The following is a 55,492-nucleotide window of genomic DNA, read 5'->3' on the forward strand; positions in this document are numbered from 1 at the left end:
ATTGATAAGGCTGCACGAGCTATACGTTGAGATAGTGTCGATCGGGCTTAGAGGCTAAGTGTAATAATCACTTAAATGTCGATGTAGGTCGGGTGAGCATTACTTCACCCGACAATTTCACCTGCTGTTGCAACTGGCTACGGTGGATGTCGCTGACGCTAATCCACCCTACCAAACCTGAAGCTTAATGCGCCGGTGCTTCCAGCTCGGGAGCCGGTGCTGCACCGTCCATGCCCGGCAGCGCAAACATGCCTACCAGATCGCCCAGCGACATCTGCTGGCCGTTCAGGGTGACCTTGCCGCTGCCGTACTGCAGGCTGGTGGTAATGTTGTTGTTTTCCACTTTAGTTACGCGGAACATCTGGCCCATTGCCGCAAGGCCTTTGATCTGCTGGTCCGCAAGCTTAGCCGCATCTTCCTGCTTGTAGCCTTCCAGCTGCGCGACCTGGGTCATCAGTTCGGTTGCCATATCCATTGGGATCACCAGCTTGCTGTCGAGAGACTTCACGTAGCGGTCAAGCTGCTCTTCCGGGCTGTTTGCCGGGCCGGTAGCGCCAGCAGGATCCTTCAGATAGAGGGAGAGGTTAAAGGTGCTTTCCCCTTTCGCATTCTTCCAGCTCAGCGGCGCCACGGTGATAACCGGGTTGCCCTTCAGCAGCAGCGGCAGGTTGGCCGCCAGCACGTCTACCAGCTTCTGCTGATAGAGTTCCGGGTTCTGCGCAATGGCCGGATCCGCAAGCAGCTTCTGGGACTCGGCATTGTATTTCTGGCTGAACTCGTGCATCGCTGCGCCGTCGATATTGCCGACTTTAAGGGTGAGCTTGCCGCTGCCGACGTTCTGGTTCTGCACTTTCAGCGCGTCGACGACGTAGTCAACCTGGCCGGTAAGATGCTTTTTATCGTCCTGCACGTCAGATTTTGCGTTGATTTTAAAGCCTTCCAGCACCGCCATCTCTTTGCCTTCAATGGCGATAGCCAGCTTATCGATAGAGGCTTTCTGCTCGCCGACGCGCTCGTCAAATTCGGTGCGCTGGCTGCTGCCGTCGGTAGTCACGCCGTTGAAGGTCATCTGCACGTGCTGGCCATACTGGTTCACGGTATTGATCAGGCCGCTTTTCGCTTCGCCGTTAACGGCGATTTTATTGCCGTCGCCGTCCACGTCCGCGGAGAACTGGCCGCCGCTGAAGGAAATTTTGTCCTCACCTTTGGCGTAGTTCAGTGGAAGCAGGTCAATATCAGAGGCGGTTGCGCCGCTGTAGCCAACGCGGGTTTGTGCGTCAATGAACGACTTGCCGGCGGTGATATCAAACAGCGGTTTGGTTGTTGGGTTGTTTACCAGCACGGTATGAATAGAGGCCATGCTTGGTATCAGATTGAATTTTTTCAGCTGGGCAAACGGGAACGGGCCGTGATCTATAGTTTCAGCAAAAACGATGCTTTGATCCGGCTTCAGGAACGCGCTTTCTTTGCCCGGCACAGGCTTTATCACCAGCTGCATGCTGCTGTGGAACAGACCGCGGTGATAATCCTGATAGCTCACGGCCAGGCCAGACTCCGGTGAGGCATTGTTTAATTCGGCGTTAGCGTTGGCGATCATCTCCGCCATCCGACCTTCCAGCTGTTTGCCGGTGTACCAGGCGGTGCCCGTCCACACCACGCCCAGCGCTACTATCACACCTACCGCTACCAGAGATTTTTTCATCGTGTCGTCCATTTTAAGTCGCGCCCGGCAGTTGGCCGGGCGACGAATGAAAAACGCCCGCGGGCGTTTCAGAAAACCAGTGCCGTAAGCTTAGCAATCCAGACGTAAAAGATCAGTAAGTTACTTGTAATCAGAGCTTATTGAAGACGCGGGCGATACGGCCCACGCCGCTTGCGGCTACAGGAGATTCGTTAGCTGCAATAAACGCCGATTCACCCGGCTTAAGCACCAGCTGCTGTTCACCCTTGCTCAGTACCGCTTCGCCTTCCACACAGAAAATAATTGCTGCGCTGTCCTGCGCCAGCGTGGCGGGGGTCGCGTTTAAATCGTGCAGGGAGAAGGCGAAGTCATCTACCGGGATCGGGAAGTCCAGCTCGCTGCCGTTTTGCTGCGGCTGGGTCAGCAGCTCACCGGCTGGCTTTGGCTCGAACTTCACGTTGGCGACAAGTTCAGGGATATCGATGTACTTTGGCGTCAGGCCCGCGCGCAGCACGTTATCCGAGTTGGCCATAACTTCCAGCGCAACGCCTTTCAGGTAGGCGTGCGGGGTTTCGGCGAACAGGAACATCGCTTCGCCCGGTTCGAGCTTAACGACGTTCAGCAGCAGCGGAGAGAACAGGCCGCTGTCGTCCGGATAGAATTCGGAGATGACGCGGATCGTTTCCCACGGCTCACCCTGCTGATTATTCAGCGCGGCTTTCAGCACGCCCAGCGCGCGGGATTTCTCTTCGCCCTGCATATTCAGCAGGCTGGCGAACAGCTGCGCTAAACGCTCGGCGCCTGGCTTCTCAAGGAAATGCGCGATGGCGGTGTGCGCGCCTGAGACAGGCTGTAAAAGCGAGACGATGTCAGAGAATTCACGGAAGGCGTTCATCGCGAGGAATGGCGTAAGGGCGAAGACCAGCTCGGGCTTATGGTTTGGATCTTTGTAGTTACGTTCGGCGGCATCCAGCGGGATCCCATCCGCGTTTTCTTTTGCAAAGCCCAGCTCGGAGGCTTTTTTGTTCGGATGCACCTGAATAGAGAGGGGCTGATCGGCACACAGAACTTTAAACAGGAACGGCAGCTCGCGGAAACGTTCGGCAACGGCAGCGCCAAGGGCTGAATTCTGATCCGCATCGATAACGTCGCGCAGGGAACGCGGCTGGCCATCTATCAGGACCTTAGAACTACTTTTTGGGTGCGCCCCCATCCACAGCTCCGCCATTGGCAGGTTGTCGGGGTTTTGCACGCCGTAAAGTTCAGTTAAGGCGGTTTTGCTTCCCCACGCATAATTTTGTACTGCGTTGATTAATTTTTGCATTATCAAGGCCTGTTGTAATGTAGATAAGATTCCGACTATTAAACCAATTATCCGTGGGGAAGTAACCAGGGCAGTAAAAAGTCGTATTAGTCTCAGTTTTTGTTAAAAAATTGTGTAGCATATTGTGATTAATTTTTTAACACGGTGCGCAAGCCGCATCCGAAGCCCGATTAATTAACGTAGCTGATGTCGTAAGTGAGAGAACAATGTCGAATAAAGCCTTTCATTATCAAGAGCCGTTCCCGTTAAAAAAAGACGAAACCGAATACTACCTGCTGAGCAAAGATTACGTCTCCGTCTCGGAGTTCGAAGGGCAGGAAGTCCTGAAAGTTGACCCCAAAGCCCTGACCCTGCTGGCGCAACACGCCTTCCACGATGCCTCTTTTATGCTGCGCCCGGCGCACCAGCAGCAGGTTGCCGATATTCTGGCCGACCCCGAAGCGAGCGAAAACGATAAATACGTGGCGCTGCAGTTCCTGCGTAACTCGGAGATTGCTGCAAAGGGTATCCTGCCAACGTGCCAGGATACGGGGACTGCAATCATCACCGGTAAAAAGGGCCAGCGCGTCTGGACCGGCGGCGGCGATGAAGCCGCGCTCTCGCAGGGGATCTACAACACCTACATTGAAGATAACCTGCGCTATTCGCAAAACGCCGCGCTGGATATGTACAAAGAGGTGAACACCGGAACCAACCTGCCTGCGCAGATCGACCTGTACAGTGTTGACGGGGCTGAATACAAATTCCTCTGCATCGCTAAAGGGGGCGGGTCCGCGAACAAAACCTATCTTTATCAGGAAACTAAAGCGCTGCTCAGTCCGGGCAAACTGAAAGATTATCTGGTCGAGAAAATGCGCAGTCTGGGCACCGCAGCCTGCCCGCCGTACCACGTCGCATTTGTGATTGGCGGCACTTCGGCAGAATCCACGCTTAAAACGGTGAAGCTCGCTTCAACCAAGTATTACGATGGTCTGCCCACCGAAGGTAACGAGCACGGTCAGGCGTTCCGCGATATTCAGCTGGAAGAAGAGCTGCTGAAAGAAGCGCAGAATCTCGGCCTTGGCGCGCAGTTTGGCGGTAAATACTTCGCGCATGATATCCGCGTCGTTCGTCTGCCTCGCCACGGTGCATCCTGCCCGGTGGGCATGGGCGTATCCTGCTCTGCGGACCGCAACATCAAAGCGAAGATCAACCGTGACGGCATCTGGTTAGAAAAGCTGGAGCACAATCCAGGCAAATTTATCCCGCAGGAACTGCGCCAGGCGGGGGAAGGGGAAGCCGTTAAAGTCGATCTGAATCGCCCGATGAGCGAGATCCTGAAGCAGCTTTCTCAGTATCCTGTTTCCACGCGTCTTTCCCTGAGCGGGACTATTATTGTGGCACGCGACATCGCACACGCTAAGCTCAAAGAGCGTATCGATAACGGCGAGGGGCTGCCGCAGTACATTAAAGATCACCCTGTGTACTACGCGGGCCCGGCCAAAACGCCGGACGGGTACGCATCAGGTTCGCTTGGGCCAACGACGGCAGGGCGCATGGACTCCTATGTGGATTTGCTGCAGGCCAACGGCGGCAGCATGGTGATGCTGGCGAAAGGCAACCGTAGCCAGCAGGTTACGGATGCTTGCCACAAGCACGGCGGCTTCTATCTGGGCAGCATTGGCGGCCCGGCTGCGGTGCTGGCACAGCAAAGTATCAAAAGCCTCACCTGCGTTGAGTACCCCGAGCTGGGCATGGAGGCTATCTGGAAAATCGAGGTCGAGGACTTCCCGGCCTTTATTCTGGTAGATGACAAGGGCAACGACTTCTTCCAGAAAATACACGCCTCCCAGTGCAATCGATGCGTGAAATAACATTATGAAGCCGCCCAACCGGGCGGTTTTTTTTATCTGAAAGGAGAGTGAAATGGCATCCAGTCGTATTGAAAAAGACTCTATGGGACCCATTGATGTTCCGGCTGATAGGCTCTGGGGGGCGCAGACGCAGCGCTCGCTTGAGCATTTCCGCATCTCCACGGAAAAAATGCCCACGGCGCTCATCCAGGCGCTGGCGCTGACCAAGCGTGCTGCCGCTAAGGTGAACATGGATCTTGGCCTGCTGCCGGCAGAGCGGGGAAAAGCAATACTCGCAGCCGCCGACGAGGTGCTGGCGGGTAAACATCCCGATGAGTTCCCGCTGGCTATCTGGCAAACGGGTTCGGGCACGCAAAGCAACATGAATATGAACGAGGTGCTGGCGAACCGGGCAAGTGAAATCCTTGGCGGCGTGCGCGGCATGGAGCGCGTGGTTCACCCTAATGATGATGTGAACAAAAGCCAGAGTTCTAACGACGTATTCCCGACGGCGATGCACGTCGCCGCGCTTATTGCGGTACGCGAAGAGTTAATCCCGCAGCTTAAGGTGCTGAAAGAGACGCTGCAGGCGAAAGCGGAAGCCTTCCGCGATATCGTCAAAATTGGCCGCACCCACCTGCAGGACGCCACGCCGTTAACGCTCGGCCAGGAGATCTCCGGCTGGGTGGCGATGCTGGAGCATAATCTCAAACATATCGAACACAGCCTGCCGCACGTGGCGGAGCTGGCTCTTGGCGGCACCGCCGTGGGCACCGGGCTGAACACGCACCCGGAATATGCCGTCCGGGTAGCAAAAGAGCTGGCCGATATTACCCGTCAGCCGTTTGTCACCGCGCCGAATAAATTTGAGGCGCTGGCTACCTGCGATGCGCTGGTTCACGCGCATGGCGCGCTGAAGGGGCTGGCCGCATCGCTGATGAAAATTGCTAACGACGTTCGCTGGCTCTCATCCGGCCCGCGCTGCGGCATCGGCGAAATCGCCATTCCTGAAAACGAGCCGGGCAGCTCAATCATGCCGGGCAAGGTGAACCCAACGCAGTGCGAAGCGATGACGATGCTGTGCTGTCAGGTGATGGGCAACGACGTGGCGGTGAACATGGGCGGGGCATCCGGGAATTTCGAGCTGAACGTCTATCGCCCGATGGTTATCCATAACGTTCTGCAGTCTGTTCGCCTGCTGGCGGACGGCATGGAAAGCTTTAACGAGCATTGTGCCGTCGGCATCGAGCCAAACCGGGACCGTATCAGCCAGCTGTTAAACGAATCGCTGATGCTGGTGACGGCGCTCAATACCCATATCGGCTACGACAAGGCGGCGGAAATCGCCAAGAAGGCCCATAAAGAGGGGCTGACCTTAAAGGCCTCCGCCCTGAAGCTGGGCTACCTCACGGAAGACGAGTTCGACGCGTGGGTGCGGCCAGAAGAGATGGTCGGCAGCATGCGGCAGTAAGCTTTTATGCGCCTCGGTTGAGGCGCTTTATTATTGCTCGCAGTACAAATGGAGCCTCGGAATCAGTAACTTTAAAGCCTGCGCCTCGGGCTTATAGCGATAGCGGATATTCTCCGCATCGTAATTCAGCAGTTCGCCAATTTCCGGCGGCGCTTCGCCGTTGTCCTGCTGGCACAGTACTAGCAGCGGTGAAGGGCAGGCGAGCTGCACCTGCTTCTGCTGTTCCTGATACCAGACGCGGGCCACCGGCTGGACCTTTACCGGACGTTTAATCTTCAGCTTCGTGCTGGCGGGTAGCATCGCGACGTTGTTAAGTTCGCGCTCGATCTGCTCCGCCCACTGCTCGCGGGTATAGGGCGGCACGGCGCGGTTTGCCTTCAGGCTTTTTTCCAGCATCACCATCACCTCATGCCGCGTCATATTTTTGATGATTTGCTTGTTAGCCCAGCCAAAGCGCAGGGTGGTTGGGTTATCAACTATCGAGATAGCGCGATAGGCGTTAAGCGTTATCAGCCCCGGAATATGGCGATGTACCCATTCGAAGCGCTGCACGCTGGCAAGGCCTGATTCGACGCTGATGATCTTTTCCAGTTCGATCTTACGCTGGTTAACCCGCGCGACCAGCTCATGAGTCTGCTGATATTCATCAACGTTCACGCTGTAGCACAGGGCGCCGGGAAGGCGCACCGCAGCCTTGCTGCTGATTTTTTCCGACTGCTGCTGGATGAAGAGGCGGGTGAAGTGGGCAAGCGCCGCCTCATGGGCGTCTTTGCCGATTTTCTGCGTGACTTCAATCTCGTTGAGCGGTTCGTGTTCGCTACCTTTCTCAATGGCGGGCAGGGCAAATACGCGGCCCACCAGCAGCCGATAGCCGTCCAGCTGACCACTTAGCAGCAGCAGGTCACGTTCCAGCTCCCGGAACGTCGAGGTTAACCGTTCAATCAGATCGTAATTCGCCATTGTGCACCCACTTTAGTTACAACATACTTATAGGGTTATAGCACGTCGGCGACAACCTGACCACCGGCGTATTCTGTGTCAGGCAGGTCAGGCGGTTTTTGATTCCTGCGCGGGATTTAGTTCGGGTTTAAAGGAGGTGACCGGCCAGCTAAAATGAAAACGTGCGCCGCCCAGTGGCCCGCTGTCTACGCGGACAGCTCCTCCCATAGCCATCGCGACGGAATGAACAATCGCCAGTCCTAAGCCGCAGCCGCCGGTTGCCCTGTCGCGGCTGGGATCCAGGCGGACGAACGGCTGGAAAACATGCTCACGCTCCTCCACCGGAATGCCGGGGCCGTCGTCTTCAACTACCAGCGTGGCGATTTGCCGATCGAGGCGCAGACTTACGCTCAGCTGCTGCTGGCTGTAGCGCAGGGCGTTGTTAATCAGATTATCCGTTACGCGCTCAAGAAGGCGCAGATCGACCTGGCCGAAGTCACCCACCGCAGGGCATTGCAGAGCAATTTCACGATGCGGGTGAATCACGCGCACATCAGCAATATGATTTCGCATCCACTCAGGCAGATTTACCGCTGTCAGGTGCAGCTCAGTCCGCGGCCTGTCCAGGCGGGCGTAGGTCAGCAGCTCATCAATCAGCCCCTCAAGCTGGCCGATATCACGATTCAGAGCCTGGGATTCTTCTTCGGTCAGGTTTTCACTCATTTCAAGCCGATAGCGCAGGCGAACCAGCGGCGTGCGCAGCTCATGTGCGATACCGTCAATCAGTAACTTTTTGCTTGCGATAAGCGCATTGATATTGTCCGCCATCTGGTTGAAGGCAACGCCGAGGCGCTCAAAGCTCGAGGCGCTGTCGAAGTGAATCCGCTCGTTAAGATGGCCTTTCCCCAGGCGCTGTGCCGCCGTCTCCAGTTTAAGCATGTCCTGCCAGTGCGGGCGCATCCAGATGAACACCGGGAAGGCGAGTGAGATGGCGATAAAAATCATCAGACCGACGTCCAGCAGGCGCATCTGGTGCAGGAAGAAGAGATAGGGAATAGGGCCAACCGCCAGCACGTAATGGCTGCGGGGGATGCGCTGGATAAAAGTGTACTCATCGTCAAGGGCGACAATTTCACCTTCCCGCAGGTGGCGGGCGGTCATCTCATCCAGCTTAAACTTGCTCATCGGTTCGATGTTCAGCTTAAAAGATAGGTTGAGGTCGAGATCGTTGATGGTTTTATTCCAGTCGCGCGGCGGGATTTCGCGGAGTTCGCTGCGCATCAGGTACAGCGAGCTTTTCATTAAATCGTCGAGCGACTGGCGGCCGGCCCGCTCGGCGGTAAATTTATAGACCAGCCCGACCAGCATCGTCATCACCAGAAAGCAGACGAACAGCAGGAGATAAAACTGAATAAAAAGTTTCTTCATCGAAATTAGCCAGCCTGATTACGTTGACTCACCGCCGTCTGACGGGACCTTACCGGAACAAGAGTATGCCCGTGTCTTTTCTGGCTGGCTATGAAAACAGGGCGGCACGCGCGGCGCATCCCTACGGAGAGCGTGGTTGATTCTGCCAAATGTTATGATATAACATTTCAGTTAAACCGATAGCGACGCAGGAGAGCGTAATAAGATGAAGAACGTATTTTATATTCTGGGGTTAGGCGCTTTATTAAGTAGTTCGCATGCCATGGCACACGCTCACCATCACGGTAAGCCATTGACGGAAGTGGAACAAAAAGCGAGCGAGGGAGTATTTGATAATTCGAACGTAAAGGACCGTTCGCTAAGCGACTGGGAGGGCATCTGGCAATCGGTGAATCCTTATTTGCTGGACGGCGACTTAACGCCGGTTCTCGAGCAGAAAGCCAAAAAAACGGGCAAGTCGCTCGCTGACCTGCAGGCCTATTACAAGGCAGGCTATGCTACTGACGTTGATATGATTGGCATCGAAAATAACGTTATGGAGTTTCACGTTGGCAAACAGGTTAACTCCTGTGAATACGCTTACGCAGGCTACAAGATCCTGAATTACACCTCCGGGAAAAAAGGGGTTCGCTACCTTTTTGAATGTCAGGACGCCGCGTCAAAGGCGCCAAAATATGTGCAGTTCAGCGATCATATTATTGGCCCACGGAAGTCTTCGCACTACCATATTTTTATGGGCAACGATTCCCAAGCCGCGCTGCTGAAAGAAATGGATAACTGGCCGACGTTTTACCCTTACAACATGACGAAGGCGCAGGTCGTGGACGAAATGCTGCACCACTAAACCTGATAGCGAGCCTGAGCTGAATTCAGGCTTCGCTTTCCCAGGCGTGCGGTGCGAAAAGATAGCCTTTATTACGCACGGTTTTTATACGGAACGGCTCCGTTGCGCTGTCGTACAGCTTCTTGCGCAGTCGCGAGATAGCAACGTCCACGCTTCTGTCCATCCCGTCATAACTCACTCCCCGCAGGTTTTTCAGCAGCGCATCCCGGTCCATAATCTGCCCCGCATGCGTCGCCAGCTCCCACAGTAAGTCGAAATCTGCCGTCGACAGCGCGATATTCTCTTCGCCTAAAGTAACCTGCCGGTTCAGCGGGTCGATGCACAGCGTGCCAAAACGCATCGCTTTATGCGGTTTCAGCGCCGCTGGAGTGGTTTCAGCGGTGTGCTGCGCAGAAATTCTTTGCCGCAGATGCAGGCGCAGCCTTGCGAGCAGCACCGCGGGGGGCGTGGTCTTCAGAATATAATCGTTGGCGCCCATTTCCAGCGACAGAATATGGTTCATGTCGCTGTCCAGCGAGGTCAGCAGCACGATGGGGCCGTCCCACTGCGGGCGCAGGTCCCGACAGAGCGTCATGCCATCTTTGCCGGGGAGCATCACGTCCAGCAGCACCAGGTCAGGCTGCTGTTGTTTAATGACTTCTTCCGCGCGGTCGCCGCGGCTTTCGACGATGACATCAATGTCGTGTTTCCCAAGGTAGGCGGCAATCAGCGAGCCCACTTCAGCATCATCTTCCACGTATACGATTTTATTCATAGCCCGGCACATTTGCAGAAAAGAGGAAAATACACTGAGGAAATCTATTATGCCATCAATGGCGGGTAAACAACTTTAATCGAAGAATCAGCGCAGGGGACGGCCGCCGTCTACGGCGAACGTTCTGCCGGTAACGTACCGGCTCTCAAGCAGATAATTAACCAGCGCCACAATTTCCGCTTCACCGGGCGCAATTTTCATTAATGATTTATTGAGCGCAGCCTTACGGTACTCCGCATCATCCTGCTCGTTAAACATGATCATGGCCGGGGCGATGGCGTTGACCTTTATTTCAGGCGCAAGCTTACGGGCAAACGAACGGGTAAGGTTATCCAGCGCTGCTTTACTGGCCGCATAGGCGATGTGCTTTTCACTGCCGCGCTCCACGACGTAATCAGTAAAATGAATAATATCGGCGCCGGCTTGTCCCTGGCCGCGGAGCAGCGGTTCCAGCAGATGGTTAAGAAGGTAGGGGGTGTTAACATGAATCTGAAGCATGGCGGCCAGCGTATCGCTTAACGGCACGTCCGCCGACTCCGCCTGCCATGCGCTGGCATTATGAATAACTGCTCTGAGGCTGCTGCAGCGTCCCATCACGTCATCAGCAAAGGTGCGGATGCCCGCCTCAGTGGAAAAATCAGCAAACAGGCAGAACGCCCCGGCGGCTTCGAGTTCATCTATCGCTGGGTATCGAGTCCGAAAAGTTACAATCACTGGCAGACGGCGGGCGAGGAACGATTTTGCAAGGGCAAGCCCGATACGGCGACCGGCGCCGGTTATCAAAATTGGGGCTGGGGTTGGCTCTGCAAACATTAATGGTTCCTCGTGACTCGCGGCAGAAAGATGTTATCTGACCAGTATCCACGTTGCCGGGAAGGCAGCCACCAGCATCATGCCGATAATCGCTTTTTCCTTCACTTTCAGCGTTCCCTCATGGGTGTGCGTGCTGCGGGCATAGATAAAGACCAGTAATCCAGGCGCATACAATACCACCGAGAGCAGCAGGTGCATCGGGCCAGATGCGTAAAGTAACCATAAACCATAAATGCAGGCGCCAAGACCGATAGCTTTATGCAACGGGCGAGTTGCAACCTTCAGTAAAAATGCCCCCACCAGGAAATAGGGGACGAGGATCATCTCGGAGGCAATCGTCAGCAGCGTGTTGTAATCAGAGCCGGTAAGCCAGATCAGCACCAGGCAGACCTGAACGCTGATGTTTGTCAGCCACAGGGAGGCCGAAGGGGCGTTGTTTTTATTCTGACGAGCAAAGATCTTCGGAAATGCTTTATGGGTTGCGGCCAGCAGCGGGACTTCGGCGGCCATAATCGTCCAGCTTAAGTAAGCGCCACAAACCGAAACAATCAGTCCGGCAGCAATAATAACTTCACCCCATGGACCCATCATGTCGACCATGATCCCTGCCATCGATGGGTTGCGCATTGTCGCCAGCTCCGGGCGGGCGACGACACCAAGCGACAACAATGTCACCAGCAGATACACGCCGAGCGCAGCTATTACTGCCAGCAGCGTTGCGCGCCCAACGTCCTTTTTATTGCGGGCACGAGCAGAAACGACCACCGCGCCCTCTACGCCGATGAATACCCATAACGTGATCAGCATGGTGTTCTTAACCTGCTCCCACACCGGCACCCCTAATTCCAGTCCGCTAAAGTCGAGGCTGAAGGTTCGCAGCTGAAATGCCATGGCGGCCAGAACAACAAACATACCCAGCGGGAGAAGCTTGGCGAGCGTCGCCACCAGATTAATACTCGCCGCAGTCTGTACGCCACGCAGCACCAGCCAGTGGACCATCCACAGCAGGACCGACGCGCCGACTATCGCCTGCCAGGTGTTGCCGTCGCCAAAGATGCGCAGCGCTGGAGTATCGGTGAAGAAACTTAAAGCGGAAAAGACGATCACCAGGTAGGAGACATTGGCTATTACCGCGCAGAGCCAGTAGCCCCACGCAGAGAAAAAGCCGATAAGCTCACCGAAACCTTCCCGGGCATAGGTAAAAATGCCGCCGTCCAGCTCGGGACGCAGGCGGGTCAGAACCAGCATCGCCAGCGCCAGCAGGAGGATACCCGCTCCGGTAATCGCCCAGCCGATAAGCAGTGCCGCGGGGCTTGCAACGGCCGCCATATTTTGCGGCAGGCTAAACACCCCGGCGCCGAGCATTGAACTAAGCACCAGGGCGGTTAATGCGGCAAGGCCAAGTTTCTTTTCCATAGGTGTCCTGTAAGTGTAAGAAAGGACCCAGAATAATTATTATGCTTTAGCGCATAAAAATGGAGGATCACACTAAGGCGCGGGATTTTACGGACACTGAACTCTGCTTGCAATGACATGCACCATAATTTGGACTAATCGGGTAAAAAGAGGACATAAAAAAGGGCAGCCGCGGCTGCCCTGAAGGAAAAACACTCTTATTTAAAGAGGTCTGCGCTGACGGTCATATTGCCGCCACGCTCCTGCCACTGGCGCGTTACGTGATAATACTTCGCACCTTTTTTGGCAGCACGCTTCGCGACCTGATAGGACACGTCGGTCATGCCGTTAAAGTGGCCGGTAAACTGAATATTGTCGAACGGCACCATCTGAGCGGCGGTGATTTTATTCACCTCTTCGACTTTGGTTCCGTCCGGAAGCGTTACAGTGTAACGGCCACCTTTAGAAGACTGGGTTTCAAAGAAGCGACCAACGTCAGTTGACGGGGATGAAGAGGTAGCCACGCCCGGGATTTCAACTTTAGCCGCTTCTGCGCCGCCAGCAGCGAGGGCGGCCTTACCTGCTTGTGAATCGGCAGGGATAGCATCCGCACTTTGCACCACGCGTTTTTTAGCATCGGCTTTATAGATAAACGCGGTGATACGCTGGTTGCCGCCCTGGTTGGCATCAACCTGACGCACGATGAAGAAAGAGGCAGCACCTTTGGCCTTAGCCGCTTTGGTGATGACGTCATTCACTTCCGGCTGGCTGCGGTAAAAGCCCTGAACCGTAACGGTATCGAATGGCTCCAGCAGGTAGGCCTGCTCCTTTGGCAGCTCCATCACGCCGTTAATCACGCGGTTGCCTTTGACGTCCGCTTTAGGCGCATCTGCGTGGAACACATCTGCTACGACGCGCCAGTTGCCGCTGTTACCGGTGTCGTTGAGATCCTGAATATAGAAAGAAGCGGCGCCTGCATCGTCTGCACGGCGAGAAACGGCTTTGGCCGCGTCGCTGATCGCATTAAAACGACCCGTAACGACGATGCGATCAAAAGGTTTAAGAGAGGCCGCTTGCTCTGGAGTCAGTTCCTGGGCCGCCTGCACGGACAGGGTGGTCAGGGAGATAAGTGCTGACGCCAGAAGGGTGTTCTTGAGCTTCATAAAATAATCCTTCGCCTTGCGCAAAAATGAATACTTAACCGCATTCTCTGAAAGTATCTGTAAGCCGCAGATTATTGCATTGAAATAGTGCTACTGTCTGCGCCATTTTTAAAAGTGGTGTTTGTCCAGGCAGTTAATTTTCATAACGAAAATTTATAGGTGCGGGAATTGCCTTGTTGACCACTAAAAGCGATAAATCTTATCACTTATTTGGTTAATGCAATGTTAAATCACCGTTTTGAACCCGTGTAGATGCCTGTTTTGCCGCTTCGCTTAAGCGTAATATCAGGCATTGAGAAAGAAATTTAGTTTAAAAGAGCTGTCTGAAGGCATTTACCCTGAGATTTTGCGGTAAAGATACAAATACTGCGATCATGATGTGGATCACAGGCGTTATTTTCAGTAGGTTATAAAAAGTTTGTTACAGATGTATTTTTTGTTGAAGCAGTAACGGAAATTGCGTTGGTCAGACTTCAGGGGCAACACATGAGTTTGCTGCGACAATCTGACAAACCATCATAAAAAACAGATGGAAGGGAATACTATGCGTATTGGTGTACCAAAAGAGCGGTGGGCCGGTGAATCCCGCGTGGCTGCCACACCGAAGACCGTGGAGCAGCTGCTGAAACTTGGGTTCACTGTCGCCATTGAAAGTGGCGCAGGGAAGCTGGCGAGCTTCGACGACGAAGCGTTTCAACTGGCAGGAGCCACCGTTACCAACACGGCGGACGTCTGGCAGTCAGATATCATTTTAAAAGTGAATGCTCCGCAGGACAGCGAAATTGCGCTGATGCGTGAGGGTTCAACGCTGGTCAGCTTTATCTGGCCTGCGCAAAATGCGGAGCTGCTGGAAAAACTGGCGGCGCGCAATGTAACCGTGATGGCGATGGACTCCGTGCCGCGTATCTCACGCGCCCAGTCTCTTGATGCCCTGAGCTCCATGGCAAACATTGCCGGCTATCGCGCCATTGTTGAGGCTGCCCATGAATTTGGCCGCTTCTTTACCGGGCAGATCACCGCCGCAGGTAAAGTCCCACCGGCAAAAGTGATGGTTATCGGCGCTGGCGTTGCGGGCCTTGCGGCCATCGGCGCAGCTAACAGCCTCGGCGCTATCGTTCGTGCCTTCGACACCCGCCCTGAAGTTAAAGAGCAGGTCCAGAGTATGGGCGCAGAGTTCCTCGAACTCGACTTCAAAGAAGAAGCCGGTAGCGGCGATGGTTACGCTAAAGTTATGTCCGCTGCGTTCATTGAAGCGGAAATGGCACTTTTTGCCGCTCAGGCAAAAGAAGTCGATATCATCGTCACCACGGCGCTGATCCCGGGCAAACCTGCACCAAAACTTATTACCCGCGAAATGGTTGATTCCATGCAGCCGGGAAGCGTGATTGTCGATCTGGCGGCCCAGAACGGCGGTAACTGCGAATACACCGTGGCAGATAAAATCACCGTTACGCCAAATGGCGTGCGCGTTATTGGCTATACGGATTTGCCAGGTCGTCTGCCGACGCAGTCCTCGCAGCTCTATGGCACCAACCTCGTTAACCTCCTTAAGCTGCTGGCCAAAGAAAAAGACGGCAACATTAACGTCGATTTTGAAGACGTGGTGATCCGTGGCGTAACGGTAATTCGCGAAGGTGAAGTCACATGGCCTGCACCGCCGATTCAGGTTTCTGCTCAGCCTCAGGCCGCGCAGCCTAAAGCTGCCGCTCCCGTTGAAGAGAAAAAACCGGCTTCACCATGGCGTAAATATGCATTTATGGCGCTGGCTATCATCCTCTTCGGCTGGCTTGCCGACGTCGCGCCGAAAGAGTTCCTGGGACACTTTACCGTCTTCGCGCTGGCGTGCGTGGTAGGTTATTACGTGGTCTGGAACGTCTCTCACGCGCTGCATACGCCGTTAATGTCGGTAACTAACGCCATTTCAGGGATTATCGTGGTTGGCGCGCTGTTGCAGATTGGTCACGGTGGCTGGGTCAGCTTCCTGAGCTTTATAGCCGTGCTGATTGCCAGTATTAATATTTTCGGTGGATTCACCGTCACTCAGCGCATGCTGAAAATGTTCCGGAAGAACTAAGGGGTAACAAATGTCTGGTGGATTAGTTACAGCTGCATACATTGTTGCCGCGATCCTGTTTATTTTCAGCCTTGCAGGGCTTTCAAAGCACGAGACCTCTAAGCAGGGCAACCTGTTTGGCATGGCCGGTATGGCCATCGCGCTGGTGGCAACCATCTTCGGGCCGGAAACGGGCAACGTGGTATGGATTATCGTGGCCATGGTTATCGGTGGCGCTATCGGCATCCATCTGGCGAAGAAGGTCGAAATGACTGAAATGCCAGAGCTGGTGGCGATCCTGCACAGCTTTGTTGGCCTGGCGGCCGTTCTGGTTGGCTTCAACAGCTACCTGGATCACGCGCCTGGCCTTGAGCCGGTGATGGAAAACATCCATTTAACCGAGGTGTTCCTCGGCATCTTCATTGGCGCGGTAACCTTCACGGGTTCTATCGTGGCGTTCGGCAAGCTGCGCGGAAAAATCTCCTCTAAGCCGCTGATGCTGCCAAACCGTCACAAGCTGAATCTGGCGGCAATCGTCATTTCGTTTGCGCTACTGATCGTGTTTGTGCGCACCGAAAGCGTGGGCCTGCAGGTTCTGGCGCTGCTGTTGATGACTATCATCGCGCTGGTGATTGGCTGGCACCTGGTGGCCTCAATCGGCGGTGCGGATATGCCGGTTGTGGTTTCGATGCTGAACTCCTACTCCGGCTGGGCCGCAGCGGCAGCGGGCTTTATGCTCAGCAACGACCTGCTGATCGTAACGGGTGCGCTGGTAGGTTCTTCTGGTGCGATTCTGTCTTACATCATGTGTAAGGCGATGAACCGTTCTTTCATCAGCGTGATTGCGGGTGGCTTCGGTACGGACGGTTCTTCTACCGGTGACGATGAAGAAGCGGGTGAACACCGTGAAATCACGGCGGAAGAAACAGCAGAAATGCTGAAGAACTCCAGCTCTGTGATCATCACCCCTGGATACGGCATGGCGGTTGCGCAGGCTCAGTATCCGGTGGCAGAAATCACCGAGAAGCTTCGTGCTCGCGGTATTAAAGTACGCTTCGGCATTCACCCTGTGGCGGGGCGTTTACCGGGACACATGAACGTCCTGCTGGCTGAAGCGCGCGTGCCTTATGACGTGGTGCTTGAAATGGATGAAATCAACGATGATTTCACCGATACCGACACCGTGCTGGTGATCGGCGCCAACGATACGGTTAACCCGGCGGCACAGGAAGATCCGCGCAGCCCAATCGCCGGTATGCCGGTGCTGGAAGTATGGAAAGCGCAGAACGTCATTGTCTTCAAACGTTCAATGAACACCGGCTATGCTGGCGTACAGAACCCGCTGTTCTTTAAGGACAATACGCAGATGCTGTTTGGCGATGCCAAGGCGAGCGTTGAAGCGATCCTGAAATCGCTCTGATTTGCGAGACGATTCACAAAGCCGCCTTTCGGGGCGGTTTTTTTTTGCGACTTAATATTTGCAAAATGAATGCAACGTTACATTCAACCGCTTGAATCTATGGAATAAAAAGTAGCGTCGGAAGATGGGGGTGGGTAAAATGTGACCGGGTGCTGAAGCTGTCGGCTTCGAACCCCATGGCGAAAAGCAGGCAGAAAAAAGCCCCGAGTTAGTTAACCCAACCCGAGGCCCTCTCATGCCTAGACCCCATGATAGTAGCCTCTTAACATTGTGTTTGCAACGCAGGAGGCGAAGATGTCGTCACAAAATAAGTTGTTCAGTACGATAGTTATCTGTCTGACAATCCTCATGATTATATTTCTGATAAAGGATTCACTCTGTGAATTACACATCAGAAATGGCGGCATGGAGATGGTGGCATCATTAGCCTGCCGTAAGGAGTAAACGCGGCGTTTTGCAGGTCAGTGGCGGGGGAGTATCCCCGCCACGCAGGCGTCTGGCATGCGGGTTAAGCACCCTGTTAAACAAAAAGGCCGCCCATGTTCTGCACGGGCGGCCTTTTATTAGCATCAGTAATTAATCGTCTTCATCGTCGTCCAGCTCAACCGGCGTCTGGAACGAGTCCGGTTTAATGACCAGCAAATCGCAGCGCAGATGATCGATAACCTGTTCAGCGGTGTTACCCAGGAACGCGGCGGAAAGCCCCGTACGACCGACGGTGCCCAGCACCACAATCCCAGCCTGCAGGTGTTCGGCAAGATCGGGGATGACCTCTTCCGGCAGGCCCTTCTCGACGTGGGTCATTTTTTCGTCGATGCCAAACTGCTGGCGGATGGCCTTCATGGCAACAAGATGCTGACCGCGTATCGCATCGTTATAGACGCTCGGGTCAAAATCAGGCAACTCGATGGCGATGTTAATAGGGGTGACCGGGTATGCCCCCACCAGGTGAACTTCCGTGTGGTTAACATCTTCCGCCAGCCGAATGGTCTCTTTAACCAGCTTTTCGTTCAGCGCGTTGTGGTACTGCTCTTCGCTCGCAAGGTTTACGGCTACCAGCGCCTTGCCGTCTTCAGGCCACGGCCTGTCGTTTACCATCCAGACAGGGCACGGGCATTTACGCAGCAGGTGCCAGTCGGTGGGGGTGAAAATCACGGCTTCGAGCTTGTCGTGCTGGTGGGTCATTTTCAGCAGCAGATCGTGACCACCGCTGATGATTTCCTGAATGATGGCTTCAAAAGGACGGTTGTGCCACACCACTTTGATTTCAATGGGGATGCCGGCCTCGATGTAATACTGCGCCTGTTCTTTGATCCAGGCCGCGCGCTGGCTGATAACGCCTTTGCGCATGGCCGTGCGCTCGTCGGGAGATAAGAGGGTGGTCATCTCGTAGGAAAAATCGTAGATCGGCAAGAATGCTTTGATTCTGCCGCCAATCCGTTGGTGCAGATAAACCGCACGCCGCAAGGCAGGCTGGTCGTCCTGGTTAGGATCGATCGCGACTAGCATGTTTTGATACTTTGCCATACAGGGTCTCCTTACAACTGCTCAACCACAGTCTGTTAAGTAAGATTAACCCATAAGAGGGGATTGAAACAGGTGGGAAGCCGTTGCCGGATCAAAAACATAGAAAAAAGCGATCCGGCACGGGAAAGGAGAAATCAGGCAACGCTGCGTGACTGTCCTGCGAGCTGCGAGAGCAGTTCGGTATTTTCGATGGTGATGTATTTGCCTTTGACCGCCAGCATACCGCTCTTCTGGAAACGCCCCAGCAGACGGCTGATGGTTTCGACCGTCAGACCCAGATAGTTACCGATATCGCCGCGGGTCATGGTCAGGCGGAATTCGCGAGGGGAGAAGCCGCGCTGCGCGAAACGACGTGACAGATTGTAGATAAATGCCGCCAGGCGCTCTTCCGCATTCTTTTTAGAAAGCAGCAGGATCATGTCCTGATCGCCTTTGATCTCACCGCTCATCAGACGCATCATCTGCTGGCGCAGGTTAGGCATCTTCCCGGATAAATCATCCAGCGTCTCGAAAGGAATTTCACAAACCATAGAGGTTTCGAGGGCCTGCGCAAAGCTAGGGTGGTGCGCCGTGCCGATAGCATCGAAGCCAACCAGGTCGCCCGCCAGATGGAAGCCGGTGATCTGCTCGTCACCCTGTTCGGTGATGGTATAGCTTTTGATGGTCCCTGAACGGATAGCGTACAGCGATTTCAGTTCATCACCCGCTTTAAACAGGGTCTGACCCTTCTGGATTGGCTTTTTACGCTCGATGATATTATCAAGCTGATCCAGCTCATGCTCGTTGAGCGTAAAAGGGATGCACAATTGACTGATGCTGCAATCCTGGCAATGGATAGCACAACCGCCAGACTGAATGCGTCGGATAATTCGCTTTTCAGGGATCATAGATATGCTCGGGCAGTAATTGATATTGGTCAATTTTAACATCTTTTTGCCGGGCACGTAAGTATGGAGAATCCCCATTCAGAAATTAATGATATATTCTGTGAATTATTAGGCCCCATCTTATTGAAAATCAAGAAAGTCCAAAATATTGATGGTGGAAGGCCAGCGCATTTTTCGCCTGTTCAGTCAGATGGCGTCGTCAGAGGGCTAAAGCAGAAGGTAGCCTTCGTGCCGCAGAAGCCACTCTTTGCGGGTTACGCCGCCCGCGTAGCCTGTCATCGTGCCATTACGACCTATCACTCTGTGGCAGGGAACAACGATACTCACCGGATTTGAGCCATTAGCAGCGCCCACCGCTCGGGCGGCACCCGCGCGCCCAAGCTGTTCCGCAAGCTGGCCATAATGCATCACCTGACCACAGGGAATGGTGCGCAGCGTCTTCCAGACCTCACGCTGAAACTCGGTTCCCGCCGTTGCCGTAGGCAGAGTTTCTATCACGCTCAGATCGCCATCAAAATAATCACGCAGTCTGTCGCTCAGGCCGCCTGGATTTGTGCTGCTGACGCGCTGATAGCCTTCGGCGCGATAGTGAACACCCAGTAGTTGCACCATGCGGTCGCTGTGTTCCTCCCACTCAACGGCCCGCAGGCGGAACTGTTCATCACACAGGATCCACAGTGGCCCAAGCGGGGTGGTGATTTTGTCTTCCAGCAGTATCAGCATAATGCGCTCCCTGACATTTCAGGCACGGGTGAATTCCCGGCCAGGCGGCTGGTCAATAAGATACCACGCCATAAGAAGCCGCAGCCAGCTACCCAAAAGATTGGCATAAATGATAATCCCTTAGAGTAATGCTGCCGGGGTCTGGCCTGAGCGGCTCGTTGAAGCCGTTGAGGAAGGGAATTGCTGCGGTTATAGTACCCCGATTGCCGGTACCGGAGGATTGCTCATGAACCTTGACGACAAATCGCTGTTTCTGGACGCCATGGAGGATGTCAAACCGCTGAAGAACTGCGCTAGCAGCCAGTGGCTCAAACCGGTTAAAGAGAAAGTCCCTCAGAAAATCGACGCCCTTCAGCTGGATAATTTCCTGACTACAGGCTTTCTGGAAGTCGTGCCCCTTGCTACACCGCTTGAATTCAAGCGTGAAGGGCTGCAAACCGGCGTGCTGGATAAGCTCCGGCTGGGGAAATACAGCCAGGAGGCCAGCCTTAACCTCCTGCGTCAGCCCGTTGAACAGTGCCGCCAGCTGCTGTTTGCTTATCTCCAGCAGGCGAAGCAGGACGGACTGCGTAACCTGCTGATTGTGCATGGCAAGGGCCGCGAAGACCGATCGCATGCCAACATCATTCGCAGCTACCTTGCCCGCTGGCTGACGGAGTTTGAAGAAGTGCAGGCGTTCTGCTGCGCGATGCCGCATCACGGCGGCAGCGGCGCCTGTTACGTGGCGCTGAAAAAATCCGCTCAGGCAAAGCTCGACAACTGGGAACGCCACGCCAAACGCAGCCGCTGATCCGCTATTTCAGCAGCAAAGACAACTCCTGCGCGGCCTCCTGCAGTTTGGGCAGCACCCGGCTGCGCAGCTCATCCGCCGATACCTGTCCCGCATGAACGCCCACGTTCAGAGCGGCGACGACAACCCCTTCCGGAGTAACCAGCGGCACGGCAATCGAACGCAGCCCCATCTCCAGCTCCTGGTCGTTCAGGGCATAGCCCTGCTGATGCACCCGTTTCAGCTCCTCGCGCAGTTTCGCCACGGACTCTACCGTTTGCGGCGTATAGCGAATCATCGTGATCCGCCCCAGGAAATCCGTCAGCTGCTCTTCGGGCAGATAGCTCAGCAGCACGCGGCCCATTGACGTGGACCAGGCCGGCAGGCGGCTGCCGATATCCAGATCGATTGTCATGATGCGCGAACTGGAGGCGCGGGCGATATACAAAATGTCGTCCCCGTCCAGGGTGGCAATCGAGCAGGACTCGTTGAGCATTTCGCTCAGGTGTTTAAGCACCGGCTGGGTGGATTTCGCCAGCGGCGTGGAGGCCAGATAAGCATGGCCCAGGGAAAGGATCCGCGGGCGCAGCTGAAAGTTTTTGCCGTCTTCTGCGTAGACAAAGCCCAGCTTGCCCAGCGTATACAGGCAGCGGCGAACGGCGGCGCGGGGGATACCCGTCTTCTGGCTAATCTGCGAAATTGAAAGCAGGCGGCGTTGGGGGGTAAACGCCTGAATCACTTCCAACCCGCGGGCCAGCGTTGCCATAAAATTAGGGTCGCCCTTGAACGGGTCGCCATCGCCTGCCGGTAAGTCCTGCCGTTGGTTTTCCATTTTTTCTCCCGAAATATCGCCATCGATCACACTCTCAAAACAAACATACAGGATGTTCGATAATCGCACCATATTTCGATTATCGAACTTGACCAGCTTCGTTAAGCGCGTCACATTTTGTGCGAACAACGCGAATTTGTGCGAATAGCGCACCTCAAGGAGCATGTGATGATTAATAAAAGCGTGGCTTCGCCAAGCGATGCCGTAGCCGGGATCGAGGACGGGGCGACCATCATGATTGGCGGCTTCGGCAGCGCGGGCCAGCCAACGGCCCTGATTGATGCGCTGATAGCGCAGGGTGCCCGCGACCTCACCATCATCAACAACAACGCGGGCAACGGTGAAGTCGGGCTCGCGGCGCTGCTTAAAGCCGGGCGGGTTCGCAAAATGATCTGCTCCTTCCCACGCCAGGTCGATTCCCAGATTTTCGACGACCTCTATCGCCGCGGCAAAGTTGAGCTGGAGCTGGTGCCACAGGGCAACCTGGCGGCCCGCATCCAGGCGGCAGGCTCAGGCCTCGGGGCGGTTTTTACCCCGACCGGATTTGGAACGCCGCTCGCAGAAGGGAAGGAGACTCGCGAAATAGACGGCCGTCATTACGTTCTTGAATATCCACTGAAGGCAGATTTCGCGCTGATCAAAGCCCATGAAGGCGACCGCTGGGGCAATCTTGTGTATCGCAAAGCCGCGCGTAATTTCGGGCCGATTATGGCGACGGCGGCAGCGGTCACCATTGCTGAGGTCAGCCGTCTGGTTGCCCTGGGCGAGCTTGACCCGGAAAACGTGGTGACGCCGGGGATTTTCGTCCAGCGCGTTGTCTCTCTGGAAACCCTGTCGGACGCAGCCCGCAGCGCATAAGGAAAAAACCGATGAAAAAACTGACTCGTGACGAAATGGCCCAGCGCGTGGCGCGTGATATCCCGGAGGGAGCGTACGTCAACCTTGGCATTGGCCTGCCGACCCGCATCGCGAACTATCTGCCAGCGGACAAAGAAATTTTCCTGCACAGCGAAAACGGGCTGCTGGGCATGGGGCCGAAACCGGCACCGGGCGAAGAAGATCCGGAGCTTATCAACGCCGGCAAAGAGCACGTTACGCTGCTGACGGGCGGCTGCTTTTTCCATCACGGCGACTCGTTTGCCATGATGCGCGGCGGCCATCTTGATATTTGCGTACTCGGCGCTTACCAGGTGTCTGCGCAGGGCGATCTGGCGAACTGGAGCACCGGCGCACCGGACGCCATTCCGGCAGTAGGCGGCGCTATGGATCTGGCGATTGGCGCACGTCAGGTCTTCGTCATGATGGATCATCTGACCCGCGACGGTGAGTGCAAGCTCGTTAAAACCTGCACCTATCCGCTGACGGGCGTAGGCTGCGTCAGCCGCATTTATACCGATCTTGCGGTGATTGATATCACCGACGATGGCCCGGTCGTCCGGGAGATCTTCAACGGCCTCTCTTTCGAAGAGCTACAGCGTCTCACACCGGTCAGGCTGGGCTTCCAGCAGCTGGCAGAAAGCGCGTAAGGAACTATGATGAATCAGGCATTTATCTGCGACGCAGTGCGCACTCCGTTTGGCCGCTACGGCGGGTCCTTCTCTTCTTTGCGCGCTGACGATCTCGCCGCACTGCCGTTGAAAGCGCTGATGGCGCGCCATCCAAATCTCGACTGGTCGCTTGTCGACGACGTGATTTACGGCTGCGCGAACCAGGCGGGGGAAGACAACCGCAACGTGGCGCGTATGGCGCTGCTGCTGGCAGGCCTGCCGGAAAGCGTACCGGGCAGCACTATCAACCGGCTTTGCGGCTCAAGCCTGGATGCGATTGGCGTGGCGGCGCGAGCAATAAAAAGCGGTGAAACGCAGCTGATGATTGCGGGCGGCGTGGAAAGCATGTCCCGGGCGCCGTTTGTGATGGGCAAATCTGACAGCGCGTTCAGCCGCAGCATGAAAATGGAAGATACCACCATCGGCTGGCGCTTTATCAACCCGCTGATGAAGGCGCAGTACGGCGTGGATTCAATGCCGGAAACGGCCGAAAACGTGGCGACCGACTTCAGAATCAATCGTGAAGATCAGGATGCCTTCGCGCTTCGCAGCCAGCTTCGCACCGCCCGCGCCCAGGAGACGGGCGTCTTTGCCGACGAGCTTATTCCGGTTTTCGTTCCGCAGCGCAAAGGCGACGCGCTGCTGTTCGACCGTGATGAACATCCGCGATCCACTTCGCGTGAAGCGCTGGCTAAACTGAAAGGAGTTGTGGGCGCTGACGGTACGGTTACTGCGGGTAACGCTTCGGGCGTAAACGACGGAGCCTGCGCGCTGCTGCTGGCAAGCGAACAGGCCCTGAACGCTAACGGTCTGCTGCCGCTGGCGAGAGTTGTCGGCGTGGCAACCGCAGGCGTAGCGCCTCGTATTATGGGCTTCGGCCCGGCACCGGCCGTTCGCAAAGTGCTGGCGCAAACGGGGCTAACGCTCGGCCAGATGGATGTGATTGAATTAAATGAGGCTTTCGCCGCCCAGGCGCTGGCGGTGATGCGGGATTTAGGGCTGCCGGATGACGCTGAACACGTTAATCCGAACGGCGGGGCCATCGCGTTAGGCCATCCGCTGGGGGCTTCCGGCGGCCGTCTGGCAATGACGGCGGCGTACCAGTTAAAACGCACCGGCGGCCGCTACGCGTTGTGCACGATGTGTATCGGCGTAGGCCAGGGGATTGCACTGATTATCGAACGCGTTTAAGGAGCAGGCATGGGATTGTATAACCCGCTGTTACGGGGCTCGGCGCTGACGCAAACATTCTGCGATGCGCGTACGTTACAGGGGATGCTGGATTTTGAGGCCGCGCTGGCTGCGGCGCAGGGGAAGTGCGGCGTGATACCGACGTCGGCGGTGAGCATCATCGCTGGCGAATGCCGGGCCGATAAGTTTGATGCCGACGCGCTGGCGCAGTCTGCCGCAGGTGCGGGAAACCTGGCTATACCGCTGGTTAAGCAACTGACTGCCAATGTGAAAAAACAGCAGGAGCAGGCTGCCCGCTACGTTCACTGGGGAGCCACCAGCCAGGACGCTATCGATACCGGCATGGTGCTGCAAATCCGTGAGGCGATAGCGGTCTCCGAAACCCTGCTGATAAAACTCATCGATTCGCTTGTTGCGCAGATCCAACGCCACCGGCACAGCGTGATGCCAGGGCGCACCTGGATGCAGCACGCTTTGCCCATCACCTTTGGGCTGAAGCTGGCGGGAACGCTCGATGCGCTATTACGCTGGCAGGAACGATTGCACCAGCTGAAGCCACGCGTGCTGGTGCTTCAGCTGGGCGGCGCGGCGGGAACGCTGGCATCTTTAAAAGTTCAGGGTAAGGAAGTAACCGAAGCCCTGGCGCGGGAGCTTAACCTTGCCCAGGCGGATACCCCCTGGCACACCCAGCGCGATCGCTTTCTTGAAATTGCGGGCTGGTTCGCAGGGGTGAGCAGCACGCTGGGCAAATTCGCCAATGATTTCGCATTATTGATGCAAACCGAGGTTGCGGAAGTGGGCGAACCGGTAGCGGAAGGGCGCGGCGGGTCGTCAACTATGCCGCACAAGCGCAACCCGGTTAGCTGTGCCGCCGTACTTAACGCCGTTACCCGTGTCCCAGGGCTGATGGCGACGCTGTATGCCAGTCAGATCCAGCAGCATGAGCGCGCGCTCGGCGGCTGGCAGGCAGAATGGGAGACGCTGCCCGAGCTGGTGATGCTCTCGGGCGGCATAATGCAAACCTCCCTGGAGCTGCTGAACGGCATGCAGGTGAATACTGCGAAAATGCGCGCAAATCTGGATATCACCCACGGTCTGATTATGGCGGAGTCCGTCACGCTCGCGCTGGCAAAGCATATCGGCAAGCAGCCCGCGCATCATCTTGTGGAACAGCTCTGCCACCGCGCGCTGGACGAACATCTTCCGCTGGCGACTTTGCTGGCACAGCATCCAGAGGTCACCCCGCATCTCACCGGGCAACAAATTAACCATCTGCTCGAACCTGAACACGCCACCGGCTGCGCGGAACACTTCATCCGCCAGGTGCTGGAGCGTGCCGGGCAGCAACAGGAGCATTCATGACAAGCCATTATCAGCTTGAAGGGCGCAGCGATGCGCCGGTTATCGTCCTGGCGAACTCGCTGGGGACGACGCTTGCAATGTGGCAGCCGCAGATGGCCGCGCTGCTGGAGCATTTCCGGGTGCTGCGCTACGACACGCACGGACACGGCCTGACCAGCAAAAATGACAAAACGAGCCTGCCGCAGCTGGCGGAGGACGTCATCAGCGTGATGGATGACGCGGGGGTTAAGCAGGCGCATTTCTGCGGTATTTCAATGGGCGGCCTGACCGGGCTGTGGCTGGCCCGCTTTGCCCCGGAGCGTTTTTTGTCGGTCACCGTGTCGAACAGCGCCGCTAAAATTGGCGAACAGTCCGGCTGGCTCAGCCGCGCGCGGTCGGTACGCAGCGACGGAATGGATGCCGTTGCCGAAAGCGCCGCCGCGCGCTGGTTCACCGAAGCGTTCGTTAAGGAGAACAAAGCGCAGGTGGATGAGCTGGTAGCTGGGCTTGCTGCCACGGATGCTGAAGGGTATGCCGCCTGCTGTGAAGCGCTGGCCGCTGCCGATTTGCGGGCGGAAATTGGCGCGATAACGCTCCCGGTTCTGCTGATAGCAGGGCAGGAGGATCCGGTTACCACGCTTGCGGACAGCGAATTTATGCAGGCCCAGATCCCAGGTTCGCAGCTGGTGAGCGTGGCCGCATCGCACCTGGCCAGTATTGAAGCAGCGCAGCCCTTCACCGATGCCCTGGTGAAGTTCATCAAACAGCAGGAGGCCAGATAATGAAGGATGAAGATCGCTACCAGCAGGGAATGGAGGTCCGTCGCGCGGTGCTGGGTGACGCCCACGTTGACCGCACGCTGACGCAAATCACGCCGCTGAACGACGAGTTTCAGAATTTCATCACCCGCTACGCCTGGGGCGATATCTGGACGCGTCCGGGGCTTGAGCGCCACACGCGCAGCATGATCACCATCGCGATGCTGATTGCGCTAAACCGTGAAGCAGAGCTGAAAATGCATCTGCGGGCGGCGTTTAATAACGGCGTGACAAAAGACGAGATAAAAGAGCTGATCATGCATTCTGCGCTGTACTGCGGGTTGCCCGCCGCCAACGCCACCATGCATCTTGCCCAGCAGGTTTTTGACGAGCTGGACGCCTGAAAATAAAACCGCGTCGTGAGAAGCGTCATCTGACAAATCCCGGTGAATCAACTCTGCGTTATTCACCGGGATTTATGGAGACCATTAGCCCGGCATCGACTTACGAATTGAAGCCAGCAGGATCATGGCGGCAGGCGATAGCGTAGTGTCCACCCGGGTCAGAATGCCGATAGGTTCACCGGCTCCCTGGGTAGCCACCGGCAGCGCCGTCAGCGTGCCCTGACGTAAATCCTCTTTCACCGCCCCTGACGGCACAAACCAGACGTAGTTATAGTCCACGGTAAGCTGGCGAGAAAGCGACGCCGAGAGCGTTTCTATGCACGTTGCCGGAAGCTTGCAGTTCTGGCTTGTCAGCAGCGTTTCGGCATTCTGGCGCGGTATGGTTCCCTTCGGGGAGACAACAACCGGCCATTCCATAACGCGGCTTAAGGTAATATTTTCCTGCAAAAGGGGATGCCCCGGCCGAACCACCAGCTTCAGCGACTCCAGGAACAGCAGCTCATAGTTCAGCCCTGTCATCAGCTCCGGGTCGGACATCCGCCCAATCCCCAGATCCAGCTCGCCAGATTTCAGCCCCGCCAGCAGCATGGTGTTGTTCATGGTGCCGACCTGCAGCGTCACGTCGCTTTGCTGTTTATGAAACTGGCCGATAACCATAGGCAGTATGCCCAGCGCGGCGGTAGGCAGCGCGCCAATCCTGACAATGCTCGAGGTTTGCCCGTCTTTGCGATTAAGGGACTGGCCCGCATGGTTCAGCGCATCCAGTACTTTTACCGCATGGGTGAGGAACTGTTCGCCAACCAGCGTCAGCTGCGCGCCGAGGCGGCCACGGTCGAACAGGCGGGTGCCGGTGAGCTGCTCCAGCTCGTTGAGCGTTTTTGACAGGGCAGGCTGGCTCAGATTAAGCGTTTCGGCCGCGCGCCCCAGCGTTCCCTGTTGAGCGACGGCCACGAAGGTGTGGAGATGGCGCAAGCGAATGCGCTGACTGAAAAGACCATTTTTTTCCATAGGCGATGTTAAAAACAGACGGGCCGCGGTGACAAGGTATGTTGTTTGATTATGTTAACCTACCAGCAAAATATCATTAACATTTTAATCATTTGCATAACATTAACCGGATTGCCGGGCGGATGTGAGCAGGCGACATCCGCCCCGGCCATCAGAGGTCAAAAAATACCGTCTCGTTTTCACCCTGAAGATAGATATCGAACGTGTAAACCACCTCGTTGCCGCGCTTTTCACGTTTGCCAGTCAATGTATTACGACGCACTTCCCATTCGATCAGGTTGAGTACCGGATCCTCGGCGTTTGCAGCCTGTTCATCGGAAAAATACATCCGGGTATTCAGGCCGATGTTGATGCCGCGAGCGACAATCCACAGGTTCAGGTGCGGGGCCATCATTCTGCCGTCACGTCCTGCGACCGGGCCGGGCTTGATGGTCTCGAAGCGCCAGACGCCGCTGTCAAAGTCAGAGCAGGTGCGCCCCCAGCCGCGAAAATCCTCATCGATTTTTTTCTCCTGCTGCTGGTCAGCGGGATGGTTATAACGTCCGGCGGCGTTGGCCTGCCACACCTCAAGCAGCACGTCGCGCACCGGGGTGCCCGAGCCGTCAAACACCCGGCCTTCAACAACGATCCGTTCCCCTTCGGTGTGGGCGTTCGTCAGGATATGGCTGAAGTTCGTCTCGAAGATGTTGAACCCGGCAGCGTTCGGGGCGAGGCCAATATGGACGTATGGACCAGCCGTCTGCGAGGCGGTTTCCCTTAAATAATCTTTCATCGTGCGGCCCCCTGGGTGCGGTTTTCAAACAGCGTGGCGCGATGGCCGCGCAGGACCAGATCGAAGCGGTACGCAAGGCTGTCCAGCGGCACGGCGGCATGGGTATCCAGCTCGGCAATCAGCGTGCGTATCGCATCGTCGTTATTGATGGTTTTGACAATCGGGCACTGCTTGATCAGCGGGTCGCCTTCGAAATACATCTGGGTGATCAGCCGCTGGCCAAAGGACTCGCCGGAAAGAGAGAAGTGGATATGCGAAGGCCGCCAGTCGCTGGCCTGGTTACGCCACGGATACGGGCCGGGCTTAATCGTTCTGAAAAAGTAGTAGCCATTCTCATCGGTCAGCACGCGCCCGCAGCCGCCAAAATTCGGGTCGACGGGCGCTAGATATTTATCTTTTTTGTGTCGATAGCGACCGCCAGCGTTGGCCTGCCAGACCTCCACCAGCGTGTTTTTCATCGGGCGGCCAAAGCCGTCGCGCACGTAGCCATGAACGATAATACGTTCGCCAATCGGCAGCCCGTCTTTGGCGTAATTCATAATAAGGTCGTTATCCAGCGGCCCTAAATCTTTCTCGCCGAACACCGGCCCGGTAATTTCTGACAGCGAGTTTTGCAGGGAGATGAGCGCGTTGCGGGGTGAACGCAGCACGCTGGTTTTATAGCCCGGCGCGAACGCCGGGGGATGTGAATCATAGTCGCGATGCACAAGCTCGCGGGGTTGCCACAGTCGGGACATAGCTGGCTCCAGGTGTAGGGTAGGTGAGGTCGTTATGGTTATCGTCTTTGCCCGAGCCAGTCTCGGTTAATGAAATGTTAAATTAAAGTGAATTTATGGCCTTATTTACATCACTACAGGTTATGAAATATTCCGTTACCATTACCAAATGCTCAGCGCTGTAAAGCAGATCACAAAACGCAAATTCTTCGCCCTGACTTGCCGCCCAGACTCTACTCTTTCAGCAATATTCACTGGAGACACGACATCATGGCGAACAACATCACGGCTGATGAGATTCGGGAAAAATTTTCGCACGCAATGTCGGCGATGTACCAGCAAGAGGTGCCGCAGTACGGCACGCTGTTAGACCTTGTCGCCGATGTGAATCTGGCGGTACTGGAAAATGACCCGCAGCTGCACCAGCAGCTGGAGAATGCGGATGAGCTGGCGAGGCTGAACGTGGAGCGCCACGGCGCTATTCGCGTGGGAAAAGCGGAGGAGCTGGCGACCTTACGGCGCCTGTTTGCCGTCATGGGGATGCAGCCGGTCGGCTATTACGATCTGTCGCAGGCTGGCGTGCCTGTACATTCCACCGCGTTTCGCCCGGTTGACGACACGGCGCTTGCCTGCAACCCGTTCCGTGTATTTACCTCGCTGCTGCGCCTGGAGCTGATCGAGAACGAAGCGCTGCGGAAGAAGGCTGCGTCCATTCTCGCAAAACGCGATATCTTTACCCCGCGCAGCCGGGCGCTGCTCGATATCTTTGATAAGCAGGGCGGGCTGAGCGAAGCACAGGCCGACGAGTTTGTGCGCGAGGCGCTGGAAACCTTCCGCTGGCACAGCCACGCGACGGTGGACGCCCAGACGTACCAGGCGCTCCACGATCAGCACCGGCTGATTGCGGACGTCGTCTGTTTCCGGGGCTGCCATATCAACCATCTCACCCCAAGAACGCTGGATATCGACCGGGTTCAGGCTTTGATGCCGGAATATGGTATTTCGCCGAAAGCAATCATCGAAGGGCCGCCGCGCCGTGAATTCCCCATCCTGCTGCGCCAGACCAGCTTTAAAGCGCTTGAAGAGCCGATCCTGTTTGCCGGAGAACATCACGGTACCCATACCGCCCGCTTCGGGGAGATAGAACAGCGCGGCGTGGCGCTGACGCCAAAGGGACGCGCGCTTTATGACGAGCTGCTGCTTGCCGCAGGCAACGGCAAAGATAACCTCAGCCACCAGCACCATTTACAGGAGGTGTTCAGCCGCCTCCCGGACAGCGATGCGCTCCTGCGCCGCCAGGCGCTGGCCTATTTCCGCTATCGGTTAACGCCCGCGGGAGAGATGCATCGCCAGAGCATCAGGCCCGGCGACGACCCGCAGCTGCTGATTGAACGCGGCTGGCTGGTGGCGCAGCCTATTACCTACGAAGACTTTCTGCCGGTCAGCGCCGCGGGCATCTTCCAGTCGAACCTCGGCGGTGAAAACGGTGCCCGCAGCCACGGTCAGGCAAGCCGCGAGGCGTTCGAACAGGCGCTTGGCGCACCGGTGGCCAATGAATTTGAGCTCTATCAGCAGGCGGAGGATCGCAGTAAACGGCGTTGCGGTCTGCTCTAAACGCGTTACTCTGCTCGGGTGTCGTTAACAAGGAACAGCAGATGGAAAAGCCTGAAGTCCGGAGCGGAGAAGCTCTGGCAGAGACAGCGCAGGGCAAGCTTGCCGGAACCCTGGAAGGGGATATTGCGGTTTTTCGCGGCATCCCCTTCGCCGCACCGCCCGTCGGTGAGCGCCGCTGGCGCGCGCCATATCCCCCAGAGGCATGGGACGGCATAAGAGACGCAGGTCAGTTTTCAGCTGCCTGCTGGCAAAGCCTCGAATACTGCAAGGCCGTCGGCGGGGGCGATCCGGGACAGTTCTCTGAAGATTGCCTGTACCTGAACATCTGGAAGCCTGCCGATTGTGAGGGAAGTAACTTACCCGTTATGGTCTGGCTGCATGGCGGAGGTTACACCATCGGCGCAGGCGGTCTGACTCCCTACGACGGCGCCGGGTTTGCATCGCGCGGCGTCATCCTCGTCTCAATAAATTACCGTCTCGGCCATCTCGGCTTTTTCGCCCATCCTTCGCTGGAAGGGGAAGATCCCGACGGGCCACTCTACAACTTCGCGCTGATGGACCAGATAGCCGCGCTGCGCTGGGTGCAGGAAAACATCTCCGCCTTCGGAGGGGATGCCGACAATGTGACCCTGTTTGGCGAATCGGCCGGGGGCCGCAGCGTGCTGTCATTGCTGGCTTCGCCGCTTGCCGCCGGGCTGTTCCACAAGGCAATCGTACAAAGCGCCTATACCCTGCCGGACGTGGACCGCAACATGGCGATTAAAAAGGGGATCGCGCTGGGGCGCCATTTCGGGCTTGAAAACGCTACCGCCGAACAGCTGCGGGCGCTGCCCGCAGAGGCGTTCTGGCCGCTGGAAGCGCCGCTGAATATTGGCCCGGCACCCATTTGCGGCGACCGCGTGTTGCCGGAGCCAATGCTGGACACGTTCTTCGCCGGCAAGCAGCATCCGCTGCCGGTGATGATTGGCAGCAACAGCGACGAGGCCAGCGTGCTGAGCTATTTCGGCATCGACCTTGCCGGGCAAATCGATCTGCTGCGCCGCGAGAAACGTTTCGGCCTCGGGCTGATTAAGCTGCTTTATCCGGGCGTGAAAGGCGACGTTGAGCTTGGTCGGCAGGTATGCCGGGATATGGCATTCACCACGATGGGCTTTGTGGTGATGCAGGCCCAGCAGCGTATCGGCCAGCCCTGCTGGCGCTATTACTTTGACTACGTCGCTGAGGCGGAACGGGAGACGTATGCCAACGGTGCCTGGCACGGCAACGAAGTGCCGTACGTGTTCGATACCCTGCATCTCACGCCGCCCGCAAGCGATTATGTGACGGAAGATGATTTAGCCTTCTCGGCCAGGGTCTGCGATTACTGGGCTGAATTTGCCCGTAAGGCGACGTCCAGCAGCGGCTGGCTGGAGGGCAAACTGCGCTGGCCCGCCTGCACGCGCCGCCGCGACAGAACCATGCTGCTGGGGGTAAATAAACGGGCTAAATTTTCCATCATTAATCGTTTTATGCATTTAAGGATGCAATTTTTCAAACGTGTGATGAAACATCATGTGAAATTGATGTAGGCCGGGAGTAGGGTTGCGTGACTGTCCACGCAACCTGAGGCTGCTATGAATTTTGATCCTGCCTGCGACAATATCGCCATCGTATTGTCCGCGCTTAAGCTAAGAAAATCGTCTGATGGTCTAGATAAATATAACGAGCCGTACATCGTCGTGCTGGCAATGGACGAGCACGACGCCGGAAATACCCGGCTGGCCTACCAGCTGAAAGAGTTCCATAACGTTAAAGCTTACGAGCAGATTATTCTCGCCGGGGACGGGGTGATGCTCTACGGCCCGGCAAACCCCGGTTCGTTCGTCACGCTAAGCGTTATGGTGATGGAGTCTGACGAAGATTTTAAGGCGGTAGGGGCGCAGATTGACTCTGTTATCTCCCGGCTAAACGCTGGCCTGCCGACGACCAATGTGGCCAAAATGCAGCCGGGCGTTGCGGCGGCGGAAATGATCCTGCAAACGGCGCTGGGTGAACTTGCTGATGTGCTTTCCGGTAACAAAGATGATTATCTGCTGACGGTCAGCGGCACCTGGCTGAGAGATACGCCGATGCCCTATAAAATCGGCAGCTTTTCTACCCACCATAATGATTTCGCGGAGGCCACGCTGAAGGTTGTGCCGCTCATCCAGCAGCCGCCGAAGCAACCCAGCCCCGAGAAATGGCGCGTTAGCTGATGCCCAGCAGGCTTGTGCAAAACGCTTCCAGACCGGCGGCGTTTTCACTGCCTGTCCGCACGGTAAGACGATAGCTGGCCCCTGTCTTTACGCTGTGGGCAAACGGGCGTACCAGGCGACCCATGCGTAAATCCTCCGCCACCAGCGTTTCGTCGGCAATAGCGATGCCAAATCCCTGAATGGCGGCGCTGATGGCAAGATCCATGGTATCGAAATGCTGATTTTTGCTCATGGCCAGCCTGCCTGCGGGATAGTCCGCAAACCACAGCGACCAGTCGGTGCGGTCGCGGGTAGGGTGCAGAAAAGTAAAGCGTTGCAGGGCGTCCTGCGCAGACGCTGCTTTATTTAATAAACTCTGGCTGATAACCGGGGTGAGCGTCTCTTCGAATAACAGCGTGCCCGCTCTGGCGTGCGGGCCAAAAACTATCGCCGCATCGTAGGGTTCGTTTTTGAAATTGACCCCGTGCTCGACCGTGGTGGTCAGGGCAATCTGGATTTCAGGCGAGCTTTGCTCCAGCTCGATTATTTTCGGCACCAGCCAGCGCATGGCGCAGGTCGGCGCTTTCAGGCGGATAACGTCTGGCTTGTGGCAGGCGCGGTCGGCAACCTCGATCAGATTCTCAAAGGCGGCCTGAAGATCGGGAAGCAGGGCGCTGCCCTGAGGCGTGAGGTGCAGGCCGCGCGCATGCCGCTCAAACACGCTAAAACCCAGCCACTCTTCAAGCGAGGCAATTTTACGGCTGACTGCGCCCTGGGTAAGGCAGAGCTCTTTCGCCGCGCGGGTAAGATTTAGGTGCCGCGCCGTAACCAGAAAAGCATCAATCGTATTCAGAGGAACGCTGCGCCGGGCCATACCAGTCTCCGTTGAGCCATGCAATTTTTGCATGGCTATTATGACAACAATTCGGTTGTCGTGACAAGCTCGCCATTGAATAGTTATGCAAATCGAGTCATGACAGGAGCGGCCCTTACCATGCAGACCCCCGTACAACATCGTTCAAAATTGCCTGACGTGGGCACCACCATATTTACCGTTATTGGCCAGCTTTCTGCGCAGCACAACGCTATCAACCTTTCCCAGGGTGCGCCGAACTTTGCCCCGGACCGCAAGCTGGTCGACGGCGTCACCAAAGCCATGCTGGAAAACCACAACCAGTACGCGTCGATGACGGGCCTGCTGCCGCTGAAAACGCTTATCGCCCAGAAGGTGGAAACGCTCTACGGCGCGCGTTATGACGTGAACGACGAAATTCTGATCACCGCCAGCGCCAGCGAAGGGCTGTATTCCGCCATCAGCGGGCTGGTGCACCCGGGCGACGAAGTCATCTATTTTGAACCGTCGTTCGACAGCTATGCGCCCATCGTTCGCTTACAGGGCGCGAAACCCGTGGCGCTGAAGCTGGCGCTGCCTGATTTCACCGTCAACTGGGACGAAGTGCAGGCCGCAATCACCTCCCGTACCCGCATGATCATCATCAATACGCCTCACAACCCGAGCGGGCAGGTGTTCAGCGCGCACGATCTGGAAATGCTTGCAGCGGTAACCCGCAACACGGATATTGTTGTGCTGTCTGACGAAGTTTACGAACACATTGTGTTTGATGGTCAGCGGCATCACGGTATGGCAACGCATCCGCAGCTTGCGGAACGCAGCGTCATCGTCTCGTCTTTCGGTAAGACTTTCCACGTCACCGGCTGGCGCGTGGGATATTGCCTGGCGCCTGCGGCGCTGATGGACGAAATCTGCAAAGTGCATCAGTTTTTGATGTTCTCCGCCGATACCCCGATGCAGTACGCCTTTGCCGACTACATGGCGGACCCGCAAACCTATCTTTCGCTGGCGGCGTTTTACCAGCGCAAGCGCGATTTAATGCAGACGTTGCTTACCGGGTCGTCGTTTAAGCTGCTGCCGAGCGCGGGATCGTTCTTCCTGCTGGCGAGCTACGAACATTTCAGCGACGAGTCAGACAGCGACATGGTGAAGCGTTTAATTACCGAACACGGCGTGGCGACGATACCGCTCTCCGCGTTTTATGCCGACGGCACGGACAATAAACTGATCCGGCTGTCATTCGCTAAAGATGAAGCCACTTTACGGGCAGGCGCGCAGGCGCTGTGCCAGCTGAAGCCACGTTAAACAGGGGTCACAATGAAAAAATTACATGCGCTTGGTTTAGCCGTTGGGATGTTAACTACTTTTTCTACGCTGGCCGCAACCGAAATGCGCTACGGGGTGGAAGCTGAATATCCACCTTTTGAGAGCCGTAACTCTTCGGGCGAGCTGGAAGGATTTGATATCGATCTGGGTAACGCCGTCTGTAAGGCAGCGAACCTGAAGTGTTCATGGGTGGAAACGTCGTTTGATGCGCTGATCCCAGGGCTGATGTCGAAGAAGTTCGACGCCATTAACTCGGCGATGAACATCACCGAACAGCGCCGCAAAAGCATCGACTTCACCCAGCCAATCTACCGCATTCCTTCCCAGCTGGTGGGTAAAACCGGCAGCGCAATTGAAGCAACGCCAGCGGGCCTGAAGGGTAAAACAATCGGCGTGCTGCAGGGCTCCATTCAGGAAACCTACGCGAAAGAGCACTGGGAGAAGCAGGGCGTGACCGTTGTGTCTTATAAAGACCAGAATATGGCGTGGGGCGACCTGCTCAACGGGCGAATTGATGCGTCGCTGGTAATGTCCGCCGCGGGCCAGGCCGGTTTCCTCAGCAAGCCGCAGGGCAAAGGGTTTGGCTTTATCGGTAAGCCAGTTAGCGACGATACGATTCTCGGCAGTGGTATCGGTTTCGGCCTGCGTAAGGGCGATGCTGAAACTAAAAAGCAGCTGGATGCCGCAATCGAAAAAGTAAAAGCCGACGGCACGGTAACCACGCTTGCGAAGAAATACTTCCCGGGTATCGACGTCAGCGTGAAGTAATTCCTTTCTTTTAAAGGGTGAATGCCAGCAGGCTTCACCCTTCGAAGCCTCTTTTCTGCTGCCTCTTTTTCATCCCTTTCTGCTTCTATTAAAAAAACTGTGTCCCTAAGAGGAATCCAGGACGACAACGATTGGATTAACAGTGAATTTTGTCTAGAGTGTGCGGTCGTAATGGTTGCAACATTTGCCGTAGCTCTGCCTCACGGGCAGAGCGAAATACATCGACATAAAAGGACGATTTCTCAGGCATGAACCGCAGACGTTTTATCAAAGCCTCTATGGCTCTCGCCGCAGCCTGCGGCGCCCCGACCCTTGCCTCACTTTTCCCCCGCGCTGCTTTCGCGGCGGAATCTGACATCGCAGATGGACGCACGACCGCGTTCGATTTCTCGGTGTTACAGGCAATGGCCCATGACCTGTCGAAAAAGCCCTGGAGCGGTGCTCCGCGCCCGTTACCGGACACGCTGGCGAATCTGACGCCACAGGCTTACAACGCCATTCAGTATGATGCAGGCCATTCGCTATGGAACGGCACGGATAACCGCCAGCTGGACGTGCAGTTCTTCCACGTCGGCATGGGCTTTAAGCGTCGCGTGCGCATGTTCTCCGTGGATGCGTCTACGCAGCAGGCGCGTGAAATCCACTTCCGTCCGCAGCTGTTTAATTACAACGACGCAGGCGTTGACACCAGGCAGCTGGAAGGGCAGATGGATCTCGGTTTCGCCGGGTTCAAAGCTTTTAAAGCGCCAGAAATTGCCCGCCGTGACGTGGTCTCTTTCCTGGGGGCGAGCTACTTCCGCGCCGTTGACAACACCTTCCAGTACGGCCTGTCCGCGCGGGGCCTGGCGGTCAATACCTTCACCGATCAGATTGAAGAGTTCCCTGACTTCACCTCGTTCTGGTTTGAAACGCCGAAGGCAAGCGACACCACCTTCGTGGTTTACGCGCTGATGGACAGCAAAAGCGTCACCGGCGCGTACAAGTTCATCATTAATTGCGAAGAGAAGCGCGTGGTGATGGAAGTTGATAATCACCTTTACGCCCGTGAAGATATCAAACAGCTGGGCATCGCGCCGATGACCAGCATGTTCGCCTGCGGCACCAACGAACGCCGCACGTGTGACACTATCCACCCGCAGATCCATGACTCCGATCGCCTGGCGATGTGGCTTGGCAACGGCGAATGGATTGCCCGCCCGCTGAATAACCCGCAGAAGCTGCAGTTCAATGCCTACCAGGATAAAAACCCGAAGGGCTTCGGGCTGCTGCAGCTGGACCATGATTTTGCCAGCTATCAGGACATCATGGGCTGGTACAACAAGCGCCCAAGCCTGTGGGTGGAGCCGCGTAATAAATGGGGCAAGGGCAGCGTCTGCCTGATGGAGATCCCAACAACCGGCGAAACGCTGGATAACATCGTCTGCTTCTGGCAGCCGGAAAAACCGGTGAAGGCCGGGGATGAGCTGGAGTTTAAATACCGTCTTTACTGGAGCGGACTGCCGCCGGTCACCACCGAGCTGGCGCGCGTTTACGCGACCCGCACCGGTATGGGCAGCTTCCCGGAAGGCTGGGCGCCGGGCGAACACTTCCCGGATAAATGGTCCCGCCGTTTCGCTATCGACTTTGTCGGCGGCGATCTGAAAGCCGCTGCGCCGAAGGGCATTGAGCCGGTGATCACGCTGTCTAACGGTGAAGCGAAGCAGGTAGAAATCCTCTACGTGGAGCCGTTCGACGGCTACCGCATTCTGTTCGACTGGTACCCAACGGACGACTCTACCGCGCCGGTAGATATGCGCATGTTCCTGCGCTGTCAGGGGGATGCTATCAGTGAAACATGGCTGTATCAGTACTTCCCACCGGCGCCGGACAAGCGTAACTACGTGGATGACCGCGTGATGAAATAAATAAAAACCCCGCTGATGATGCGGGGTTTTTTATGTAGGGCGGGTAAGCAATTGCGTCACCCGCCGGTAGTGGTTTGGCGTCCTTCCGGGAACCAAAACCCGATGTTTCCCCTAATTCATTGACTTAATTGAACGGTATAGGCTCACAATAATGCGGGGATTTTTACTTGAGCTTCATCTGCTTGCTCAGTACCTCAACGATATAGCTGTTCACAGACATCCGCTGCTCGGCCGCCGCAATGGCCAGCCGTTCGCCGAAAGATTCCGGATAGCGCAACGTAAACGTTCTGGTTTTCTCTTCCCGCTCATAGGGATCAATGCCGCTTGCTTTACAGTCTGCAAGATACTCCCGCAGCGAAATCTCACCTTCTTTTATCAGGCCCTTAGCGCTGTCAGAAACAAAATCGCAATAGCCCGATAGCCCTAAAAATTTACCGCGAAACTGGTTAATTTCCGGAACCCAGGTGATTAACGCAGGCTGACCGCAAATAACCATGGTATTGGGGATAAGGTGGGTGTTTGTCATGGTGTCACTCCGATACTTTCAAGCCATTCCCGTAAGCTGACGACGGCGCCTTTGTCCGTTACGGGCGACGGGTGAGGCCGGTGAAATCTTGCAATGCTGCCATTGAGCAGGAAACGCACGCGTGAACCTCTGCCGCTGCTTACTTCTCCCCCTAAGGCCACAATGAGCATTTCTATTTCCTGCCACCTGACGTCAGGGGCGGTAGGTTTAGCAAAAATTTGCTTTAGGGTACTGTTATGTTTGTTTCTGAGGTATTCCCTGCCATGTCCCATGAATCCTTCCGTGATGTCAATTTATGAAGTCACTGTAGCATATAAAAAAATGACGTCAATTTCTGACGTCATTCTGGAACACACCTTACAGGCCTGAGTGAAATTTTCTGCAACTACTCCAGAGGACCGCCAAGAATCGTTTCGCGCATGCCGGACAGCACGCGTTCGCCCGTCTCGCTTTTCAGCTCTTCGTACCAGCTGCGGGTGACGGCCATGTCTTTACCATGGGTGACATCGCAGCGTTTGCGGGCTTTGAGCACCAGATCTTTTACCCGATACGCACGTTTCTCCTGATAACGAAGCAGGGCATCTTCCACGCCCAGGGAGTTGGTTTGCAGGGCTATGGCGAGCACCACGGCGTCTTCCATCGCGGCACAACCGCCCTGGCCGATATCCGGCGTGGTGCTGTGGCCTGAGTCCCCAAGCAGCGCCACTCTGCCGCGCACCAGCTGCATAAATGGTTCGATATCATGAATTTCTATGCGATTGGTTGTCTGCGGGTCGATCGCGGCAATCAGTTTTTGCACCGGAGTCGCCCAGCCGCTGAAATAGCGGGCAAGATCTTCTTTTACCGTTGTGCGATCTTCCGCCAGCCCTTTTGGCAGCGGGACGTCGAAGAAGAAGTAGAAGCGATTTCCTGAAACGGGCATCAGCGAGACGCGTTTGCCTTCGCCCACAAACGTCGTCCACTGGTTGGCGGGGGCGATTGACTCGTCAATCTCCACCAGCCCGTTCCAGTTGACATAGCCCGCGTAGCGGCGTTCCGTCTCAAATCCCAGAACATAGGGGCGGATCGTGGAATGCGTGCCGTCTGCGGCAATCAGCAGGTCGCCCTCGGCCACGTGCCCGTCTTCGAAACTGGCCCGTACGCCGCCGTCAAACTCTTCGACCTTTGCCACTCGCTTGCCAAAATGCACGTCTGAGCGGCCATAGGTATCGAGCAGCATATCCTGCAATTCCGCCCGCGCGACGGGATAAGGGCGTTCGCCAACGCTGTTGATTAGCGGATCGAGGCTGAAGCGGGTTAAAGTCTGGCCCTGCTGATATTCCTGATAGGCCATGAATTCCATGGGCCCGCCAAGCTGCTGTAGCCGTTCTTTCATACCGAGCCAGTTGAGGCACTTCACGCCGTTAGGCCAGATGGAAATCGCCGCGCCAACGGGTTTAATCTCTTTTACGGCCTCGTACACTTCTGTTGCGATACCACACCGTTTCAGCGCGATAGCTGCTGATAATCCGCCAATGCCGCCGCCTATTACGATCGCTTTCATCTCGGTCTCCTTATGGTTACCCTGATGAGGTAGCAACTTTTGTACCAGATTTGACGGGTGGTGAAACTTACGTTTCTGGTGTTTTTTGCAGGGTAATGCGCAACGGTGGGGAACTAACCTGGTGCAGGACTCCCTTTTTGCACCATGTTTGCCGCAATGACACGAGACATAATCTTTCCCCTTTTTAAAGCCTGTGCTAACTATAGTAAACAGACACGACGAAGGAGGCTCGCGGTGCAAGAGGCTGAAAACTGGCAGGATGAAGAGATTATTCTCGGCGATAAGCTGGTCTTAAAATCTATACACGAAAAGTATGCGGAGGCGCTGTTCAACCTTGTGATGCACAACCAGGCCTGGCTTCAAAAAGCGATGGACTGGCCGCAGTACGTGACTTCGGTTGAGGACATCCGCAAAACCGCGCAGGGCAATTACCTGCTGCACCATCACGGTGGCGCGAAAATGTTCCTGATTTATCGGCGCGACGAGATGATCGGCGTGTTTTCGTTTAACGCCATCGAACAGACGAACAAAACGGCCTATATCGGTTACTGGCTGGATGAAGATATGCAGGGGCAGGGAATTATCGCCAGGGCCATCGAAGCCGTAGTGGCAAAGTATTCAAAAGAAGGGACCATCCGCCGCTTCGTTATTAAATGCCGCGTGGCAAACGAGGCCAGCAACCGGGTTGCACGCCGCTGCGGCTTTACGCTGGAAGGCTGCCTGCGGCAGGCGGAATACCTCAACGGGCAGTTTCACGATCAGAATATTTATGCCCGCATTATCGGGTAGTCAGAAAACGCCATAGAACGGCGTACGCGTCACCCGCTGGGCGCCGCCGATGTCCTTGATGCCGCGAATATGGATAAGCTCGCCATCAAGGCCATCCACCTCGGCCCGGTCGTAAATCTGTACGTTATTTTCAATCAGCACGTTACCCGTCACTCTCGCGCTGCCGTAGACCTGAACCTTGTTATCCAGCTGCAGAGGGCCGCCTGTCAGCGTCGCATCCCCGTAAATATGCACCTGATGCTTCAGCACGCAGTCACCCTCAATAAGCGCATTGCCATAGACCTGGGACGAGTAGCGGATAGTGGGGATCTGATCTTCGCCGCTGCCGGCAATAATACGGGCGTTGTCAAAAATTCGGGCGCAGTCGCAGATCCAGACGTTATTTTCCTCATTGCCCTTCAGTAACGCGTGGCCGAACACCTCGGCGCGGTGCTCGACAAACGCATGGCGAACAACCGCATCGCCATAGATTTGCGCCTGATGGACAACCCGTGAGGCCTCCACCTGCGCGTTGCCATAGATTTGCAGCAGCTGGTCGCGGTCCGCCGTTAGCCCACGCACGGCGATAATCTGGCTGCCATCGCTTATCCGGGCGTTGCCGAAGACGTTACATTCGCCGCTGATCAGTGAATCCTGAATTACGGCGTCGCCGTAGACATGGGCCTGATGGCAAAGGGTGGACGCCCCGCGCACCTGCGCGTTATCGCGAACATCGGAGCTGCCAAAGATCAGACAATCATTGTCATACACCCAGCAGTCACCCTGCTGGGCCAGATTCATTTCGCTTTCAAGCCAGCCGCCGGCTTGCCCCTGTTTCACATCGGCAAAATCCCGCAGCGCGACTGTCTGCCGCAGTTTGACCTGCTGTTTCTCACCGTCCTGCAGATAAGTATGCAGCTGGTAATCGTCGGTTAACCGGTATTTGTTCATCAGTATCCTCCACAGAGCGCTGCTTAAAACGTAGCAGGAAATTTGTCGGCGTGGCGTTCGGCAGGGGGATCGAATAAAATGCATTCCAGATGCATTTTAATAATCAGCGAAACTGGCACGTTTACAGGGAGCCGTCATGGACAAGAAACCAGAGAATTACTACACCGAAAAATACAGTTTAACCGCCACCCATTCTGAAGTGCTCAACGCGGCCACGATTGTGCCGCCGGGTAAAACCCTCGATCTCGGCTGCGGCAGCGGGCGTAACAGCCTGTACCTGAATCTGAAAGGTTTTGATGTCACCGCCTGGGACAAAAATCCCATGAGCATCAACAACCTCGCGCAAATCATCGAGACGGAAGGGCTGCAAAACATCGTCACCGATATTGTAAATCTCAATGAGCTGAAGTTTGACGGCGAGTACGATTTTATTCTCTCCACCGTGGTGATGATGTTCCTTGAGCGAGACACCATCCCGGGCCTGATTGCCAACATGCAGCGCTGCACCAGGGCGGGCGGTTACAACCTGATCGTGGCCGCGATGGACACTGAAGATTATCCCTGCAACGTTGGCTTCCCGTTTGCGTTTAAGGCGGGTGAACTGAGCAACTATTACGAAGGGTGGGAGCTGATTAAATACAACGAGGACGTGGGCGAGCTGCACAGAACCGATGCCGAAGGTAACCGTATCAAACTGCGTTTTGCGACTATGCTCGCGCGTAAAAACTGATCGATGGATGACGCTGCTGTTTGTAGGCCGGATAAGCGCAGCGTCATCTGCTTTAAATCATGCAGACTTAGCCGCCAGCAAACAAAGTTTCAAAGCCACGTTATAAGACGCCTCGAAAGACTTGAGCGGTAAAAACTCAAAGCGAGAATGGAAGTTGTGCGCCCCGGTGAAGAAGTTTGGCGTTAACAATCCTTTTGCTGACAGCGCCGCGCCGTCCGTACCGCCGCGCATCGGGATCACCTTCGGTTCGATATCCAGTTCCTCCAGGGCGGCAAAAATCAGGTCGATGGCCCGCCGGTCATCGGCAATGGCGTTGCTGATATTGCTGTAGGTATCGCTGATGCTGTATTCCACGCGGGCGGTAGGGTACTTAGCCTTAATCTTCCCCGCGACCTCGCCAATCTGCTGCTTGCGGCGCTCAAAGTTTGCCAGATCAAAATCGCGGATGTTCGCCTTTAACACGGCTTCGCTCTGTGAAGCCTGCATACCGTTAAACCAGATATAGCCCTCGCGGCCTTCCGTGTGCTCCGGCGTCTGCTGGCGGTCGAAATGGCTAATGTAGTCCATTGCCATCAGCAGCGGGTTCACCAGCACGCCTTTCGCGGACATCGGGTGGCTGGTTACGCCGGTGAACTTCAGCTCCGCATGGGCCGCATTGAAGTTTTCAAACACTACTTCACCCAGCTCACAGCAGTCGATAGTCCATGCGAAGTCCACGTCGAAACGCTTCAAATCCAGCGCCTTTGCGCCGCACAGGCCGATCTCTTCGTCCGGGACAAACGCCACCACGATATCGCCATGCTTATCTTCGGCGGTCAGGTTTTCTAGCACGGTCATCACTACCGTCACCGCCGCTTTGTTATCCGCACCCAGCACGCTGGTGCCGTCGCTGAAAATAATCTCTTCGCCAGGGTAGGCATTGATTTCCGGATGGTCGGCAGTGCGCAACCAGATGTTCTGTTCAGCATTCAGGCAGAGATCCTGACCTTCGAAACGCAGAATTTGCGGATGGATATCCGGCGCAAGCCCAACGTCCACGGTATCGATATGCGTAATGAACCCTACTCGCGGCGCACCCGGCACGTTCCCCTTTTTCACCGCGGTCACCGTTGCGTGCTCATCGATGACGATATCGTCGAGGCCCAGTTCGCGCAGCTCCTGTGCCAGCATTTTCGCCATCTCATGCTGGCCCGGCGTACTCGGGAGGGTGCTGACGCGAGGGTCACTCTGGCTGGTTACGGCAAGGTAGCGAAAGAAACGTTGGGTTAGCTGTGCGCTTAGCGGCGAGGACATAGTGTTTCCTTATTGTTCGATGTTGTTTGTTAGCAATGTAAATTTAATGTTATTTATTAAGGCGCTTTGCACAAGCTTTATTCGTTCAGGGGCAGGATAACCAACAGGAAGATAGCGATGAAAATAAAAATGACCGCGCTTGCGCTGACCGTGAGCGCGCTTTCAGTCAGCGCTGGGGCAGTGGCTGGAACGCTGGTTTATTGTTCTGAAGGGTCGCCGGAGAACTTTAACCCGCAGCTTTATACCTCCGGGACGAGCGTGGACGCCAGCGCGGTGCCGGTCTACAACCGGCTGGTGGATTTTAAAGTCGGCACCACCGAGCTGCAGCCGAGCCTTGCGGAAAGCTGGGACGTCAGCGAGGACGGCAAAGTGTATACCTTCCATCTGCGCAAGGGAGTGAAGTTTCAGAGTAATAAATACTTCAAACCCACCAGGGATTTTAATGCCGACGACGTGATCTTCTCGTTCATGCGTCAGAAAGATGCAAAGCACCCCTATCACAACGTTTCTAACGGTAACTATTCCAACTTCGAAAGCCTGGAGTTTGGCTCGCTGATCACCGCCATTGACAAGGTTGATGACAATACCGTGCGCTTCACGCTGGCCCACCCGGAAGCGCCGTTTATCGCCGATCTGGGGTGGTATTTTGCGTCAATTCTTTCGGCTGAATATGCCGATGCGATGTTAAAAGCGGGTACGCCTGAACGCGTGGATATGAACCCCATCGGCACCGGGCCGTTCGAACTTAAGCAGTATCAGAAGGATTCCCGCATTTTGTTCACCGCCTTCCCGGACTACTGGCAGGGCAAGGCTAAGCTCGACAGGCTGATTTTCTCTATTACCCCGGACGCCTCGGTGCGCTATGCCAAGCTCGAGAAAAACGAATGTCAGGTGATGCCGTTCCCCAATCCGGCAGATTTGCCGCGCATGAAGGAAAACAAAGATATCAATCTGATGCAGAAGGCGGGGCTGAATACCGGCTTCCTGGCGTTCAACACCCAGAAGCCACCGTTCGATAACGTTAAAGTCCGGCAGGCGCTGGCCCTGGCCATCAACAAACCTGCGATTATTGAAGCGGTATTCCACGGCACTGGAACCGCGGCGAAAAACCTGCTTCCGCCGGGAGTCTGGAGCGCCGATGACCAGCTAAAGGATTACGACTACGATCCGCAGAAAGCCAAAGCGTTGTTGAAAGAGGCGGGCTTCGCCAACGGCATGACTGTCGATCTGTGGGCGATGCCGGTTCAGCGTCCCTATAACCCCAACGCTAAGCGTATGGCGGAGATGATTCAGGCGGACTGGGCGAAAGTGGGCGTTCAGACCAAAGTCGTGACCTACGAATGGGGTGAGTACCTCAAGCGGGTGAAAGACGGAGAGCATCAGGCTGCGCTGATGGGCTGGACGACGGCAACCGGCGATCCGGATAACTTCTTTGGCCCGCTGTTTACCTGTACCGCCGCCGACGGCGGCTCTAACTCGTCAAAATGGTGCTACAAGCCATTTGATAAGCTGATACTGGAAGCGCGAGCGGAAGGGGATCGCGATAAGCGTGTGGCGCTGTACAAGGAAGCCCAGCAGATGATGCACGACCAGATGCCAGCGGTGATGATTGCCCACTCAACGATTTTCGAACCGGTGCGCAAGAACGTCACCGGCTACGAAATCGACCCGTTCGGTAAGCACATTTTCTACCAGGTGGACGTGAAGTAGCGCAGGGCGGATTAACCAGGCGTCATCTGCCAATACATTTAGCCCTGAGCGCGAGCGCCAGGGCTTTTTAACGTTGAGTGGAAGCCCTGATCCGCAATTTCCCCGCCATTGTCACCCTTGTCGCGCTGTCCTCTCCCTGGCAGAGATACTCAACGGCCATGCGGCCCAGCTCCGTATAGGGCAGCTGCACGCTGGTGAGTTTTGGCGTGAGCTGATCGGCAATGCGCTGATCGTCATAGCTGGCAACCAGCACCTGGTCCGGCACGCTGAGGCCGAGCTGAGCAAGAGCCTGATAACAGCCCAGCGTCATCCAGTCGCTGGAGCAGAAAATGGCATCCGGCGGGGAGGGCAGCTGCATCACCTGGCAGGTGGCCCGCAGCGTTTCATCGATCTGCCAGTTAGTGCTGATCACCAGCTGCGGATCGAAGGGGATGCCCGCTTTCTCAAGCGCATCCTTGTAGCCCGCCAGGCGCTGGTGCGAGGCGTCCATCCACTCATCCCCGGTTATGTGGGCAATGCGCGTGGCCCCGCTGTCAATAAGATGGCGGGTCACCTGAAGCGCGTTTGCGTAATCATCGGGCAAAAAAGTCGGCTGCAAAGGGTAAGCCTTGTCGTAAACGTTAAGCAGAACTATCGGCAGTCTGGTGCAGTTTTCAAAGGCGGAAAAGTCGATTTCACTGGTGATGGGCGAGGCGAGAATAATCCCCGCGCAGTTGCGCTGTTCCAGCTGTCTGATGATGCGCAGGGCGAGTTCGCTGTCGTCACCGTAATCGTAAATTGTCAGCAGCGCATCGTTACGCCAGGCGGCATCCCGCGCCTGGCTTAACGCATCCACAAAAGGATCGTAGCTCGGCATTGAGCTTATCAGCACCGCTATCTCTTCCTGACCTTCCGGCCTGTGCGGGGCGGGAATTTTTTTATAGCCGAGCCGGTGCGCGGTAGCGATAACCCGCTGGCGCGTCTCCTCGCTGAGCTTGATATTCTGCGCATTATTTAAAATTAACGAGACCGCCGCCTGGGAGACCCCAGCCTCACGGGCAACGTCCGTCATCGTAATTTTGCTTTTCTTTTCCATTGCTTCAGCCATCCGCCCACATTCCTCGCGAACTATATCACAGCGTGACGATCCACAAGGGGTGGCCTATACGGAAACGCCAGTTTGTGATCCCGACGGCAATTGCCGCACGACGGGCTTGCTTACTTTGCCGTCAACTAATAAATATTAGCTAATATTATTAGTTAAAGCGTCAAGCGGAGGAAGTATGCGACAGCAGTGGACAAAAGAGCAGGCGAACGAGTGGTATCAGGAGCAGGGATGGATGTGCGGGTTTAACTATTTGCCCCGCACGGCGGTGAACTGGACGGATCTCTGGCAGGCTGAAACCTTCGACGCCCAGACCATCGATCAAGAGCTGGGATGGGCCCATGAAGTGGGCTATACGACCCTGCGCACAAATTTGCCGTTTATCGTCTGGCAGCACGACCGGCAGGGTTTACTGGAGCGTATTGATACGTTCCTGGCTATCGCAGAAAAACATCAGCTTCGCGTGATGCTGACGTTAATGGATGACTGCGGCTTCTCGGGCGACGAACCGTACCTTGGTGAACAAAAAGCGCCGGTTCCCGGTAAACACAATAGCCAGGCTGCGGCAAGCCCGGGGCGCGACAAGGTCTGCGATCCGGGCGTGTGGCCGGAAATCGAACGTTACGTGCGTGACATTATCCAGACCTTCCGGGACGACCGCCGCATTCTGGTATGGGATTTATATAACGAACCTGGCAACCGCGGCACTTTCGCCACCGGCGTTAAAGAAGTGCTCTACGACGAGAAACTCGAGTCGTTTGCGCTGGAGCTGATGACCAAAAGCTTTGAGTGGGCGCGCGATGAAAACCCAGGCCAGCCGCTGACCGTCGGAGCCTGGCATCTGCCCATCGACCCGGATCAGCCGGAGGAGGAGTTTTTCCAGCATCCCATCGACCTTGCCGCAGTGAAATTATCGGATGTTGTGAGCTACCACGCCTATGTGGCGACGCACAAAATGGTGCGGGCGCTGCGGGTGATGGAACAGCATGGTCGTCCGATTATGTGTACCGAATGGCTGGCTCGTCACGTCGGTGCTGGCTTTGAAGAGCAGCTGCCGCTGATGCATGCATGTAACGTGGTGCCTTATCAGTGGGGGCTGGTGCGGGGTAAAACGCAAACCTACCTGCCGTGGCCGATTGTGCTGCAAAAGCGCGAGGATTATGCCCACCTCTGGTTCCACGACGTGCTTGACGAGCACGGCATTCCCTTCCGCAAAGCGGAAATGGAGCTGGTGAAGGCGCTCAGCAAGACGGGGCTGCATCCTCGCGGATAAAAGGTTTCATGCTTCATCATAAAAATTGACGTTTATCTGAGGGCCATCGGCTTCATCTGGTTCTTTGAGCAAAATGCAAAAAGCCCTGACGCTAAGAAAACGGCAGGGCTTTTTTGGTTAGCAGTATCAGGTCGGGCTGCGTTCAGCAACACCCTGTAGTTCAGCCTGCTGAGACTTCTGGCTGGCCTGCTCTTCGCGGAATTTCAGGTTATCCCAGATGCGGAAGAACGGGTAATACATCACCAGCGAAATCCCCAGGTTCACAACCTGCAGCACCGAGCCGGAGATGTGCCCGCCGGTTGCCAGATAGCCGCTGACCACAATCGGCGTGGTGAACGGCAGGGCGATACCGGCGGGTTTTGCCACCAGGCCCGTCGTCATCGCAACGTAAGAGACAATCACCAGCACTACCGGCGTGAGGATAAACGGCACGACCAGGTACGGGTTCATGACGATCGGAATGCCGAACACCATCGGTTCGCTGATATTGAACAGGCTGCCGGGCGCGGCGATTTTACCCAGCTGCTTCATCTGCGCGCTGCGGCTGCGGATGAGCATAAAGATCACCAGCCCTAACAGCGCGCCCGTGCCGCCGGGGGCGATCCACAGGTCATAGAACTGCTGGGTAATGATGTGCGGGATCGGCAGACCGTTCTGAAACGCCTCCAGGTTTTCCGACATGTTGCTCAGCCAGACCGGGCGGATAAACACCAGCACGATGGTGTCGCCGTGCAGGCCCAGCATCCACAGGATGCCAATCAGCAGCACCGAAACAATCATCCCCGGCAGCGAGCCGCCGACGTGGCTCATTGGAATGCCGACCAGGTCGGTGATCATGGTATTGATATCGCCAAACGGCGTGGCTTCCACCAGCAGACGCAGCGCCAGCACCACGGCCAGCACGCAGAAGCCGGGGATCAGGGCAAGGAACGATTTTGCCACCGCTGGCGGCACGCCCTCGGGCATGCGAATCACCAGATTGCGGTCGTTAATAAAGCGGTAAATCTCCGTCGACATCAGCGCGATGATGATGGCGACAAACAGCCCCTGGCTGCCTATCTGGCCCATCGGCATCACGCCCTTTACCAGCACGGCGGCATCGCCAGCAGCAGGGGTGAACATGATGTGCTGGGGAATGGTCATGATGAACGCCACCAGCGAAACGGCCCCGGCGGTCAGCGGGTCGATGGTGCGGTACTTTTCAGCCAGCCGGTAGGCGATACCAAAGGCGGAGATTATCGCCATGATGTCGTACGTCGCCTTTACCGGGTAGAGGACCTTTTCCTGCCAGGTTGGGCCAAACAGGCTGGTCATCATCTGGGCATAGCCCGGCACCGGCAGGTAGGCAAAAATCAGAAAGAAAGAGCCGATAAGCATAAACGGCATGTTGAGAATGATACCGTCACGCACGGACAGCACGTGCTTTTGCCCGGCGATTTTCAGCGCGGTCGGCAGCACGTATTTTTCGATAATGGATTTACTCACTGACACAGACACCCCCTGCCCGGGGCAGAGCCTGCCGACCGGGTATTATTGTTATTTGGTTTTGGTGAACAGCAATTATCTGGCGAACTGCGGCAGCCACGCTTTGTTAATACTCAGGACTTCTTCAACCAGCGCGGAGGCCAGGTTGACATCGCTGACCAGCGGGTTGGCGACCAGCGCCAGCAGCGCCTTTTGCTTATCGCCATGGACGGCGGCCTCGATGGTCAGGCGTTCAAAATCTTTTACCTGCTGGGTCAGCCCGTTCATCAGCGGCGGCAGTTTGCCAAACGCCAGAGGATGGGCGCCCAGGGCGTCAATCAGGCAGTTGGTTTCTATAACCGCATCATCCGGCAGTCCCTGGATCGCCCCGTTGTTGGCGGTATTGACTACCATTTCAACGCCGAGGTTGTTGTGCAGGGCGTTAATCAGCTGAACGGCAACTTCGGAATAGAAAGAGCCGCCGCGCTGGCTCAGCTCTTCCGGCTTGCGATCAAGATTTGGATCTGCATAAAGAGCGAAGAGAGCGTCTTCGACCTTCATCACCTGTTCGGCCCGCGTGCCTTTGGTGTCCGCATCCTTCAGCTCATCCTCAACCATGGTGCGGGTCTGCCAGAAATAGCGGTGATAAGGGCAGGGAATGGCGCGCAGCGCACGCAGCATGTCTGCGGGCCATGGAGTCGCCTTAATGTTATTCATGGAGAGCTGTTCGCCGTCGCACAGCATCTCTATAACTTCATCGGTTGCGTCACGCCCGGCGGCCAGCACCTTATGCACCCAGACCATATGATTCAGGCCGGCAAAACGCAGGGAAACCTGGTTATGGGGGAGTTTTAGCATATCGGCGATGGTGTGGTGCATGGTCACCGGCACGTTGCACAGGCCGATGATTTTCGCCCTGCTGTAGCGGGATACGGCTTCCGTGACGATGCCAGCCGGATTGGTAAAGTTGATTATCCAGGCGTCCGGTGCCAGGCGTTCTACACGGCGGGCAATGTCGAGCATCACCGGAATGGTACGCAGGGCTTTTGCAAAGCCGCCGACGCCCGTGGTTTCCTGGCCGAGCAGCTTATGGCTTAAGCCCAGGCGTTCGTCGGCAGCGCGGGCCGGTAGCTGTCCGACACGCAGCTGGGTTAAGACGAAGCTTGAGCCTGCAATGGCGCGGTCGGCATCGAAATGTACCGAGACTTTTACGGCCTCGAGTCCGTTGCGATCCAGCATGCGGCGGGCCAGGGCGGAAATAATCTCCACTTTCTGGCGGCCTGCTTCCACATCCACCAGCGCCAGTTCCGTAATTGGCAGGGAAGCGTGGCGCGCAATCAGACCTTCAATCAGTTCCGGGGTATAGCTACTGCCCCCGCCAACAACGGTAATTTTCATCGGTGTCTCCGTTAGTTTTGAATCGTGATACCCGTGTTTCCCCTAATTCACTGGCCTGAGGGAAGAGCCTCCATCATGGCGAGGGCTTTATCCAGCACGCGGTCGCCGCGCATGGTGCCGTAATCCATCATATCGATAACCGCGACGGGCTTGCCGAGCGGACCTGCAAGCTCCGTCAGCCGTTGCAGTTCAAACTGCACCTGCGGGCCAAGCAGCACGACATCCGCATGTTTTAGCTCGCTCTCAATTTCCGCGACCGGGTAAGCATCAATAGCAACGTCCAGCGCGCGCTTTGCCGCTTCGTTTTTCATTTTCTGAACCAGCATGCTGGTGGACATGCCTGCGGCACAGCACAATACGATCTTTTTCATCACAACTCCTGCGGCTTTTGAAAACATATTTCATACATTAGCGGTTTTGCGCAGCATGTATGAAAATTATTTTCATGAGTGTGATCGCCGTTGGATTATCGCGCGGAGCCGGGATGTCAGGCACAGTTATGTGATCTGAATAACTAAATCAGAAAACCTTTGCGTAATAGCTGAAAAACTCTGCGGCCCTGCTCGAGAAAAATTGAAAAATAATTTCAATGATCTATGATGATTTCATCGTCCCGCCGTCGCCAGCGTAAGGAACTAACCCCCATGGATATCGTTTACCAGCTGGTAAATGGGTTATCAGGTCTGCCTGCCCAGGAGTCCCGCCTCGCGCGCTTCTTCCTCGAAAATTTTTCGCAGGTGCCTGAATCAACGATGGAAGAATTAGCCGCCAGGGCAGGCGTCAGCCCGGCGACGCTGCACAACTTTGCCCGCAGCATCGGCTGTCATGACATCAATGATTTTCTCGGCAGGGTGCGCCATCAGCAGCAGGACATCAGCGGCAGTCCGCTGCCGTCGCCGTCGGGTATTCTGGGGGATGCGGCATGGGTAGAACCCGGCGCGCTGCAGCAGCTCGCGGCGAAAGCGGGCGTAAGCAGCGATATTCTGGCGCGGTTTACCCACTCGACGGGGAAAGAAGACGCAGGCGACATCCTGGCCCGCATTCGCAGCCGGCTGGGCGATTTTAGCCAGCAGGAAGCGCGCGTGGCGCAGACTATTCTGGACGACGTGGCCTTTGCCTGTTCGGCGACGATTGACCAGCTTGCCAGCGCGGCGGGCGTCAGCCCGGCAACCATTACGCGCTTTGCCCGGGCCTCGGGCTGCGACGATATCCGCGATCTGCGCATGAAGCTGGCCCAGTCCAGCAAGCCTGCGCCGGTGGGGGGCCTGCCGCAGCTCTGGCGTAACAAGCTCCAGGACGTTACTGGTTCACTGGGCACCCAGCTGGGCGAGCTGTCCCCAGCTGCGCTACAGCAGGCCGTGACGGCGTTACAACGTGCCAGCGGCGTACATATTTTTAGCGCAGGCGCTGCGGACACCCCCTTTGCCAGCCTTCTGCAGTACCGCCTGTTAACGCAAAGCCTTCCCGCCAGCCTCTGCCTTGATCCAGCGCTGATGAGTATTACCGCGTCGATGCTGCGCGTGGGCCAGGCGCTGGTTATCGTTGCCGGAACCCTTCCCGAGCCAGCATTAATGGCTGCTGCTTATCAGGCCCGCCTTAATGGCGCGACGGTTATTGTCATTGCCAGCACGCAAAGTCCGCTTATTACAAAGAACGACATTGTCCTGCCGTTAACGGATAGTTATTACGGAACGCTGCTTATTATTGATTTGCTCTGTGAAAGAATACCCTTTGATAAGGAAGATTAAGAATTCACTTATGACGAAATTCTTAAAAAACAATGCCCATGATGTTAGTTTTTGTTTGCAGATATTAATGGGCTGCGATTTTTTGAATCACCGTAAGCCAATGTAAAACAGTGGGTTAGCCTGGCATGCCGCATTATGGCTGCTTCCCTTCGCAATAAATCATCCACAAAATAATCTCTGCTAATAATCTGCAGTACTGCAGAAATATTAAATCAGCCTTAGCATTAGGCAAATAAAGAAGAATTATTACGCAGCAAGCGGTTAAATTTTATCCTCACCATTAGCTTATGGTGCTTTGTTCTCGCTTATAAATCTCAATTTGTGACAAAACAAGACGGCCACATAGTTTGTGCGTGTTTCATTTGCTATAACAGCGCCGCTTACATGCTATTACAGGGAATATTCATGCGCACATCTCCGCTTATTAAGGCAGCCTGCCTGACGGGTCTGCTGGCTCTTGCCGGCTGCGCGTCATCCGTGACGCCGCCAGAAAAGTATTCGGGCTTTTTAAAAAATTACTCGGGGCTTCAGGAAACCGAGTCTCATACGGGCAAAACGATTTTGCGCTGGGTCTCTCCGGACTATAAAAGCGCAAACTACGATAGCCTGGTCTTTACTCCGCTGACCTATTATCCGGTACCGAAGCCGAGCACCCAGGTAGGGCAGGAAGCGCTGGATAAAATCCTAGCCTATGCCAACACCCGGCTGAAAGAGGGAGCGGAAAAACGCATCAGGCTGGTCAGTACGCCCGGGCCGCACAGCCTGATTTTCCGCGGTGCAATCACCGGCGTGAACAGCAGCGCCGAGGGACTTCAGTTCTACGAGGTCATCCCGGTGGCGATGATTGTTGCCGGAACCGAAATGGCGACCGGCCACCGCACCATGGACACCCATCTCTACTTTGAAGGGGAGCTGATTGATGCCTCCACCCACAAGGTGGTGATGAAGGTGGTTCGCAAAGGGGAAGGGAACACGGTCAGCAATGAGAATACGCCGGTGACGGTGGAAACCATTAAAGGCGTGATTGACGATATGGCAACGGACGCTTCTGTATTCGTCGTTAAATGATCGTCAAGAGGGAGCCCGGGCAGGCTCCCTCTTTTGTTATGCCGTCCGCTTGCGCATTAACACCCCTCTGAGCATCCCCGGCTTAGAAAACATCACCATGTTCCCCATCAGGATCATCGCCAGCCCAATCACCGCATTACCGTGCCAGACATAGCCTTCATAGAACGTCGATAGGCTCAGCGCTACCAGCGGGAAAAGCAGGGTGCTGTAGGCCGCCGGGCCTGCGCCAATGCGCCCGACCAGCGTGAAATAGGCGCCGAATGCGATGACCGATCCGAATATTGCCAGATAGAGCAGCGAGCCGAGATAGCGGGCGGTGATTTCCGGCATAAACGAATCGCCGCGAACCAGCGCAACGGCTGCCATTATCAGCGCGCCGTAAAACATCGCGTAGGTATTCGTGGAGAGCGTTTCCAGCCCGCGTCGCTGATGGCGGGTGCTGATCATGTTACCGATAGAAAACCCGTAGGTACCCAGCGCGCTCAGACCAATGCCGAGCAGCAGCGACGGCGCAAGCTGAGTGGCAGCCAGATCGTGCCAGAAGAGGGCGACCACGCCAGCAATGCCCAGCGCCGCTGCGGGCAGCAGATTAGGATGCGGACGCTGGCGAAAGAAGATCATGCTATTAATAGCGTTGAAAATAACCGCCATTGAGAAAATCACGGATTCGAGGCCGGAGCTGATCCAGGCCGCAGCATGATAAAAACAGACAAAGTTGAAGCCGAACACGCAGGCACCCTGAAGCACGCAGAAAAGATGATCCTGCAGGCTAATGCGGCGCAGGCGCCCGAGCGACTTCAGCACGACCAGCATCACGACGGCGGCCACGGCAAAGCGCCAGAAAATTGAAACCGGCACCGATACCACGCCCTGCTGCATGTAAATCGCCAGCCAGGTCGTTCCCCAAATCACCACCACCAGAATATAAAGCAGAGCGTTCATGTTGTTATTCCCTCGTCGAACAGTGGCGACAGTGTGCGGATAACAGCACTCCCTGGCTTTCACGAGGTTGCCTGACTTGCATATTCTTGCGCATTTATTTCGCCAGCGGCAGGGGAATGACTGGTAACGGTCGCGGTCACTTCATAAACTAACGTTTTACCCACCAGTCGACACCCGCCCATGAACCAGCCCTACGACGCCTTTGAAAACCTGCGTAAGCATAACGCCCGTCTTGACGACAGCGTGCGGCTGGGCTCGGGCATTCAGCTGGCGGCCTGGTCAAATCATTTCGACAGGGTGACCCAGTGCAGCGATCACCATACGCTCAGCCTGTATATCAACAACGGCTACGAAACCTACCAGAAAACGACGGGCGGCTGGAAAAGCGGCGGCGGGCCGGATCGCTTTTGCCTGATGCCGGAAAATGGGGAGACAACGTGGGATATCCGCAACGCGTTTTCCTTCGTGCACCTCTATTGTACCGACGCGCATCTGCGGCACATTGCGGAGCAAATCTGGGACCGCAGCCCGGCGAATTTACAGCTCGATGAAAAAACTTTTGCGGAAGATCCGCGCATCACGCAGCTCTACCGTCATTTTCTGCTGAGCAGCGACTGGCAGCAGAGCGCCAACCATATGACGCTCAGCACCGCCTCAACCCTGCTGCTGACCCATCTGGTGCAGCACTACAGCAGCGTACAGTGGAAGCTGCCTGCGGTGCGCG

At 56.0% G+C, this 55,492-nt stretch carries 53 protein-coding genes (2 of these 53 only partly in view); 27 read left to right on the forward strand and 26 right to left on the reverse strand.

The window, feature by feature from the left end; genetic code table 11:
• Positions 1 to 30: the 3' portion of an aldo/keto reductase gene (locus AAE045_RS04970; protein ID WP_455547167.1), read on the forward strand. It extends 1,005 nt beyond the left edge of the window; 30 of the gene's 1,035 nt are visible here — the last part of the coding sequence; the start codon falls outside the window, past its left edge; its stop codon occupies positions 28 to 30.
• Positions 31 to 184: 154 nt separating this feature from the next.
• Here AAE045_RS04970 and AAE045_RS04975 read toward each other — a convergent pair whose 3' ends face one another.
• Positions 185 to 1,702 carry a YdgA family protein gene (locus tag AAE045_RS04975; protein ID WP_455546734.1) on the reverse strand — a complete coding sequence of 506 codons (1,518 nt, stop codon included), beginning with the start codon at positions 1,700 to 1,702 and terminating at the stop codon, positions 185 to 187.
• A 130-nt stretch (positions 1,703 to 1,832) separates the two neighbouring features.
• Positions 1,833 to 3,005: a mannose-6-phosphate isomerase gene (manA, locus tag AAE045_RS04980; protein WP_455546735.1), complete on the reverse strand. Its 1,173-nt coding sequence runs from the start codon at positions 3,003 to 3,005 to the stop codon at positions 1,833 to 1,835.
• Positions 3,006 to 3,211: 206 nt separating this feature from the next.
• On the opposite strand from manA, the gene fumA reads away from it, so the two are divergent.
• Both fumA and fumC read left to right on the forward strand, forming a co-directional pair.
• Positions 3,212 to 4,858 (forward strand): class I fumarate hydratase FumA, encoded by a 1,647-nt coding sequence (gene fumA / locus AAE045_RS04985; protein WP_455546736.1) that lies wholly within the window; start codon positions 3,212 to 3,214, stop codon positions 4,856 to 4,858.
• Positions 4,859 to 4,910: 52 nt separating this feature from the next.
• Positions 4,911 to 6,308 carry a class II fumarate hydratase gene (gene fumC, locus AAE045_RS04990; RefSeq protein WP_455546737.1) on the forward strand — a complete coding sequence of 466 codons (1,398 nt, stop codon included), beginning with the start codon at positions 4,911 to 4,913 and terminating at the stop codon, positions 6,306 to 6,308.
• Between the two features lie 30 nt (positions 6,309 to 6,338).
• Here fumC and tus read toward each other — a convergent pair whose 3' ends face one another.
• A complete protein-coding gene (tus, locus tag AAE045_RS04995; protein WP_455546738.1) occupies positions 6,339 to 7,268 on the reverse strand; it encodes a DNA replication terminus site-binding protein in 930 nt (309 codons plus the stop codon).
• An 87-nt stretch (positions 7,269 to 7,355) separates the two neighbouring features.
• Positions 7,356 to 8,675 (reverse strand): two-component system sensor histidine kinase RstB, encoded by a 1,320-nt coding sequence (rstB, locus tag AAE045_RS05000; protein ID WP_455546739.1) that lies wholly within the window; start codon positions 8,673 to 8,675, stop codon positions 7,356 to 7,358.
• Positions 8,676 to 8,880: 205 nt separating this feature from the next.
• Here rstB and zinT point away from each other — a divergent pair, with 205 nt between their 5' ends.
• Complete coding sequence (gene zinT / locus AAE045_RS05005; protein WP_455546740.1) at positions 8,881 to 9,519, forward strand: metal-binding protein ZinT; 639 nt, start codon at positions 8,881 to 8,883, stop codon at positions 9,517 to 9,519.
• 25 nt (positions 9,520 to 9,544) lie between these two features.
• Here zinT and rstA read toward each other — a convergent pair whose 3' ends face one another.
• The 4 genes from rstA to ydgH form a co-directional block, all read right to left on the reverse strand.
• The gene (gene rstA / locus AAE045_RS05010; RefSeq protein ID WP_455546741.1) at positions 9,545 to 10,273 is read right to left on the reverse strand and encodes a two-component system response regulator RstA; all 729 of its coding nucleotides are present in this window, start codon (positions 10,271 to 10,273) and stop codon (positions 9,545 to 9,547) included.
• An 87-nt stretch (positions 10,274 to 10,360) separates the two neighbouring features.
• Complete coding sequence (folM, locus tag AAE045_RS05015) at positions 10,361 to 11,086, reverse strand: dihydromonapterin reductase (RefSeq protein ID WP_455546742.1); 726 nt, start codon at positions 11,084 to 11,086, stop codon at positions 10,361 to 10,363.
• Positions 11,087 to 11,119: 33 nt separating this feature from the next.
• Positions 11,120 to 12,502, reverse strand: a complete 1,383-nt coding sequence (locus tag AAE045_RS05020; RefSeq protein WP_455546743.1) for an amino acid permease — start codon at positions 12,500 to 12,502, stop codon at positions 11,120 to 11,122.
• 197 nt (positions 12,503 to 12,699) lie between these two features.
• Positions 12,700 to 13,644 (reverse strand): DUF1471 family protein YdgH, encoded by a 945-nt coding sequence (gene ydgH / locus AAE045_RS05025; protein ID WP_455546744.1) that lies wholly within the window; start codon positions 13,642 to 13,644, stop codon positions 12,700 to 12,702.
• A 544-nt stretch (positions 13,645 to 14,188) separates the two neighbouring features.
• On the opposite strand from ydgH, the gene pntA reads away from it, so the two are divergent.
• The 3 genes from pntA to AAE045_RS05040 all read left to right on the forward strand — a co-directional run bounded on the left by pntA (position 14,189) and on the right by AAE045_RS05040 (position 17,561).
• On the forward strand, positions 14,189 to 15,718 hold the full coding sequence (gene pntA / locus AAE045_RS05030) for a Re/Si-specific NAD(P)(+) transhydrogenase subunit alpha (protein ID WP_455546745.1): 1,530 nt from the start codon (positions 14,189 to 14,191) through the stop codon (positions 15,716 to 15,718).
• Positions 15,719 to 15,728: 10 nt separating this feature from the next.
• Positions 15,729 to 17,117, forward strand: a complete 1,389-nt coding sequence (gene pntB / locus AAE045_RS05035; RefSeq protein ID WP_455546746.1) for a Re/Si-specific NAD(P)(+) transhydrogenase subunit beta — start codon at positions 15,729 to 15,731, stop codon at positions 17,115 to 17,117.
• 294 nt (positions 17,118 to 17,411) lie between these two features.
• Positions 17,412 to 17,561, forward strand: coding sequence for a Hok/Gef family protein (locus tag AAE045_RS05040; protein ID WP_455546747.1), 150 nt, complete (start codon positions 17,412 to 17,414; stop codon positions 17,559 to 17,561).
• Between the two features lie 132 nt (positions 17,562 to 17,693).
• Here AAE045_RS05040 and uspE read toward each other — a convergent pair whose 3' ends face one another.
• The 3 genes from uspE to ogt form a co-directional block, all read right to left on the reverse strand.
• Positions 17,694 to 18,644 (reverse strand): universal stress protein UspE, encoded by a 951-nt coding sequence (gene uspE / locus AAE045_RS05045; protein WP_455546748.1) that lies wholly within the window; start codon positions 18,642 to 18,644, stop codon positions 17,694 to 17,696.
• A 134-nt stretch (positions 18,645 to 18,778) separates the two neighbouring features.
• A complete protein-coding gene (fnr, locus tag AAE045_RS05050; protein ID WP_455547168.1) occupies positions 18,779 to 19,531 on the reverse strand; it encodes a fumarate/nitrate reduction transcriptional regulator Fnr in 753 nt (250 codons plus the stop codon).
• A gap of 207 nt (positions 19,532 to 19,738) precedes the next feature.
• On the reverse strand, positions 19,739 to 20,254 hold the full coding sequence (gene ogt, locus AAE045_RS05055; protein WP_455546749.1) for a methylated-DNA--[protein]-cysteine S-methyltransferase: 516 nt from the start codon (positions 20,252 to 20,254) through the stop codon (positions 19,739 to 19,741).
• A 226-nt stretch (positions 20,255 to 20,480) separates the two neighbouring features.
• Here ogt and smrA point away from each other — a divergent pair, with 226 nt between their 5' ends.
• On the forward strand, positions 20,481 to 21,044 hold the full coding sequence (gene smrA, locus AAE045_RS05060) for a DNA endonuclease SmrA (protein WP_455546750.1): 564 nt from the start codon (positions 20,481 to 20,483) through the stop codon (positions 21,042 to 21,044).
• A 4-nt stretch (positions 21,045 to 21,048) separates the two neighbouring features.
• Here the strand turns inward: smrA and AAE045_RS05065 are convergent, their stop codons facing one another.
• A complete protein-coding gene (locus AAE045_RS05065) occupies positions 21,049 to 21,855 on the reverse strand; it encodes an IclR family transcriptional regulator domain-containing protein (RefSeq protein ID WP_455546751.1) in 807 nt (268 codons plus the stop codon).
• Between the two features lie 168 nt (positions 21,856 to 22,023).
• On the opposite strand from AAE045_RS05065, the gene AAE045_RS05070 reads away from it, so the two are divergent.
• Genes AAE045_RS05070 through pcaC form a run of 6 tightly spaced genes read left to right on the forward strand, consistent with a single transcriptional unit; the run spans position 22,024 to position 27,096 of the window.
• Complete coding sequence (locus tag AAE045_RS05070) at positions 22,024 to 22,713, forward strand: 3-oxoacid CoA-transferase subunit A (RefSeq protein WP_455546752.1); 690 nt, start codon at positions 22,024 to 22,026, stop codon at positions 22,711 to 22,713.
• Positions 22,714 to 22,724: 11 nt separating this feature from the next.
• Positions 22,725 to 23,381, forward strand: a complete 657-nt coding sequence (locus tag AAE045_RS05075) for a 3-oxoacid CoA-transferase subunit B (protein WP_455546753.1) — start codon at positions 22,725 to 22,727, stop codon at positions 23,379 to 23,381.
• Between the two features lie 9 nt (positions 23,382 to 23,390).
• Positions 23,391 to 24,593 (forward strand): 3-oxoadipyl-CoA thiolase, encoded by a 1,203-nt coding sequence (gene pcaF, locus AAE045_RS05080; protein WP_455546754.1) that lies wholly within the window; start codon positions 23,391 to 23,393, stop codon positions 24,591 to 24,593.
• A gap of 9 nt (positions 24,594 to 24,602) precedes the next feature.
• Positions 24,603 to 25,955: a 3-carboxy-cis,cis-muconate cycloisomerase gene (locus tag AAE045_RS05085; protein ID WP_455546755.1), complete on the forward strand. Its 1,353-nt coding sequence runs from the start codon at positions 24,603 to 24,605 to the stop codon at positions 25,953 to 25,955.
• Entirely contained in the window at positions 25,952 to 26,716 is a 765-nt protein-coding gene (gene pcaD, locus AAE045_RS05090; RefSeq protein WP_455546756.1) for a 3-oxoadipate enol-lactonase, read from the forward strand. The genes AAE045_RS05085 and pcaD overlap by 4 nt, the downstream gene beginning before the upstream one ends.
• Entirely contained in the window at positions 26,716 to 27,096 is a 381-nt protein-coding gene (pcaC, locus tag AAE045_RS05095; RefSeq protein ID WP_455546757.1) for a 4-carboxymuconolactone decarboxylase, read from the forward strand. The genes pcaD and pcaC overlap by 1 nt, the downstream gene beginning before the upstream one ends.
• Positions 27,097 to 27,180: 84 nt before the next feature.
• On the opposite strand, the gene AAE045_RS05100 is transcribed toward pcaC, so the two are convergent.
• From AAE045_RS05100 to pcaH, 3 genes are all read right to left on the reverse strand, one after another.
• Positions 27,181 to 28,104 carry a LysR substrate-binding domain-containing protein gene (locus AAE045_RS05100; RefSeq protein ID WP_455546758.1) on the reverse strand — a complete coding sequence of 308 codons (924 nt, stop codon included), beginning with the start codon at positions 28,102 to 28,104 and terminating at the stop codon, positions 27,181 to 27,183.
• 151 nt (positions 28,105 to 28,255) lie between these two features.
• The gene (pcaG, locus tag AAE045_RS05105) at positions 28,256 to 28,876 is read right to left on the reverse strand and encodes a protocatechuate 3,4-dioxygenase subunit alpha (RefSeq protein ID WP_455546759.1); all 621 of its coding nucleotides are present in this window, start codon (positions 28,874 to 28,876) and stop codon (positions 28,256 to 28,258) included.
• Positions 28,873 to 29,613 (reverse strand): protocatechuate 3,4-dioxygenase subunit beta, encoded by a 741-nt coding sequence (pcaH, locus tag AAE045_RS05110; RefSeq protein ID WP_455424565.1) that lies wholly within the window; start codon positions 29,611 to 29,613, stop codon positions 28,873 to 28,875. Before pcaH ends, pcaG begins: the two co-directional genes overlap by 4 nt.
• A 249-nt stretch (positions 29,614 to 29,862) precedes the next feature.
• On the opposite strand from pcaH, the gene hglS reads away from it, so the two are divergent.
• The 3 genes from hglS to AAE045_RS05125 are packed head-to-tail and all read left to right on the forward strand — an operon-like array spanning position 29,863 to position 33,440.
• The gene (gene hglS / locus AAE045_RS05115) at positions 29,863 to 31,206 is read left to right on the forward strand and encodes a 2-oxoadipate dioxygenase/decarboxylase HglS (RefSeq protein ID WP_455546760.1); all 1,344 of its coding nucleotides are present in this window, start codon (positions 29,863 to 29,865) and stop codon (positions 31,204 to 31,206) included.
• Positions 31,207 to 31,247: 41 nt separating this feature from the next.
• On the forward strand, positions 31,248 to 32,774 hold the full coding sequence (locus AAE045_RS05120) for a carboxylesterase/lipase family protein (RefSeq protein WP_455546761.1): 1,527 nt from the start codon (positions 31,248 to 31,250) through the stop codon (positions 32,772 to 32,774).
• A gap of 45 nt (positions 32,775 to 32,819) precedes the next feature.
• The gene (locus AAE045_RS05125) at positions 32,820 to 33,440 is read left to right on the forward strand and encodes a hypothetical protein (protein WP_455546762.1); all 621 of its coding nucleotides are present in this window, start codon (positions 32,820 to 32,822) and stop codon (positions 33,438 to 33,440) included.
• Here AAE045_RS05125 and AAE045_RS05130 read toward each other — a convergent pair.
• Entirely contained in the window at positions 33,433 to 34,293 is an 861-nt protein-coding gene (locus tag AAE045_RS05130; protein WP_455546763.1) for a LysR substrate-binding domain-containing protein, read from the reverse strand. The two genes, AAE045_RS05125 and AAE045_RS05130, sit on opposite strands and share 8 nt — an antisense overlap.
• A gap of 120 nt (positions 34,294 to 34,413) precedes the next feature.
• On the opposite strand from AAE045_RS05130, the gene AAE045_RS05135 reads away from it, so the two are divergent.
• From AAE045_RS05135 to AAE045_RS05145, 3 genes are all read left to right on the forward strand, one after another.
• Positions 34,414 to 35,577, forward strand: coding sequence for a methionine aminotransferase (locus tag AAE045_RS05135; RefSeq protein ID WP_455546764.1), 1,164 nt, complete (start codon positions 34,414 to 34,416; stop codon positions 35,575 to 35,577).
• 12 nt (positions 35,578 to 35,589) lie between these two features.
• Positions 35,590 to 36,366 carry an ABC transporter substrate-binding protein gene (locus AAE045_RS05140; RefSeq protein WP_455546765.1) on the forward strand — a complete coding sequence of 259 codons (777 nt, stop codon included), beginning with the start codon at positions 35,590 to 35,592 and terminating at the stop codon, positions 36,364 to 36,366.
• A 248-nt stretch (positions 36,367 to 36,614) separates the two neighbouring features.
• Complete coding sequence (locus AAE045_RS05145; protein WP_455546766.1) at positions 36,615 to 38,270, forward strand: glucan biosynthesis protein; 1,656 nt, start codon at positions 36,615 to 36,617, stop codon at positions 38,268 to 38,270.
• Positions 38,271 to 38,433: 163 nt separating this feature from the next.
• Here the strand turns inward: AAE045_RS05145 and AAE045_RS05150 are convergent, their stop codons facing one another.
• The 3 genes from AAE045_RS05150 to hpxO all read right to left on the reverse strand — a co-directional run bounded on the left by AAE045_RS05150 (position 38,434) and on the right by hpxO (position 40,339).
• A complete protein-coding gene (locus AAE045_RS05150) occupies positions 38,434 to 38,796 on the reverse strand; it encodes a type II toxin-antitoxin system HicB family antitoxin (RefSeq protein ID WP_202303657.1) in 363 nt (120 codons plus the stop codon).
• Positions 38,793 to 39,068 (reverse strand): type II toxin-antitoxin system HicA family toxin, encoded by a 276-nt coding sequence (locus AAE045_RS05155; protein WP_202303658.1) that lies wholly within the window; start codon positions 39,066 to 39,068, stop codon positions 38,793 to 38,795. The genes AAE045_RS05150 and AAE045_RS05155 overlap by 4 nt, the downstream gene beginning before the upstream one ends.
• A gap of 113 nt (positions 39,069 to 39,181) precedes the next feature.
• Positions 39,182 to 40,339 carry an FAD-dependent urate hydroxylase HpxO gene (hpxO, locus tag AAE045_RS05160; protein WP_455546767.1) on the reverse strand — a complete coding sequence of 386 codons (1,158 nt, stop codon included), beginning with the start codon at positions 40,337 to 40,339 and terminating at the stop codon, positions 39,182 to 39,184.
• Positions 40,340 to 40,573: 234 nt separating this feature from the next.
• On the opposite strand from hpxO, the gene rimL reads away from it, so the two are divergent.
• Positions 40,574 to 41,128 (forward strand): 50S ribosomal protein L7/L12-serine acetyltransferase, encoded by a 555-nt coding sequence (gene rimL / locus AAE045_RS05165; RefSeq protein ID WP_455546768.1) that lies wholly within the window; start codon positions 40,574 to 40,576, stop codon positions 41,126 to 41,128.
• Here rimL and ydcK read toward each other — a convergent pair whose 3' ends face one another.
• Positions 41,129 to 42,058, reverse strand: a complete 930-nt coding sequence (gene ydcK, locus AAE045_RS05170; RefSeq protein ID WP_455546769.1) for a YdcK family protein — start codon at positions 42,056 to 42,058, stop codon at positions 41,129 to 41,131. It lies immediately after the preceding gene.
• Between the two features lie 136 nt (positions 42,059 to 42,194).
• Between ydcK and tehB the strand changes: the two genes are divergently transcribed.
• Positions 42,195 to 42,788: an SAM-dependent methyltransferase TehB gene (tehB, locus tag AAE045_RS05175; protein ID WP_455424555.1), complete on the forward strand. Its 594-nt coding sequence runs from the start codon at positions 42,195 to 42,197 to the stop codon at positions 42,786 to 42,788.
• A 57-nt stretch (positions 42,789 to 42,845) separates the two neighbouring features.
• On the opposite strand, the gene pepT is transcribed toward tehB, so the two are convergent.
• Positions 42,846 to 44,081, reverse strand: coding sequence for a peptidase T (gene pepT / locus AAE045_RS05180; protein ID WP_455546770.1), 1,236 nt, complete (start codon positions 44,079 to 44,081; stop codon positions 42,846 to 42,848).
• A 117-nt stretch (positions 44,082 to 44,198) separates the two neighbouring features.
• Between pepT and AAE045_RS05185 the strand changes: the two genes are divergently transcribed.
• Positions 44,199 to 45,791, forward strand: a complete 1,593-nt coding sequence (locus AAE045_RS05185) for an ABC transporter substrate-binding protein (protein WP_455546771.1) — start codon at positions 44,199 to 44,201, stop codon at positions 45,789 to 45,791.
• A gap of 67 nt (positions 45,792 to 45,858) precedes the next feature.
• Here the strand turns inward: AAE045_RS05185 and AAE045_RS05190 are convergent, their stop codons facing one another.
• Positions 45,859 to 46,866, reverse strand: coding sequence for a LacI family DNA-binding transcriptional regulator (locus AAE045_RS05190; protein WP_455547169.1), 1,008 nt, complete (start codon positions 46,864 to 46,866; stop codon positions 45,859 to 45,861).
• A 187-nt stretch (positions 46,867 to 47,053) separates the two neighbouring features.
• On the opposite strand from AAE045_RS05190, the gene AAE045_RS05195 reads away from it, so the two are divergent.
• On the forward strand, positions 47,054 to 48,148 hold the full coding sequence (locus AAE045_RS05195) for a 1,4-beta-xylanase (protein ID WP_455546772.1): 1,095 nt from the start codon (positions 47,054 to 47,056) through the stop codon (positions 48,146 to 48,148).
• A 126-nt stretch (positions 48,149 to 48,274) separates the two neighbouring features.
• Here AAE045_RS05195 and celB read toward each other — a convergent pair whose 3' ends face one another.
• The 3 genes from celB to AAE045_RS05210 all read right to left on the reverse strand — a co-directional run bounded on the left by celB (position 48,275) and on the right by AAE045_RS05210 (position 51,381).
• Positions 48,275 to 49,633, reverse strand: a complete 1,359-nt coding sequence (gene celB / locus AAE045_RS05200) for a PTS cellobiose transporter subunit IIC (protein WP_455547170.1) — start codon at positions 49,631 to 49,633, stop codon at positions 48,275 to 48,277.
• Positions 49,634 to 49,708: 75 nt separating this feature from the next.
• Positions 49,709 to 51,010, reverse strand: coding sequence for a 6-phospho-beta-glucosidase (locus AAE045_RS05205; RefSeq protein WP_455546773.1), 1,302 nt, complete (start codon positions 51,008 to 51,010; stop codon positions 49,709 to 49,711).
• A gap of 47 nt (positions 51,011 to 51,057) precedes the next feature.
• Positions 51,058 to 51,381, reverse strand: coding sequence for a PTS sugar transporter subunit IIB (locus AAE045_RS05210; RefSeq protein WP_455424551.1), 324 nt, complete (start codon positions 51,379 to 51,381; stop codon positions 51,058 to 51,060).
• Positions 51,382 to 51,654: 273 nt separating this feature from the next.
• Here AAE045_RS05210 and AAE045_RS05215 point away from each other — a divergent pair, with 273 nt between their 5' ends.
• The gene (locus tag AAE045_RS05215) at positions 51,655 to 52,758 is read left to right on the forward strand and encodes a MurR/RpiR family transcriptional regulator (protein WP_455546774.1); all 1,104 of its coding nucleotides are present in this window, start codon (positions 51,655 to 51,657) and stop codon (positions 52,756 to 52,758) included.
• Positions 52,759 to 53,163: 405 nt separating this feature from the next.
• Positions 53,164 to 53,826, forward strand: a complete 663-nt coding sequence (locus AAE045_RS05220; RefSeq protein ID WP_455546775.1) for a DUF3313 domain-containing protein — start codon at positions 53,164 to 53,166, stop codon at positions 53,824 to 53,826.
• Positions 53,827 to 53,862: 36 nt separating this feature from the next.
• Here the strand turns inward: AAE045_RS05220 and AAE045_RS05225 are convergent, their stop codons facing one another.
• Positions 53,863 to 54,768, reverse strand: coding sequence for a DMT family transporter (locus AAE045_RS05225; RefSeq protein WP_455546776.1), 906 nt, complete (start codon positions 54,766 to 54,768; stop codon positions 53,863 to 53,865).
• Positions 54,769 to 54,948: 180 nt separating this feature from the next.
• Here AAE045_RS05225 and AAE045_RS05230 point away from each other — a divergent pair, with 180 nt between their 5' ends.
• Positions 54,949 to 55,492, forward strand: the 5' portion of a protein-coding gene (locus AAE045_RS05230) for a helix-turn-helix domain-containing protein (RefSeq protein ID WP_455546777.1). Its footprint extends 329 nt past the window's final position; the window shows 544 of its 873 coding nt (coding positions 1-544); its start codon is at positions 54,949 to 54,951; the stop codon falls past the right edge of the window.

Origin of the sequence: Dryocola clanedunensis, assembly GCF_038405435.1 — a bacterium.
Lineage (GTDB): Bacteria > Pseudomonadota > Gammaproteobacteria > Enterobacterales > Enterobacteriaceae > Dryocola > Dryocola clanedunensis_A.

What these genes read in the sequence shown, in the direction of transcription:
- ydcK (WP_455546769.1), bottom strand. Translation starts at nt 42,058, where the DNA reads ATGAACAAATACCGGTTAACCGACGATTACCAGCTGCATACTTATCTG.
- AAE045_RS05210 (WP_455424551.1), bottom strand. Translation starts at nt 51,381, where the DNA reads ATGAAAAAGATCGTATTGTGCTGTGCCGCAGGCATGTCCACCAGCATG.
- AAE045_RS05215 (WP_455546774.1), top strand. Translation starts at nt 51,655, where the DNA reads ATGGATATCGTTTACCAGCTGGTAAATGGGTTATCAGGTCTGCCTGCC.
- ydgH (WP_455546744.1), bottom strand. Translation starts at nt 13,644, where the DNA reads ATGAAGCTCAAGAACACCCTTCTGGCGTCAGCACTTATCTCCCTGACC.
- AAE045_RS05125 (WP_455546762.1), top strand. Translation starts at nt 32,820, where the DNA reads ATGAATTTTGATCCTGCCTGCGACAATATCGCCATCGTATTGTCCGCG.
- AAE045_RS05085 (WP_455546755.1), top strand. Translation starts at nt 24,603, where the DNA reads ATGGGATTGTATAACCCGCTGTTACGGGGCTCGGCGCTGACGCAAACA.
- tehB (WP_455424555.1), top strand. Translation starts at nt 42,195, where the DNA reads ATGGACAAGAAACCAGAGAATTACTACACCGAAAAATACAGTTTAACC.
- hglS (WP_455546760.1), top strand. Translation starts at nt 29,863, where the DNA reads ATGGCGAACAACATCACGGCTGATGAGATTCGGGAAAAATTTTCGCAC.
- pcaF (WP_455546754.1), top strand. Translation starts at nt 23,391, where the DNA reads ATGAATCAGGCATTTATCTGCGACGCAGTGCGCACTCCGTTTGGCCGC.
- AAE045_RS05155 (WP_202303658.1), bottom strand. Translation starts at nt 39,068, where the DNA reads ATGGGACATGGCAGGGAATACCTCAGAAACAAACATAACAGTACCCTA.
- AAE045_RS05150 (WP_202303657.1), bottom strand. Translation starts at nt 38,796, where the DNA reads ATGACAAACACCCACCTTATCCCCAATACCATGGTTATTTGCGGTCAG.
- AAE045_RS05120 (WP_455546761.1), top strand. Translation starts at nt 31,248, where the DNA reads ATGGAAAAGCCTGAAGTCCGGAGCGGAGAAGCTCTGGCAGAGACAGCG.
- AAE045_RS05220 (WP_455546775.1), top strand. Translation starts at nt 53,164, where the DNA reads ATGCGCACATCTCCGCTTATTAAGGCAGCCTGCCTGACGGGTCTGCTG.
- rstA (WP_455546741.1), bottom strand. Translation starts at nt 10,273, where the DNA reads ATGAATAAAATCGTATACGTGGAAGATGATGCTGAAGTGGGCTCGCTG.
- AAE045_RS05075 (WP_455546753.1), top strand. Translation starts at nt 22,725, where the DNA reads ATGAAAAAACTGACTCGTGACGAAATGGCCCAGCGCGTGGCGCGTGAT.
- AAE045_RS05135 (WP_455546764.1), top strand. Translation starts at nt 34,414, where the DNA reads ATGCAGACCCCCGTACAACATCGTTCAAAATTGCCTGACGTGGGCACC.
- AAE045_RS05040 (WP_455546747.1), top strand. Translation starts at nt 17,412, where the DNA reads ATGTCGTCACAAAATAAGTTGTTCAGTACGATAGTTATCTGTCTGACA.
- AAE045_RS04975 (WP_455546734.1), bottom strand. Translation starts at nt 1,702, where the DNA reads ATGAAAAAATCTCTGGTAGCGGTAGGTGTGATAGTAGCGCTGGGCGTG.
- manA (WP_455546735.1), bottom strand. Translation starts at nt 3,005, where the DNA reads ATGCAAAAATTAATCAACGCAGTACAAAATTATGCGTGGGGAAGCAAA.
- smrA (WP_455546750.1), top strand. Translation starts at nt 20,481, where the DNA reads ATGAACCTTGACGACAAATCGCTGTTTCTGGACGCCATGGAGGATGTC.
- pntA (WP_455546745.1), top strand. Translation starts at nt 14,189, where the DNA reads ATGCGTATTGGTGTACCAAAAGAGCGGTGGGCCGGTGAATCCCGCGTG.
- fumC (WP_455546737.1), top strand. Translation starts at nt 4,911, where the DNA reads ATGGCATCCAGTCGTATTGAAAAAGACTCTATGGGACCCATTGATGTT.
- AAE045_RS05205 (WP_455546773.1), bottom strand. Translation starts at nt 51,010, where the DNA reads ATGAAAATTACCGTTGTTGGCGGGGGCAGTAGCTATACCCCGGAACTG.
- AAE045_RS05185 (WP_455546771.1), top strand. Translation starts at nt 44,199, where the DNA reads ATGAAAATAAAAATGACCGCGCTTGCGCTGACCGTGAGCGCGCTTTCA.
- AAE045_RS05070 (WP_455546752.1), top strand. Translation starts at nt 22,024, where the DNA reads ATGATTAATAAAAGCGTGGCTTCGCCAAGCGATGCCGTAGCCGGGATC.
- pcaD (WP_455546756.1), top strand. Translation starts at nt 25,952, where the DNA reads ATGACAAGCCATTATCAGCTTGAAGGGCGCAGCGATGCGCCGGTTATC.
- AAE045_RS05065 (WP_455546751.1), bottom strand. Translation starts at nt 21,855, where the DNA reads ATGGAAAACCAACGGCAGGACTTACCGGCAGGCGATGGCGACCCGTTC.
- pntB (WP_455546746.1), top strand. Translation starts at nt 15,729, where the DNA reads ATGTCTGGTGGATTAGTTACAGCTGCATACATTGTTGCCGCGATCCTG.
- AAE045_RS05195 (WP_455546772.1), top strand. Translation starts at nt 47,054, where the DNA reads ATGCGACAGCAGTGGACAAAAGAGCAGGCGAACGAGTGGTATCAGGAG.
- AAE045_RS05140 (WP_455546765.1), top strand. Translation starts at nt 35,590, where the DNA reads ATGAAAAAATTACATGCGCTTGGTTTAGCCGTTGGGATGTTAACTACT.
- AAE045_RS05100 (WP_455546758.1), bottom strand. Translation starts at nt 28,104, where the DNA reads ATGGAAAAAAATGGTCTTTTCAGTCAGCGCATTCGCTTGCGCCATCTC.
- pepT (WP_455546770.1), bottom strand. Translation starts at nt 44,081, where the DNA reads ATGTCCTCGCCGCTAAGCGCACAGCTAACCCAACGTTTCTTTCGCTAC.
- hpxO (WP_455546767.1), bottom strand. Translation starts at nt 40,339, where the DNA reads ATGAAAGCGATCGTAATAGGCGGCGGCATTGGCGGATTATCAGCAGCT.
- ogt (WP_455546749.1), bottom strand. Translation starts at nt 20,254, where the DNA reads ATGCTGATACTGCTGGAAGACAAAATCACCACCCCGCTTGGGCCACTG.
- uspE (WP_455546748.1), bottom strand. Translation starts at nt 18,644, where the DNA reads ATGGCAAAGTATCAAAACATGCTAGTCGCGATCGATCCTAACCAGGAC.
- AAE045_RS05225 (WP_455546776.1), bottom strand. Translation starts at nt 54,768, where the DNA reads ATGAACGCTCTGCTTTATATTCTGGTGGTGGTGATTTGGGGAACGACC.
- fnr (WP_455547168.1), bottom strand. Translation starts at nt 19,531, where the DNA reads ATGATCCCTGAAAAGCGAATTATCCGACGCATTCAGTCTGGCGGTTGT.
- zinT (WP_455546740.1), top strand. Translation starts at nt 8,881, where the DNA reads ATGAAGAACGTATTTTATATTCTGGGGTTAGGCGCTTTATTAAGTAGT.
- pcaG (WP_455546759.1), bottom strand. Translation starts at nt 28,876, where the DNA reads ATGAAAGATTATTTAAGGGAAACCGCCTCGCAGACGGCTGGTCCATAC.
- AAE045_RS05190 (WP_455547169.1), bottom strand. Translation starts at nt 46,866, where the DNA reads ATGGAAAAGAAAAGCAAAATTACGATGACGGACGTTGCCCGTGAGGCT.
- pcaH (WP_455424565.1), bottom strand. Translation starts at nt 29,613, where the DNA reads ATGTCCCGACTGTGGCAACCCCGCGAGCTTGTGCATCGCGACTATGAT.
- folM (WP_455546742.1), bottom strand. Translation starts at nt 11,086, where the DNA reads ATGTTTGCAGAGCCAACCCCAGCCCCAATTTTGATAACCGGCGCCGGT.
- AAE045_RS05130 (WP_455546763.1), bottom strand. Translation starts at nt 34,293, where the DNA reads ATGGCCCGGCGCAGCGTTCCTCTGAATACGATTGATGCTTTTCTGGTT.
- tus (WP_455546738.1), bottom strand. Translation starts at nt 7,268, where the DNA reads ATGGCGAATTACGATCTGATTGAACGGTTAACCTCGACGTTCCGGGAG.
- rstB (WP_455546739.1), bottom strand. Translation starts at nt 8,675, where the DNA reads ATGAAGAAACTTTTTATTCAGTTTTATCTCCTGCTGTTCGTCTGCTTT.
- fumA (WP_455546736.1), top strand. Translation starts at nt 3,212, where the DNA reads ATGTCGAATAAAGCCTTTCATTATCAAGAGCCGTTCCCGTTAAAAAAA.
- AAE045_RS05020 (WP_455546743.1), bottom strand. Translation starts at nt 12,502, where the DNA reads ATGGAAAAGAAACTTGGCCTTGCCGCATTAACCGCCCTGGTGCTTAGT.
- AAE045_RS05145 (WP_455546766.1), top strand. Translation starts at nt 36,615, where the DNA reads ATGAACCGCAGACGTTTTATCAAAGCCTCTATGGCTCTCGCCGCAGCC.
- pcaC (WP_455546757.1), top strand. Translation starts at nt 26,716, where the DNA reads ATGAAGGATGAAGATCGCTACCAGCAGGGAATGGAGGTCCGTCGCGCG.